Consider the following 48,928-nt stretch of genomic DNA (forward strand, 5'->3'; position numbering starts at 1 on the left):
TGTGGAACCTCAAATTGCCTCATTTGGCCGCCAGTCGTCACCTTAGATCTAAATACAAAGTGGTCAGGAAATGACTGTATACGAGCCATTTCACGAACCGTCAAAGTTCTCAACTCATCATGATGATAATGACAAGCATCGTCTGGAATAGATAAAGCTGCTGGCGCCGGCTGATTCGCTATTAAGGCCTTTTGAGTTTGTTTCTTAGTTTGATGCTCATTAAAGTAAGTTATCAAACTATCAATTGATTCAAATTTCTCATAAGTATTTGGCTCAATGAGATAATCATAATTCAACAAATGTTTAGCTGTTGACTCAGAAACTTTATCTATTTTTCCTTTAAGTAAATCAAGGGCTTCTTTTTTAGTTGAACTATCTAACATTTGAAGGATTTGATAAATCCTAAATCTTCGTTGAACATGAATACCATTGTTTCTTAAATCATGATTCCGAAGAACAGAGTCACCCTTACTATGAGGCATTAAAGTAGAATTAATTAATTCAATATATTTAGACTTTTCTAAACCTTTAGTTCTCAGATCGTCAATAGCATCTTTAACAGTAAATTCACTTTCCTTATATTTGATCAAAGGATTCAAGAATGTATTTTTGAATACTGTTAAATGTTCATCATATTCAACGTCAAAATAAGATAAGGTGCCATATTCGACTTGTAATCCTTTTTTTAAATTATCAACAAAGCTTATTGCTTGTGAATAAAGTTCTTTTTCATACTTATTAAAAGATGAATAAACTTGGTCAAAAATGTCATGTCTAATGCCAACCAAGATAAACCGTGGTCGGTTCTGAGCAACACCAGCATATTTCGCATTAATATGTAAGCATAAAGGTATGTAATTTATCTGTGCGAATGCTTTAGCTACTTCAAACCAAGCATAGAACTTCTTACCTTCTACATCAAAAGCTCGCAAGATTCCTGTTACGTTCTCAAGCAAGGCTATTTTAGGTTGCGTCATTTGAACAAATTTCGCGAACTCCCAAGGCAAGGTATTCCGATTATTACTAAATTGTCTTAACCCCGCCATACTAAAGCTTTGGCATGGCGGCCCACCTGAAACAAGATCAAGTCCGCCTTTTTGGCCATACGCCATACTAAGATCATTAACTTGAAAGGGATGTTTCTCAAGCCATTTATTAAGTTGGACAATATTACCTATGATTAACTTTCCACTTAAATCTGAATGATCATCTAGATCTGATTGCCCTTCATTTAGCTCTGGAAAAGTTCTAGGGTCTTCCCTTAATCTAGATTTTATATCCTCATTTTTAAATTTACTGCTTAACCATTTAACTTGAGTCTTTTTATTATTTAATTTTTCAAGATCTTCATTAAAAAAATTATAGGCGAATGTTTCTGCTGCCATAGGTGATAGTTCATTTGCCATAACTAATTTAAAGCCTACAGACTCTAGTCCTAATGACAATCCACCACAGCCTGCAAATAACTCAATATGGTTCAACTGAAAATCCTTCAACAACACTACTAAATAGAAGCCAAGCTATTTTAATTAGAATTTTATAAAAAGTCCAGGGCCATACGACAACAGTTGTCGTTTTTGTTCTTTTTTAAAGTTGATCTTTCTTTTAAGTTATGAAAACATTAAAGAAAGGCTTCCCAGAGTAAAGCCTACAGCCCGCAAATTCTGTAAAGACCCCTTTTGGTCATCTCATTGAAATATTCAGTCTTTTGGTATGTACTGAATGCTTAGTTGCGGGGTAAGCATTGAAAAGTACATCGATAAAGAGATATTTCAATGAGCGAGAACTCATACCCTGAACTTAAGCGCCCTATTGCTCGTCTAAAAGATGATGCAAAAAAACTAAAGAAAGCTTTAAATATTTCTCAGAATGAAGCTCTGAATATAATTGCTACTAAACATCATTATCCAGATTGGCAAACTTTAGACTTCTACAATACACCTCGTAAAGTAATCAAACCAAAAACTAAACCACAAAAAGTTACTTATCCCATTATTGGTGAAGATCTTATTCATCATAATCGGGAAATTTTAGCGAAACTCGGTCTAGATCATAGTGATCTAATTATTACTGCAACAGGCATCAAAAAATCAATTATGGATGCCGTAGCACCTTTACGAGAATACTTTAAGCTTAACCACTACCATGATTATAGTCTCCAGCAACAAGGAGAAAAAATATTACAACCAGCCAAGTTAATTACAGCTACTTCTATTATTGATACCCAAGTCAGCTTATATCGACCTAACACTAAAAAGGGCGATCCAAGAATTTGGATTTATCAGTTAAAAGAACATGTTCAGCCTAACGATGTTTTAGCATTACTCCTAGTTAAAGGGCTTTTATATGTGTTTAATATCTCCAGAATTGATTTAAACACCCATTTAACTTTACTACATCAATTTGTTTATCAAGTAGATGAAGTTGCATTCGAGTTATTAGATAAATTAAGAGCTATTGCTAAATTAGGTCCCTTAAAAGCTGTAAAATCGGGGGATACTGCAATTGGCATGACAATTGAGCATGCCTTAGGAATTTCAGCAAATTCTTCTAAGAACCCTGACTATAAAGGTATTGAGCTTAAATCTGCTCGTGAAAAGGCAAAGGCACAGAAAACTAGATCTACTATTTTTGCTCAAGTAGCAAATTGGGATATTAGCCCTCTAAAAAGTAGCGGTGCAATTGTAGATAAATATGGATATATGCGTGAAGACGACTTAAAACTTTATTGTTCCATTAGTACAAAAACCATTAATTCTCAAGGTCTAAGTTTTGAATATCAAGAATCTAAAGACTTATTGGTAGAGAAACATCATATTGATGGTGAGGTTGCTGTTTGGAAAGGTTCAATCTTACGTCAACGTTTACTAGAGAAACATAAGGAAACTTTCTGGATAAAAGCCGAATCAATTGAAATTGACGGTACTGAACATTTTATTCTTAAATCGGTGATACATACGAAAAATCCTTTAGTTGGTCAGCTTATGCAACTTTTAGCTGATGGGATCATCACAATGGATCATTTGATTAAGCGTAAAAATGGTACAGGTAATGCTACCGAGAAAGGGCCTCTATTTAAGATAAATCCAAAACATCTTGATCTTTTATTTCCTGAACAAAAGGAATATTCATTAGAATAATTTTAAATAAAGCCCCTACTTTAGGGGCTTTATTCTATACATTAAGAATTCACTATAATTATTCATTTAATCCCTTTGCCACCAAATATTCATCCTTAGAAGTTTTCAAAACTAAATATCCGGCTTATAAATTCAAATTTTAATTTAATAGTTAAATTTGAGCCTATTATTTTTTCTCATATAATAAGTGATGACTTAATACTAAAATCAAAAATCGAAAGGTTTAAATCAAATGGCTCAACACTGGCTCGCTTATCATCAAGCACATTCTGAAGAAAATTCATTCCCTTATGCTGCTCTTGAGCAATCTATTGTCTATATGAAAGAAGAATTTCGTCTTAATGCAGGTGATATTATTTGGATGATTCAGGGTGATAAAATTAGTAATAAAGAAACTTTATATACACTAGTAGATTGCTTTACTGTTCATGTAAAAACCACGCCACCTGCTATGGTTTCAGATGAATTTATGTATGCCTATACAGGTAAAAAATCTTTACTTACCATGCCTATTGAATGGGATAAATCGAAAGAAGACTGGAAATTAATCCATCAGAAATTTCTTACCAAAAGACCTGGATTAAGAAAAGCGACTAGTATGGAAGCAGCAGCTCTAAAAAATATTAGTGGTATTTCTAAGTTTTAAACTCATCACTTTAAAATATTGTATCTGCAAAGTGACCTTTTAACGCATTTCAAACTAAGCTTTGCATAAAGAAAATAGCTTAACTAATAAAAAACCCCGAAACTTTCGTTTCAGGGCTTTTCACGAATTTTGGTGGAGATGGCGGGAGTTGAACCCGCGTCCGCCAGCACTACGCTCGAGAATACTACATGCTTAGATATCGTCTATTGTTTTAACACCAAGTGACCCGACGAACAGGGTACAAGGTGCGATCCTCTAAGTTTGGTATAAAGCCCCGAGGCTTGACTCTATACGGACTTGTGTGCGTGCGCTACGGTCGGGTTCCTAAACCACAAGTATTCTAGGAAGCGGACAAACTGCCCTTAGGCAGCTAGAGCGTAAGTTTCGTCGTTTGCGACTATTAAAATGCAAATTTTATTTACGAGAGAAAATGCGCTCTCGGCATGCATCTATGAGTTTCATCACCGGCGTCGAAGCCAATAACATCCCCATGAATGTCTGAACATCATAGCATAACTAAAATAAAATGCTGTGCAATTTATCAACAGTCTGCTACTGATGAACATATTTACATAATGGAGAGCCTTTTGTTTTTTTCAAGGCCCACATAAAAAAGCTGCCAAAAATGACAGCTTTTTTTAAAGTGTGGTCTATAAGGCTCCATTGCCTAACACAATACCTTCACGGCGTGGGTCTACCCCACCTGCGTATTTAGTTTGATTATTTATATTTACTTTCATAATCGTTGAAATACCACTGGTTTGCGCAGTGTTCGATATACCATGGCCTTTTGCTTTTAAACCTTCAATTAGGTCAACTAAAGAAAGCTGTACATTCGAGCTATCCACATTGGTATTTTTACTATTGGTCGCACCAAAGTTTACAAGCGAAGTGGCCTGCTGTGCATTTAAGTTCCAGTCCAATGCACCCACCAAAGTTTTAACTACATATTGAATGATCGTGCCGCCACCTGGTGAACCTGTTGCCATATAAAACTCATCTGGCGTGGTGCCTTTAAATACTAAAGTTGGCGCCATGGTACTACGTGGGCGTTTGCCCCCTTCTACACGATTAGCAACCAGTGCCCCAGTGCTGTCATAAGGGTTCGCGCTAAAGTCAGTTAACTGGTTCGATAGCAAGAAACCATCTACCATGTGGAATGAACCCATGCTCGATTCAACAGTCGATGTCATTGAAACCACATTGCCATAGGCATCTACAATTGTGAACTGAGTCGTGCCATGTTCAACAGTGATATCGACTCCCGAAGCTGGGTTGAAATTGCCTGCTGGCGCAACGCCCATACTTTGGTTCGGGTTAATCAGTGCTGCACGTTGTTTCAAGTAATTTTTATCAATAAAGCTTGGAATACCCTGTGCTGGTAAAGGCACAAAGTCAGTATCTGCCACATATTTGTCACGGTCAGCGTAAGCCAAACGCTCTGCCTCAGACACTAAGTGCACACCCATCACATCCGGCACACCGCCTTCATTTTCAGGGTTTTTAGGTGGATAGAGCGACATATCAAAGTTTTCTAAAATACCCAGCGTTTGCGCAACTGCGATCCCTCCCGAAGATGGAGGTGGCATAGTACATACATAGAAACTATCACGGTAGGTGGTGCAAATTGGAGTACGCTTTTTCACTTCATAGTTTGATAAATCCTGTAAGGTCATCAAACTTGGCGTAATTGGAGTTCTTGCTGGGTCATCCCCGACTGTTTGCCCTGCTTTTGCCACAATCGCTTGAGCAATTGGCCCAGTGTGCAATGCATTTGCCCCTTGTACAGCAAGTGCTTCTAGGGTTTTTGCATATTCTTTATTGGTCATGATTTCACCGACTTTACGTGGTGAACCATCTATATAGAAATAGGTTTTCATTGCATTTGCATCGAGTGCCAAGCTATTTGCATTACTTGCAATGGCATCTGCTAAACGCCCCGGAATGCGGAAACCGTTGTCAGCTAAATCAATGGCTTCATCAAACAACTGGTTCCACTTGAGTTTGCCGTGTTCTTTTTGCGCTTGTTCAAGCAAACGCATTACACCCGGCACACCAATCGAGCGGCCACTACGGCGCGCACTTGGGACAGGTGCTGGTGAATTTGGGTCATCCATATTCTGGCGAATTAAATAATATGGGTTAGCCGCGGCTGGTGCGGTTTCACGACCATCATAAGCCGTGACCTGTTTGGTTTTGGCATCGTAATACATCATAAAACCACTACCAGCAATGGTACTCGACTGTGGCTCGACCAAACCAAGCACTGCTTGTACCGCAACCGCCGCATCGACTGCACTACCGCCTGCTTTTAACACATCGCAACCTGCTTTTACCGCAAGTGGCGTGTTTGCCACCACCATATATTTATCTGAATATTTAACCGTGTTACCGAGTCTATAACCCGATGCACCTTCTGGCGCAGCTGGGTCACCATTTTGGTTTGAACCAACCACCACGTTTGAACCGTCTTGTGCCAGTTTGCTACAACTGGTCGGGTCATTATCTACAATTAAATTGGGCGGAGTTGTATTTGAGTCATCCTTGGGTTGATCTGAAGAATCATCTCCACATCCTTGTAATAAACCGACTGCTAATAAACTACTGAACAAAAATGAATATTTTATATTCACGTGATAACTCCAATATATACGCTTGCCTATCCATGCAATTGCCATGCAAGCTTCTCTAGTTTTCAGGTAGTAAGTTTTTTTAATCTTTGATAAAAATAAGATTTTATAATAGTAAATATTTGAGGGCGTTTTATCCTGTGCCCTGTATTATGCCTCCTTGCTTGATATCACACGCTTTTATAACTGATCTGCCCGATTCTGGCATGCTTTATTCAACTAAATACAGGCAAAATCTACCATTTACGAACCTAACCTATTTTTTAATAGCGCTAAAAAAAGCACCTTCGAAAAGATGCTTTTTTGTGTTTAGTGGGATGGCATACCGCCTGTATTTCCTTTGGGTTTTGGACATAGCCAAATCACCAACCCCGCAAAGACAAATACCATCGCAAACAGTAAAAATACATGGTTCGCCGACATGGTAATGGCTTCTTTATCAACGAGGTTTGAAATAATTCCGAGCGTCGAGTCAGCCGAAAAACCATTTTGCATCAGGTTATTTTGAACTTCGGTTGTGTTTAGATTTGACACCATTTCGCTACGTGCAACTTTGGCGTGGTCGTCCCACACGGTCACTGCAATTGAAGCACCAATCGCCCCTGCCATGGTTCTTAAAAAGTTCATGAGGCCCGCAGCAGATGCAATTTCTTGCTGGAGTACCGAACCAAGTGCAATGTTGGACAGTGGAATAAAAAAGAAAGGCACAGCAAAACCTTGTAGGATTTGCGGCCAAGCCAGCGCCATAAAGTCAGCATCTGTGGTCCAGAATGCCCGCATTAAGGTCACACCACCGAGCAAGATCAAACCGAAACTCGCAAGCGCGCGTGGGTCATGTTTGGTCGAAAGCTTTGCCACAATTGGTGACATGGTCAAACTACCAAAGCCCATGGTTGCAGTTAAATATCCGGCCCATGTGGCGGTATAGGAAAGGTTCATTTGCAGCCACTGCGGAATCAGTACAATGCTGCCAAAGAAGGCTCCAAAACCAAGTGACAGCGCCAGCACTGAGATTGCAAAGCCCCTATGCCGGAATACTTTGACGTCTACCACGGGGTGTTTGTCGGTGAGTTCCCATATGAGGAACACCACAAAACCAATGGCGGCAGTTAAACCTAAAACGATAATGCTCGTGCTATTAAACCAGTCGCGTTCGTGCCCTAAGTCGAGCATGAGCTGTAGCGCACCAATCCAGAGAATTAACAGACCTAAACCGACTGTATCGATTCTTAAAGAAATTGTTTCTGTTTCAGCTACTCTTAATAAGCGCATTGCTGCTAAAACGCAAATAATTCCAACAGGTAGGTTAATAAAGAAAATCCAGTGCCAAGACAGGTTATCACTAATCAGACCACCCAAAATTGGCCCTAAAATTGGCCCGACGACGGTTGTCATTGCCCATAGGCCCATCGCCTGTGCATGCTTTTCTTGAGGGAAAATACGCATCAGCAAGGTTTGGCTGAGCGGCATGAGGGGGCCACCGCATAGACCTTGTCCAATACGGAAAAACACCAGCATGCCTAATGAGTTTGCTAGACCGCACAAAAAAGAAAAAATGGTAAAACCAATCAGGCCAAAAATAAAAACCCGAACGGTTCCAAAGCGGCCTGCCAGCCAACCCGTTAAAGGGACACAAATCGCTTCTGCAACAGCATACGACGTAACAACCCATGTTCCTTGTGTACTTGAAACAGCAAGGTTACCGGTAATATGCGGTACAGATACGTTGGCAATGGTCGTATCAAGCACGACCATAAAGTTCGACAAGGCAATAACAAACGCTGCCAGTAATAAACGGCCACCGCTTAGTTCGGCAAAAGGTGTTTGCGTTTTCATAAGCGTTTACTTCGCAGATAAGTCGACTTTTGCTTCCATCGACAAGCCAACACGCAGTGGGTGTTCAGCAAGTTCTTTCGGGTCAAGTGCAATACGAACCGGTAAGCGTTGAACCACTTTAATCCAGTTACCTGTTGCGTTTTGAGCCGGAATTAAGGCAAAGGCAGAGCCTGTACCACCAGAGAAGCCCATCACTTTGCCGTGATATTCAACGTCATCACCATATAAATCTGAAGTTAGCGTGACAGCCTGACCCGGACGGACTTTTTTCAACTGACTTTCTTTGAAGTTCGCATCTACATATAAATCGTTAAGCGGCACAATCATCATCATGCTCGTGCCCGGCGCAACACGTTGACCGACTTGAATATTACGGCGCGTAACCACACCATCAACTGGTGCACGAATCACGGTACGCTCTAAATCAAGCTGAGCTTGTTCAACATGCGCTTGTGCAACTTGTACATCCGGAGTCGAGGTTTCGCTTACACCCTGAATTAAGGCTTCGTTTGCAGCTAAGGTACTTTCAGCAGCTTTACGGCTTGAAGACGCTTGCGCTAAACCAGCTTTCGCAAGCTCTAAGCCTGCTTTGGCTGTTTCAACAGCACTTTGTGCTTTAGTGAGTTCTTCTTTAGACACTGCACCAGAGGCAGCAAGTTGTGCACGGCGGTTGAGCTCTAAAGCAGCTTTGTCATAGTCGGCTTGTGCTTGAGCAACTTGTGCTTTGGCACTGTTAATTTCGTCAGCACGAACCACAACTTGAGAGTTTAAAGAACTACTGTTTGCCGCAGTTTGTTTGTATTGGCGTTTTGCTTTGGCAAGTTCTGCCTCAGCTTGAGCCAATGCAATTTTGGCATCACGGTCATCAATACGAACCAGCACGTCACCACGATGTACCGTTTGGGTATCTTTTACAGCAACCTGAGCGACCTGTCCGCTCACCATTGAGGTAATTTGCGCGGTTTCTGCACCGACATAAGCATTATCCGTACTCACCGAGTGATTTAAAAATAATGCCCAGATTGCATATAAAATAGCGGCAATCAATAAAATCAGCGCAAAAAAACCAAGAAATTTCTTGCGCTTGTTTTGGTTGTTGTCATCCGAGGCAGATGTTGTTGGCACTGTTTCTTGTACATTGCTTTGTGCATCAGTCATGGTATGTTCCTAAAGATGAGTTGGCTTTGCCATCAATCTCGCACTACACCTTGTTATAGAGTTTTTATTTTTCTATAAACAAGACATACCGCATTGTCAAAGGAGCTAATTTTAACGCTAAAACCTCATAATATGAGAATAAAAATTTATAACTAATGCGTTCGTTCTAATTAAATTAATGTTTATCTCAAAGTTTTTGTGAAAATTTCTGCTTTTCAACCCCTAAAAAAAGCGCCCTGGCTCAATTTAAAAGCATGATAAACACCCATAATTTTGTACAAATCCAACATTATGGGGCTACAATACAGCAGTCGGTTGACAGTAATGGAATATCCGCCAACCTATCCTAGTGTAATACCGAACATCGAGATTGTTATGACTTATACGTTCAATCGTCCTGCATTTCCAGCTACTCGCATGCGCCGTATCCGTAAAAATGACCAGTTGCGTGCGATGGTCAGCGAAACACAGCTCACTACCAATCACTTGATTTATCCAGTATTTGTATTACCGGGACAAAATCAAACCCAAGATATTCCAAGTATGCCTAACATCCAGCGTTTGTCGGCAGATTTGTTACTGAAAAAAGCTGAAAGACTTCTGGAATTAGGCGTATCAAAACTGGCTCTTTTTCCAGTTACCCCGCAAGAAGACAAAAGCCTCACCGCAGAAGCAGCATGGCATGAAGATGGTTTAGTACAAACCACCTGCCGTTTGCTTAAAAAAGAATTACCAGAAATGGTGTTAATTACTGATGGTGCACTCGACCCATACACCACGCATGGTCAAGACGGCATTATTGATGAAACTGGCTATGTGCTTAATGACGAGACTGTAGAATGCTTGATTAAACAAGCCTTAAGTCACGCCGAAGCAGGTGCTGATGTAGTTGCACCAAGTGACATGATGGATGGCCGTATTGGCGCAATTCGTCAGGCTTTAGAAGCCAATGGTCACATCTACACCAACATCATGGCCTACTCTGCAAAATATGCGTCTAGCTTCTATGGTCCGTTCCGTGATGCTGTTGGCTCTGCATCCAACCTAAAAGGTGGTAATAAATATAACTACCAGATGGACTTTGCCAACCGTGCCGAGGCGTTACATGAAATCGCACTTGATATTCAAGAAGGCGCCGACATGGTGATTGTAAAACCGGGCATGCCATATTTGGATGTGGTACGTGAAGTGAAAGATACCTTTGGTATTCCAACATTCATTTACCAAGTGAGTGGCGAATATGCAATGTTAGCTGGCGCGATTCAAAATGGCTGGTTATCAGACTCAGTGATTTTAGAATCACTTATGTGCTGCCGCCGCGCAGGTGCAGACGGGATCTGGACTTACTTTGCAGAAACTGCTGCCGAAAAACTCAAGGAAATGAACTAAGTTCGCAGAGAAAGGATAACACTGCATGCATATTGCAATCATTGGCGCGGGCATAAGTGGATTAATGTCTGCGCTGGAATTGGTTGAACAAGGCTGTACGGTCAGCATTTTTGATCAACAACAAGCGGGACAAGCAGCCTCTTGGGCTGGCGGAGGTATTCTCTCTCCGATGTACCCGTGGCGCTATGTGCATGCAGTGAACCAACTCGCTCAATTTGGCAAAGCCTCTTATCAAGCATGGAACCAAAAACTCTACCCTGTTACAGGGATTGATTTTGAAATTCATGACACAGGCATGCTGATTTTTGATGAAGAAGATTTTGACGTTGGGCTTTCCTACGCCGAGCAGCATCAAGAACCGATGCAGCGCTGTGAATATTTACAGCGAGATGCGCTAGAGCAAGTCAACCCGCATATTTCCGATCAGTTTCAAGAAGCGATTTATTTCCCTGAACTGTCTAATATCCGCAACCCGCGCGTTTTACAGTCCCTGATTAGCTATTTAAAACAACATCCGAATGTTGAGTTTTTCGAACACGCTGCTGTTAAAAAACTGATTCAACAAGGTGATGTGATACAAGCCCTACAAACCGAAGATGGTCACAAACATACAGCAGACCATTTTGTAATAACTTCGGGCGCTTGGAGCCACTACTGGAACTCACAATTACAACTCGAAATTCCAGTCGAACCTGTTCAAGGTCAAATGTTGTTATTTAAAACCCCTGCTCACTGGCTACCGACCATGTGTATGAATCGAGTCATGTATTTGATTCCACGTATGGACGGTCATATCGTGTGTGGTTCTAGCATGGCGCATCGTGGTTTTGATACTTCTACCGACGAAACTACGCAGCACAATATTTTAGAAGCATGTTTAGAAATGGTGCCTGAACTGGCCGATTTCCCGATCGTACATCGCTGGGCAGGGCTCAGACCAAGTTCACCAAATGGTGTTCCCTACATTGGCAAAATGCCTGAAATGGACAACCTATGGGCAAACTTTGGTCATTTTAGAAATGGTTTATGCATGGGCGCAGGCTCTGCGCAATTGCTCCGTCAGCTTATGCTAGGTCAACCGACATTAGTTGATGCCAAAGCATATTCACCAGAGCGTTTGCAAAATAAAATCTTAGCCTGACGCGAGTATATTTTCTAAAGCCATTTTTAATTTTGGATAAGCAAACTCAAATCCTTCTGCTTGCAGGGCTGCGGGCTTAACAAATTGACCATTTAAGATCAATTGCGACTGCTCCCCTAATAAACAGCGAAAAACTGTGCTTGGTGCCGACAATAGTGGTTTCTTATTGAGCACCGCGCCAGCTTGTTCAACAAAAGCTTTTTGAGCCATGTTTTCTGGCGCTACGACATTATGAATTTGAGCAGATTGAGGATGCTTAAATATAAACTCGATAGCGTTTAATACATCTTCAATATGCACCCAAACCACAGGCTGACGCCCGTGTCCAATCTGACCGACTAAATTGAGTCGAATCGGAAGCAACATTTTAGGCAAGATGCCGCCGCCTTGCCCAAACACTACGCCTAAGCGAATAATTTTAGTATTTTGCTGAGGATCTGCTAAAGCTGCGTGTTCCCACTCTTGGCAAAGCTCAGACATAAAAATAGGCTGTGGCGAGCTTTGTTCAGTGCACACCTCTGCCCACTTTTCTTGGTCATCAATCCCGTAATAACCAATCGCAGAACCAGACACAATCACTTCCGGAAAAATTTGAGATTGATTAAGCCACGCATACAATTTTCGGGTCGTATTTACACGGCTTTCAATGAGTTGTTTTTTACGTGAGTCAGTCCAGCGTTTTTCGCCAATATTTGCACCGGCCAAATTTACCACATAGTCAATTTGACGTGTCGAAATCTCTTCAAACTGTTGCACCCATTGCAAGGCAGGATGGTCAGATTCCTTTCCAGCCTGCCGTGTCACAGCAATCACGTTATAATTTTTTTGTAGTAGGAACCTAATTAAATGCGTGCCAATAAAACCGCTGGCACCCGTAATTAATACATTCTTATTCATATTTCCTCCTAGGCTGAGGATTCAAGTTTTATTTAATTATATAAGACTCATTTATATTTAAACGTATGAGTTTTCATAGTGATCTATTGCACGTTAAACATTTTGTCAGCCATGCGCTGTGCCTGTTTGCCGTAAAACCAGTAGGTAATTAAATAAAGCGGAATAGCTAACATTAAAAGCATGATCACCATAATGCTTAAAAACTGAGGCTGTTTGAGGTAAAGCATAAAGTTTTGCAAAATCTCAGGGTCTTTTCTGGCAAATAAGAATAGGCCAAATAAAACACCACACAAGTTATAGCCCCAAAAAATTAGACTAAAACCTAAAGTAAATTTCTTTTTTTCTTGTACAGTCGGAGCACGGCGTTCTTTCTTTAAAAATTTAAATAAGACAAAAATCATTGCGCCTAAATATGGAACGGCTGTTAAAATACCGCCTACACTCGCTGGTAATACTGCTGCAACCACACCTACAATTAAGGTAAGCACGATGCATAAAGCAAAAAACCAGAGATAGTAAGAACGTAATTTGGTCATATTTTTGCCTAATTTATGGGTTCAAAAAATAATTATAAATTTTTTTCGATTTTTTTTCATTTTTCTGTCAACCAATCCTGATCTCTTGACGTTATATAGGGTAATAAGGTCGCAGCAACCGAATACTTCCTTTGCACGGCATCCGCAAAATTGTTTCGGTGACCTTTCATTACGACTCTTTCCTTCCTTCGGATTAGGTTTTGTTAGCAGCCGAAACCCTTGATGAAGCTTTTGACCGACGATTCTCTCATCACTCGAATCGTCGGTTTTTATTTTTTAGCACTTTCATTTATTTTACGCTCAACATACACAATAGTTCTTTCGTGGCTATAAAGGCTATGCGTATACTTTTTGCACCATAAAAATGATTTAAATAATATGAACAATATTGCCTATTTTGAAATACAGTCTTCAAACCCTGCCCGCGATGCGCAGTTTTATCAAGCTGTGTTCGGTTGGCAATTTAAACTCGATGAAAGCTTACCGATTGAATATTATCGCATAGAGACACCCTCAATTATGGGGGGACTATTAAAACGCCCTGCCCAAACGCCGCCAATGAAATATGGCACCAATGCCTTTACCTGTTCGGTTCAAGTCGAAAACTTCGATGAAGTTACTGCCAAAATTTTAGCGCAAGGTGGTATTGTGGCGATGGATAAATTCGCCATTCCCGGCCGCGCGTGGCATGGTTATTTTGTCGATTTAGACCATAACGTTTTTGGTATTTTCCAAATCGATGAAAATGCAGCTTAAAGATCTTATTTAACGGCTCTATTCATTTTTTAATGTATAGCCACTGCATTTTTATCGGTGGCTATTTCATATCGTTTATTCAGCAAAACTAAAGCTGGCTTCACATGTAATCGGGAAATTCACCGAATTGGCAATCATGCATTCATGATGCGCTTCTTCATGCAATTTTGCTGCAAGTTCTTGATCGGCACCTTTTTCTAAAACAATTTCTGGTCTTAAATTAATTTGGGTAAAGTGACCACGTTTAACTGGATCTGTATCTTCCATAAAACCAAGTGCATGATCGACATAACTCACAACGTAAATATGGTTAACCGCACACAGGTGTAAATACCAAAGCTTATGGCAAGCTGAAGCAGATGCGACCAATAAATCTTCTGGGTTCCATCTTGTCACATCGCCTAAATAGGCAGGGTCTGATGAACCTTGAATAGTCGTCTTTTGAGGATGCTGAATACTAAAGTCTCGTTTATATGAACGATAAGATGAAGTGCCTGTGCCTGTATTACCTTCCCACTGTATTTTTACTTCGTATTTATGAATAGTCATTTTATTCTCAAAGTTCATGGTTTAAGTCGATAGTAACAAAGCAGTGTTTAAAGTGAAAAAAATAATTTAAGTTCTACTGCAGGCTTAAATATCGAGCACTTTAAAATGTCTTGATAAAATCTCTCGCCAATTTATGCTAACGTATCTGTGTTTATTTTGGCTTGATGTCTGTTTCTATGTCCGTACATTTTCTACATACTTCTGACTGGCATTTGGGGCAGTTTTTTTATAATCACTCACGACACTATGAACACCAACAATTTTTAAGCTGGTTGCTCACTCAGATCCAAGAAAAACAACCACATGCCCTGCTCATTGCCGGCGATATTTTTGATGTTATTAACCCAGGTTCTCAGGCACAAAAACAACTCTATCAATTTTTAGCAGATGCACATCGCATCGCACCGCACATGCAAACGCTCATGATTGCGGGTAACCATGACTCAGGCTACCGTATTGAACAAGTCGAACCTCTTTTAGAAAAATATAATGCAAAAACCGTGGGCGTAGTTTGCTGGAATGAAGATAAAACCCTAGATCTCGATCGACTACTTTTACCTATTTATAATCAAAATCAGGATATTGTGGCGTGGTGTCTTGCCCTACCTTTTTTACGCTCAGCCGAAATTACAGGCTTTAATGAACATACCACCAATAGCAAAAATGCGATTGCCTATTTGCACCAGCAACTCATTGCCGAAGCCAAACGTCGTAAAACGCCAGACCAAGCATTGATTTTGATGTCGCATGCGCATATGCAAGGTGGAGAAACATCTGATTCTGAACGCCCAATCATTATTGGTAACGAAGAGGCACTTTCAACGACTTTATTTGAAGATGCTGTCGACTATGTCGCTTTAGGGCACTTACATAAACCACAAAAAGTAGGCCAACCGCATATCCGTTATAGTGGCTCGCCCATTCCGCTTTCTTTTAGTGAAATTAACTATAAGCACCAAGTGGTTGAGGTCAAAATTGACCCGACTCAAGAGGCAGACAGCCGTTTGCAATTTGAAGCTGTAGAGATTCCACGTTGCATACAGTTACACCGCATTCGTGGTGAATTAAATGAAGTGCTACAACAACTTAAAGCCTTGCCTCATGGCGTGATTGAAAATATTGACCACCGTGAATATGTCGATATTGAATATTATAGCTTAACGCCGCCACAACCTAATCTACGTCAGCAGTTTGAAGCAGCCTTACCACCTGACCGCTATCGTTTAGTACGTATTTCACGTCAATATGTGAATAAAGACTCGACCGACTCAAATACTACTCAGCAAATCACGCTTGAACCGCCAACACCAGAAAAACTCTTTCAAAATATCTGGGAAAAACAAGGTTACAACGCCGATGATGCGGTCTTAAAAGATTTTCTAAGCCTAGTGCAAGAAGCACAAAAACATCTTGAAAATGATGCAACCCCTTAAGGATATGTCATGAAAATTTTATCCATTCGAATAAAAAATCTGGCATCTCTTTCTGATGAACACTTTATTGATTTTGAAAGCGCGCCTCTGGCTCATGCTGGTCTCATTGCAATTGTAGGGAAAACAGGCGCAGGTAAGTCGACCATTTTAGATGCCATGTGTCTGGCTTTGTTTAATCGGGTTCCTCGCCTTAAAGACAGCGATGGTAAATTAAAAGATGTCGATGGCTCCGAGTTATTGACCAATTCACCACTCACTGTCTTACGCCGTGGTACAGGACATGGTTTTGCTGAGCTTTGCTTTGTCGCACAAGACCAAAAACGCTATTTGGCACGCTGGGAAATTAAACGTGCACGTGAAAACCCAAATGGTAAATTACAAAGTGTGCAGCGCCATTTAAAATGCCTGACCGATGGTGTCGTACTTGCCGACAAAGCCAAAGCAGTTGATGAAAAAGTTAAGCAAATTACCCAGCTTTCTTTTGAACAGTTTACTCGTGCGGTATTGCTTGCTCAGTCAGAAGTGACCGCGTTTTTAAAAGCACGAGACAGCGAACGCGGTGAGTTACTTGAATATCTAACCAACTCCAGCATTTTCGCCAAAATCGGTGAATTGGCCTTTCGTAAAACTGCCGATATTGCAAAGCAGCGTAAACAACTTGAAGAGTTCTTAGGCCATATTGAAATTTTGTCTGATGAAGAAATTGCGGCATTTACTGCACAATATCAGCAAGCTGAACAAAATCATCAAAAGTTAGAACAACATAAAAATGTCTTAGACAAACAGCAACAATGGTTTGAACGCAAAGCGAAACTTGAACAAGAAGTCCAAACTAAACAGCAACAGTTTCAAACCCAACAAAATCACCATCAACAATTGGCTGGTGAACGTGAGCAATTAAAACGACTCGAAGTTTTCTCTGAAATACGCCCACAAGTTTTTCAGCAAGCCCAAAATTTACAAACGCTACAACAACTTGAGCCACAAATTCAGCAAGCTCAAAGCAAGTTTAATGAGTTGGTGCAAATTTTTGAAACGGGACAAAAACAATATCAACTTGCAGAACAAGAGCTCAAACAAACCCTCGATTTTGAGCAGCAGCATCAACAATCTTTAAATCAAGTTCGGCAGTCCATTCAAGAACGTGCCTTTATTGCCGATGAATATAAAAAGTGCAAAGAAAAGAAAAATGTATTTGAACAAAAACTCGGTCCATTGCAACAACAGCAAAACATTGTGCAACAGCATATTGCACAGCTTCAACAAGACCAAGTTCATCTACAACAGCAGCTTACCCATACTCAGCAATACGCTGTATTAGACAAAGGCCTCTCAGCACATCTACATCAGCTCGGGCAGTTTATTCAAAACTATGAAGCAATTGAACAACAGCTTGGTAATCCTACCCTTGCCCGCCAAAAGGTAGCGGAAGCTAAAAGTGAACTTGAACAACTGACAGCTTCACTCGGCACAGTTGAACAAATTGAGTTAAAGCTTGAAGAGCAACGTAAAGACAAAGAACAAAAGCTTGCTCAAATCACTCAGCTAGATCTGACTCAACAGAAAGTTAAAATTTATCATGAGTTATATGGTGAGCTTCAGCAATTCACTAAAAAACAAACTCAAGTCTCAGCGCAAGAACAGGAGCTTAAAACTCTTTGCCAGTCGACTGAGCAAGATTACCAAACAGCAAAAACTGAGCGTGAAAAGTTACAGCACATCCTGCAACAGCAACGTTTACTACACACCGAAAATATTGAGCAGTTACGTGCCAACCTTAAAGACGGCGATGCGTGTTTAGTGTGCGGAAGTACACATCATCCCTATCGTGTTGACAACAGTACAGTCTCTAAAGCTTTATTTGATTTGCAGCAACAACAAGAGCAGCAAGCTGTTGCACTAGAGCAAACTAAGTTTAATGCATGGCAAACCCAGCAACATGCACTTACCCAGTGCCGAGCCGAGCTTAAGCAAGTTCAGAAATATCTAGCTCAACTTCAAACAAAACAATCAAGCTTGCAGCAAGAGCTTGAGCAAACGTTTAAGCTCAATCAATTACATATTGAGCTTAATCAAGCTCCTGAGCAGATCTTGCAAATGCTGAACGAACTCAGACAAACCACACAAACTGCCATAAGTTCATTTGACTCAGAAAACTTACGTTTAGTCCAAGCGATCAAACAACACAATCAACTCGTTCAGTCTATTCAGCGTAATGAAAGCTTGATTAATACTGCACAGCAATGGCAACAACAGGTTCAACATATTGTTGAGTGCTTGTCTGAAACAGAACAGCATGCATGGCAGCAGTCGAGTAGCCAAACGGCTAAGCAGACTTGGGCTATTCTTGATGCACGCGCCAAGCAACTTGAGCAACAAGAACAGCTTGCACAGCGTTTTGAACAGCAGCAACAAGACCTTAAAATGTTGATTGCTAACCTTGAACAAATAGCGAAGCAAATTGATGAGATTGACCAAAATCTCCAAGAAATTACGCTCAAAGGCCAACAAAATAATGAAAAAGCGGTGTCGCTCATTCAGCAAATGACGGGCCGTGCCGATATTAAACCGCACGAATGGCTAATTGAGCATGACGCTAAACGTCAGCAACAACAGACGGCGTATCATGAGGCTAAACAACGTTTTGAACAAACCAGACAGCACTTTGAGCAGCAAAAACAGGCGCTCGATCAGCTTAAGCATCAACATCAACACACTGCGGGGCATCAGCAGCAGATTGATGAACAAATTCAAAACTGGTTAAAAGCCCATACTGATTTTGAGCCACATGATCTTACGGCGCTCATACAGATCAATTCAACCCAAGAGCAAGACATTCGTAACCGACTTAATCATGCCGAGCGTTTATTAAGTGAAGCCTCGTCTGCACTTAAAACCATGCAAGAGCAATTGAGTGAGCACTTACAAACTCAGCCAGATATTGAACATGAAAAGCTTGTTAACCTTATTCAAGACAATATTGCAGAGCTTAAAGCACAACTTGAAGTACGTGATCGGCTTAAACTTAAGCTCGAAGTACATCAACAAAACCTTGCGAAGCAGCAACAATATGCCGAGCAAATTCAGAATATTCAGCAAGAAGAACATCGCTGGAGCAAAATTTCAGGTTTGATTGGCGATGCTAAAGGTAAAGAGTTCCGCGACTACGCCCAGCAATATCATTTAGATATTTTAGTAGAACATGCCAACCAGCAACTGGCGATGCTGTCTCAGCGTTATACGCTAAAACGTCTTGATCAGTCCTTAAGCCTTGCCATTATTGACCACGATATGGATGGAGAAACTCGCTCTGTTGCCTCTTTGTCTGGCGGTGAGTCATTCTTAACTGCCCTTGCTTTGTCTTTAGCGATTGCCAATATGGCTTCGGGTTCAATGAAAATTGAATCGCTATTTATTGATGAAGGCTTTGGTACTTTGGATGCTTCTTCTTTGCATATGGTCATGAATGCTTTAGATCAACTGCAAAATCAGGGACGTCAGGTCATTCTCATCTCACACATTCAAGAAATGCATGAGCGTATTCCTGTACAAATTCAGGTAAAACCACTCGGTGCAGGTGCAAGTACTATTGAAGTGGTAGGTTAAAACTAAAAAGCCCCGACATCCTGTCGGGGCTTTTTTAGATTCTGCGTTGGTATAACTCCTGTCGTACCTGTATGCATCCATTCATCACTGTTTATTGTTATTCTTAGAAACATCCTGTTTCCTGATGATTTCATAGTACGAAAAAAGCGTTGTCTGCCATAGCCGCAAAAGGCCGCAATTTCTGTAAGATAAAGCTTACATCACCCTTTTTGCGAATAGTCTCTAGCACCAAACAATGCTGTTCCTACACGAACCATCGTTGAACCCGCAGCAATTGCAGCTTCTAAATCACTCGACATCCCCATACTTAAAGTATCCCAATCTTCTGGGTGGGCATGCTTTTCTTTCACCGCATCAAACAAGGCTTTGGCATCTGCAAAAGCGGCAGTATTGTCAGGAGCTGGAATGACCATTAAACCGCGTAATTTGATCTTTGGTAATTGACTTATTTGGGCAACCAGCTCGGCAACTTCATCTGGTCCACAACCATCTTTACTGTCTTGCCCATCAATATTCACTTGCAAACAAATATTCAGAGCAGATTGATCATCGCCACGTTGGTTAGATAGCCGCTCAGCAATAATTAAACGATCTACACCATGTACCCAATCAAATTTCTCGGCCAAATGTTTAGTCTTGTTGCGTTGAACATGACCAATAAAATGCCATTCAATTTGCAAATCCTGTAGAGCTTCGATTTTATCTAAAGCTTCTTGCAAATAGTTTTCGCCAAATGCTCTTTGCCCTGCTGCATACATTTCACGCAAACTTTCACTTGGATGTGTTTTCGATACAGCTAAAAGTTGCACGGTTTCAGGCGCACGTTGAGCATTCTCACAAGCAGTTTGGATTTGCTGTAATACGTGCTGCCGCGCATCTTGCAGGTAATTCATTGACAAGGTTCTCATTTTCAAAAAACTTTTTTGCTTTTCACCTAAAGCGAGGTGTTGGTAAGCCTCGGTGAAAGCCGTATATTATTCTACAAAATAATGACATATTTTGATTTACTTGGGGAAATTATGGATATTACAGAGCTACTCGCCTTCTCTGTGAAAAATGGCGCGTCCGATTTACACTTGTCTGCTGGCATGCCACCAATGATTCGCGTTGATGGTGAGGTTCGTCGCATTAACTTACCAGCTCTAGATCATAAAGATGTTCACCGTCTGGTCTATGACATCATGAATGATAAACAGCGTCGTGACTACGAAGAAAAACTTGAAACCGACTTTTCTTTTGAAGTGCCTAATGTTGCACGCTTCCGTGTTAACGCATTTAATCAAAACCGTGGTGCCGGGGCAGTGTTTCGTACCATTCCTTCCAAAGTACTTACCATGGAAGATTTAGGCCTCGGTCAAATCTTTAAAGATATTTGTGATTATCCACGCGGCATTGTACTGGTCACAGGCCCAACAGGTTCAGGTAAATCCACCACACTTGCAGCGATGATGGACTACATTAACGAAAACCGTTATGACCACATTTTAACAGTTGAAGACCCTATCGAGTTTGTACACCAGTCTAAGAAATGTCTCATCAACCAACGTGAAGTGCATCGTGATACACACGGTTTTAATGAAGCGCTACGTTCAGCACTGCGTGAAGACCCAGATATTATTTTGGTCGGTGAGATGCGTGACCTTGAAACGATTCGTTTAGCGCTTACTGCTGCCGAAACAGGTCATTTGGTGTTTGGTACGCTTCATACCACTTCTGCTGCGAAAACCATTGACCGTGTGATTGATGTATTCCCAGCCGAAGAAAAAGACATGGTTCGTGCCATGCTCTCTGAATCTTTACAAGCTGTTATTTCACAAACCCTGCTTAAAAAAAATGGCGGCGGTCGTGTAGCAGCCCATGAAATCATGATTGGTATTCCTGCCATTCGTAACTTAATTCGTGAAAATAAAGTCGCGCAAATGTACTCAGCCATTCAGACTGGTGCGAATCATGGTATGACCACCCTCGACCAAAGCTTAAAAGGTTTAGTCGCTCGCGGTGTAATCAGCCCACAAACGGCTCGTACTGCTGCTAAACAGCCTGAATCATTCCTATAAAAATAACTAGAGAATAAATATGGATTTTAATGACCTGCTCAACCTGATGGTTGAAAAAAAATCATCCGACCTCTTTATTACAGATGGCGTTGCACCATCGATGAAGATTAACGGGCAAATTGTTCCCATTTCAAAAAATAGTCTTTCAGGTGAAATTATTGGTCAACTATTACATTCCATCATGAGTGAAAAACAGCGCAAAGAATTTGCAGACACTCGTGAATGTAACTTTGCCATTATGAACCGTGATAAAACTGCCCGCTTTCGTGTGAGTGCTTTTCAGCAACGTGACATGCCAGGTATGGTACTCCGTCGAATTGAAACTAAAATTCCTTCAATTGATGACTTGCAGTTACCGCCTGTACTTAAAGATTTATCGATGACCAAACGCGGTATCATTATTTTTGTAGGTGCAACAGGTACAGGTAAATCAACCTCGCTGGCTTCAATGATTAGCTATCGTAACCATAACTCTAAAGGTCACATCATTACCATTGAAGACCCCATCGAGTTTATTCATGAACATGCTGGCTGCATCATTACCCAACGTGAAGTTGGAATCGATACTGATTCATTTGAAATTGCCTTAAAGAATACTTTGCGACAAGCACCCGATGTCATCTTGATTGGTGAGATTCGTACGCGTGAAGTGATGGACTATGCGATTGGCTTCGCCGAAACGGGTCACTTGGTCTTAGCCACAATGCACGCCAACAACGCCAACCAAGCACTTGATCGTATTATTCACTTCTTTGAAAGTGATCGCCACAGCCAGCTCTACATGGATTTATCTCTTAACTTAAAGGCCATGATTGCACAGCAACTTATTCCAACGCCTGATGGTAACTCGCGCCGTGCCGCAATTGAGATTCTAATTAACTCACCATTAATTTCAGACTATATTCGTAAAGGCGAAATTCATGAAATTAAAGATTTAATGAAACGCTCACGTGAACTTGGTATGCAAACCTTTGACCAAGCGCTCTTTGATCTTTATAAGTCAGGCCAAATTACCTATAAAGATGCATTAAAACATGCTGACTCACCAAACGATTTACGTTTAACAATTAAGCTTGCCGAAGAAGGTCCTGATCAAATTGCAGGCACAAATCAGCATTTAACCTTCGACAAACAGTAATTTCTTCATAAAAAAAGGAAGGTTAAACGTAACCTTCCTTTTTTATTTGTTTTCTTTGTGTGAAAACGATTATTTCTTGCGCAGTACTTCCTGACATTCAGGTTCGTTACAGTAACCGTAGAGGTTTAATGAGTGACCCGTTAAAGTAAACCCATGTTGCTCTGCTACAGCATGCTGTTCCTTCTCGATAATATCATTAGTAAATTCAATAACTTTGTTGCAATTATGGCAAACCAAATGATCGTGATGATCTTCTTGCATAATTTCGAAAACAGAATGATTATTTTCGAAATGATGGCGCTGAATGATACCTGCAGCTTCAAATTGTGTTAACACACGGTAAACTGTCGCAAGACCGACATCTTCCCCTTGTTCTAACAAAGTCTTGTAAATATCTTCAGCGCTAAGATGATGTTGTTTTGAATTTTCTAATAATTCCAAAATCTTAATTCGTGGAAGGGTAACTTTAAGTCCAGCTTTGCGCAAATCTTGATTGGAAATAGGCATGAAAAAAGGTCTCTCAACAAATCTCAAGTTGGAATAGGCAATAGAATTTAGATGAAGTATGATCTATCCTTTGATCAAATGCATCATAATTTATTGGGATAGTGTAGCAAAATGCAAAAACTCGTGCTGACGTTATTAGTCACTTCACTCCTTGCCGGTTGTTCAATCTTTGGTGTATATAAGGTTGATATTCCTCAAGGGACTCCATTGACCAAAGCTCAGGCCTCTCAAGTACAAGTTGGCATGAATTTCCAGCAAGTGCGTTTTTTGCTTGGTAGTCCAACTGTGACTGATCCCCTCAATCCTCTACGTTGGGACTACATTTACAACTATATCCCGGGAACTTATGCGAAAAAAGCAAAAATCCCCGCAGCACATGGTCAGCATTTAAAAATTTACTTTGATGGAACTGGCACAGTAACTAAAATTGAAGGTTTAGAAACTATTCCAGAATCGCAACCAGGTTTACCTGCTTCTAAAGAAGCGATTTTAACTGCACCACCACTATAATCGTTTTTTCTAATAAAAATAAACCCCTCAAGTGAAATACTTTGAGGGGTTTTGTTTATGGGGCTTATTGCTTAAAGCGATTACTTTTAATATATCGCCCCACAGGGTTTTTCTCGGCGCGTTTACGGCGTATATCTTTAGGATTAATGGTTAAAGGTCGATAAACCTCAACTCGATCACCCGCTTGCAAAATCGCATGTGCCTCAACTTTTGCACCAAAGATGCCAAGTTGTAATGGCTCAGGCAAACTCACTTGCGCTTGCAACCCACTCGCCTCAACTGCTTGTAATGCAGTCATACCAGCTTCAAATGGAATAGCAACTAAAAACTGTTGCTCTGGGGCTGCAAAAGCAACCCACACTTGCTGAGCTTTTTCCATCAGATCATTTGTCCAATTACCGCAACCATGGCAATGATAATTGAAAGCGGTAATACAATACGTACCGCAATACGCCATAAGTTATAAAATAACTCATTGCTAAAATTCATCGATTTACGCAAATGGCTAATTTTCATAATCCAGCCAGCAAAAATGGCATAGATCAGGCAAATGAGTAATCCCCAAAGCATCAAAATCAGTGTAAAGATACTATGAAGCTCAGGTACAGCCCAAACCGCAATCGCTATAACAATAATCACCCACTGTAAAACAGGCATAAGCTGACGCTGAGCAAGCTGTTCTCTAGCCAATTGTACAAATAACGCTGTGGTCATGACTGCGGTAAAGATCCAAGTAAAAACAGGGAGCTGCGCTTGTAAAGAAAAGAAACCAAAGGCAATCACAGCGATGAGTTGAGCTAACCAGATTGGAAGAACCGTTTTGGTTGCGCCTTCTTGTGTCTGCACAGCACCTACACTATTTTGCCAGTAAAGCCCTAAACCTAACCCACTCGCAACAAGCGCAAGAACAGTCGCATTACCCCACTCTTTAAACTCAACATTTGTCCAGTGCCAAGGCTGTAAAGTCGTTCCCATTGTGTTAGCTAAAACAAGAGAAGCAATTACCCCAATCGTCATGAGCAAAACTAAAATCTGACGTGGAATAAAAGATAAAATTAAACCCACAACAGCAAGACCTGCGAAAACAAGCTGCCCAGAAACGCTATTATTAAGTTGTGTAGCTAGTAAATTGCCAGCGGTACTTAATACATTACCCGCTAAAAATGGAATAAAAATAACTGCAAGCCAGCCAACCAAACGCCATTTTGGAGAACTATCTGCTTCACGAGTTAAACTTGATAACGCATTTAAGGCTGTAGTCTTCGACCGTTTTGCTAAAGCAATTTCCAAATAACAAACTGGTAGTGCCAATAGCAACATTGTGCCTAACCACAATAACCAGAAATCGAGTTGACGATCAATCTGGATGCCCATCGTGGGTGCCAATGTCGCCATAATGATGAAAGATAAGCAAAACGCCATCAGGGGCGATAACCATCGTGACATAGGTATGTCCTGCATTATGCATTCCTTGAAAAAGACTATAGATATTTTGCCCGTGTCATGCTTGAAAATCAAAGTTTGCTCAATAAAAAAAGCAAACTACCGAATCGATAGTTTGCCGCGCTAACTGAAATTATGAGTTATTTTTATTTCAGGTTATGAGAAAAACCGAGCAAACCAGTTTTTCCCTTTCTTTTTTTCTTTTTCTCTAATAATTCCCATCATATTTTCTTTTACTGCCCCCACATAATCAGCATCATCATGTTGAATATGGTTAATTAACCATTTAGCCAAAATTTCTTGTAATTCCGCTTCAATCGTATGACCCATTTCAAAACGTTCACGATATAACTCTATTTTTTTAATAAATAAGTCATGTACTCGTTTATGAGGTACACGATATTTATAATCAGCTTCCTCTTGCAAACTTTCTTCGAAAGTAAAATGTGATTGTGTATAATCAATAATATTGTCTAAAACATCTTTAATACGACGTCTATCCTCTTCATCTTTTACATCATCAATTTCATTAATATAATCAAGTATTCGTTTATGTTGCTCATCAATAACATCAATACCCGTATTATATTCTGAAGCCCATTTCATTTTCATACATCTCCCCAATGATGCTTAATGATTGTTGCATAAACTGCATGATATATTTAAAGAATATAAATAAAAACAAACCTATTTTGTCGGCTTTAGCATATAAAAATTATATTTAACACAAGTTATTGTTTTTATATATTTTAATTAAAATTAACCAACTAAAATAATAAAGTATTTTTTAAACAAACTATTTTATTATTAACTGATTAAAATATATAAACTTCCTTATTCATATATTTTAAATGTATTTTATATTAATACTGATCTGCACGCGTAATACGTTTAAGCTCAGGATTTTCCTGTTCACGCTTTAATCTTTCTACAAAAGTAATTGTCTTTTTAATTGGTTTACCATGTTGAAATAAAATCATTTCACCAGGTTGATACGCTGTCCAATTTTCATTATGTGTTAAAGGTTCAGTCGTTATAACTGCCACACGATCTTCAGGTGTTGTTACCTGACTAAAGTCTACTTCAACATCTAAATCAATTAAGTGAGCATGATTAAATGGATATTCACGAACTAACCAATGTAATTTAGTAATGGCATAACTAAATAATGCTTTTCCATTAGATAGACAATAATTAAATGTGCCGTATTCCGCAATTTGCGGAGAAATCTTTTCTAATACTTCAAAGATTTGTTCAAGACTTGGCTCTTCATAACCAAATACTTCAACGAGTTGATCGAGCAAGTAGCAAAATGCACGTTCACTATCCGTATTACCTACTGGTGTGAAACGTCCACTTAATGGCGGATTAAAGTCATGTAAATCACCATTATGAGCAAAAATCCAGTGTCGCCCCCACAACTCACGAATAAAGGGATGTGAATTTTCTAAAGTAATTTTGCCTTGAGTAGCTTTGCGAATGTGTGCAATCACATTGCGTGATTTAATAGGATAATTACGAATAAGATCGGCAATTGGAGATTCGACTGCCGACTGGTTATCAACGAATAAACGGCACGCCTTATCTTCGAAAAATGCAATACCAAATCCATCGCTATGATCTGAGGTAATTCCTGCACGTTGTGAAAAACCACGGAAAGAAAAAGTAATATCCGTTGGTGTTGCACAATTCATTCCTAATAGCTGGCACATATCGCTTTTAAACTACTTTTAATTACCCCATCTGCTCTATTGTGCATGAGAGTAAAATGGCTTGCAAATCTCAATATGTGCTGGCTATTACAAAATAGGAAATATGATTAACGCTGCACCATTTTATTCATTACAAATGAGGTCGCGACTTTATTCACTTCAAGAAATACAAAATAATCTAAACAATTAAATTCTTCATCAAAAAATGCCTGTTTCGATAGTTTAGACTGCATGCTCAAATACATTTGAAATAGTTTTGGCATACGTTCATCTTGTGGAAAACTAAACTCTGGATATTCAGGTTCATAGATTTTTTTAGAACGAATATCAATTGTTTTGCTTTCAGATAATTGTTGAATCTGGCGATGTGTGTAATACGCTCTAGCTAAATTATCTTGCAAATGAATACTGACACAGCCCATTAAATATTTAGCGCGCATTGACCAGAGCACTTTCGGTGCAAGGTTTAACCATAACATTGACAATGCCTTACCATTACGAAAGCGAGGATGTACACAAGTACGGCCTATTTCTAACACATTTGGAAGATGGGATAACTGAGGAACAATATCAAACTCATGGGCACTGTAGCTTTGTGCTATTTCGTGGCCTTGAAATAGCTTTAAACGAGTATACGCTACAATTTCTCCAGTCCATTTTTCACGCAAGACCGCATGTTCACAACCAAAATCGTAAATATCTTGGTCTAAATTATCTTCAAACTTGATTCCGAATTGTTGGCTAAATTGTTGTGCACGAAACCGTTGTACATCTTGTAATTCTTTTAAATTATCAACCCATTCAAAACGAAATTGCGTCTGATTTATTGCTTTATGACGATTTAAAGGTAAAGTCCAGGTTTGGCGATATTGATTAAATTTTTCCAGCATAATGAACGCTCCTAGTGACACCCCCTACACTAGTCAAAGCTCATGACAAAAAAATGACCAAATTAAAATGGTATAAAAAAAGACCACCTAGAGTGATCTTTTTATTAAGAATAATGGATTTTTAAGATGTTTTAGTGCGGTTAGAAATCAGTGTTCCCACGCCATGATCAGTGAAGATTTCAAGTAAAGATGCATGTGGCACACGACCATCAACAATATGCGCACTCACAACACCGCCTTTAACAGCATCAAGCGCACAGCCTACTTTAGGAATCATACCGCCATAGATCACACCTGTTTCAATGAGGCGATCAACTTCTTGCGTCGTAAGGCCGGTTAACAGATTTTTATTTTCATCAAGCACACCACTAATATTAGTAAGCAAAATTAATTTTTCAGCGCCTAGTGCTTCTGCAACCTTACCTGCAACTAAATCAGCATTAATATTATAAGTATTGCCTTCTTCATCTACACCTAGGGGTGCAATAACTGGAATAAAGTCACTTTGAGTGAACATTTCCAATACATCTGTTTTCACACCAGTGACTTCACCTACCATACCCAAATCGATATGTTTGATAGAACCGTCTTCTTCTTGCTTTTCCATAAGCAATTTACGGGCACGAAGCAAATTACCATCTTTACCCGTTAAACCAATCGCACGGCCACCATGTTTATTAATCAGGTTAACAATCGATTTATTTACACTACCACCTAATACCATTTCAACCACTTCCATGGTTGCAGCATCAGTTACACGCATACCGTCAATACGGTCAGACTCACGGCCTAATTGCTTTAAAAATGAATCTACTTGTGGCCCACCACCGTGAACAACAATCGGATTTAACCCTACAGTTTTAAGTAAAACGATGTCTCGGGCAAATGAACTTTCGAGCTCCGGATCAGTCATCGCGTTGCCACCATATTTCACCACCAGCGTTTTACCAGTAAAACGTTGAATATACGGCAAAGCTTCAATCAAGATTTTTGCTTTGTCGACACCGATATGCTGATGTTGTGGCATTACGCCTCTCCTTAGTTAGGCCTCTGAAAGTTCTTGTGCAATTTGCGGATAATGTTCTTGCAACATATCTACAAATTTTTGCTGGATTTCCTTTAATCGTAAAGGATTATCCGCATCAAATCTTACTGTAAAGTATTCACCAGTATTTGATGCTCGAATAATGCCAAAACCATCATCAAAATCAAGACGTACGCCATCGATTTTACTAATACGTGCCCCTAAACGATGACTTAAAATCTCAATATCTTGTAATACATACTTTGGATCGGACTGATACGTACCAATATAAGTATCTTCTGTACAACATCTTTCTGGATATGAGGCAAATAATTCAGAAATTGTTGTAGCACTTGATTGGGTAAAATATTCCATTACACGTAATGCAGCATACAAACCATCGTCGTAGCCAAAACCACGGCCATCATTAAACACATAATGACCTGCATATTCTCCACCAAAAATGGCACGTCCACCCGACTGAGACAAATAAGCGCGCAGGAAACTACTTCCCGTACGGATCATTTTTGCTTTTCCACCGAGTTTTTCGACAGTCTCTTGAACCATACGTGAACATTTCACATCAAAAACAATTTCTTGCTCTGGATGCTGTTCAAGGCACATTTGCGCGAAAAGCGACAATAAGCGGTCTGCTGTCAATATTTGGGCTTTTTCATCGACTAAAACAACACGGTCTCCATCACCATCCAAAGCAATACCAATATCAGCCTGTTGCTCAACTACAGCTTTTCGCAAGCTCGTTAAATGAGCTGCATGTGACGGATCTGGTGCATGATCTGGAAATTCTCCATTTGGATCGGTACGTAAAGCAATGACTTCACAACCCATTTTTTCCAAGATTAGCTTTGAACAATGCCCAGCTGAACCATGTAAACCATCTAAAACAACTTTTAAAGGGCGTTTTAAATGAATATCTTTAAAAATAGCTTGTTGGTATTTTTGGCAAAATTCAGCTTTAAATTGAGGTAAGGTTAGCTCAAGTACAGAAATTGAATGGTTGGGTACATAAGTTTGGGCTTCTTCACCCACCTGCTGAATCATTTCTGGAGACGGCGGTTCGCCTTTTAAAATCCACTTAATACCATTATCCGATTTTGGATTATGACTTGCCGTCACCATAATACCGTTGCCACCAAAATCTCTAGCAATGTAGTACATCATAGGTGATGAGCAGCAGCCGATATTGGTAACGTTTAAGCCTTGTTCTATTAAAATTTCTTCAATTAAGTGCGCATAAGCCGGGCTAGTGAGACGGGCATCATAGCCAATTACTAATTGAGTTTGTTTTGCTTGTTTGTATTGCTGTGCCAATCCGTAGGCAATTGAACGGACAACGTCCGTGGTTAAATAAGAAAGTTTGCCTCTAATATCGTAAGCACGAAAAATACTTTTAGGAAATGAGTGTCTTACATTCATAGCGTATCTTCTATTTAAAGATCAATTCGATCTATCGCAAAAACATAGATTATTCAAAATTTTTGAAAGGTTTGTTTGCTAAAAAAGTTAAAAGAATATTAGTAAAGCGTGTTGTAATATAATCTATTGTAACATTCAAGATGCAAAAAGAAACGCCTGACCAGCAGGCGTTTGATTTTCGTTAATATTCTCAAAAAACTTATTGTTTACCTGTGTGACCAAAGCCACCAGCACCACGTAAAGTTTCTTCAAATTCTTCTACTTGTTCAAATTCAGCTTGTACGACTGGCACTAAAACATACTGTGCCAAGCGCTCACCAGGTTCTAAACGGAATGTTGTTTGGCCTCGGTTCCAAACTGAAACCATCAATTCACCTTGATAATCCGAATCAATCAAACCAACCAAGTTACCAAGCACGATACCGTGTTTATGACCTAGACCTGAACGCGGTAAAATTAAACCAGCAAAATTGACATCATGAATATAAATTGCCATACCTGTTTTAACTAAAACAGTTTGTCCTGGTTCAATATCAATTGCTTCATCTAAACAGGCACGTAAATCTAAACCCGCTGAACCTGCTGTAGCATATGAAGGTAAAGGCCATTCTTTACCTAAACGCGGATCGAGCAATTTCACTTGAACTTTCATGGGATTTCCTAAAAATTAAAAAAATTAACGCTTTAATAAAGCTTTTAAATTTGCCAGATATTGTTGAGCCTGTTCTTTAGGATCAACATTAGCCGCAATTTTCTTTTTACGCCCTAACCACTCGAGCTCATCTTGCGGAAGTTCATCAAGGAAACGACTAGGCGTCATCTGTTTCATCTGCCCGCCATTTTTACGCTGCTCAGCTAAGGTTAATGTTAAACCTTGGCGTGCACGGGTAATTCCCACGTACATGAGACGGCGCTCTTCCTCAATGGTTTCTGCTGCAATCGAGTTTTTATGCGGCAAAAGCTCTTCTTCAAGACCCATAATATAAACATATGGGAATTCCAGACCTTTTGCTGCATGCAAAGTTAGTAGGTTAACTTTGTCTGTATCTTCTTCTTCCTGCTGTTGTTCTAACAGATCAAGTAAAACCAGTTTGCGAATAACGCTTTCAATGTTCTTTTCATCAACATCTTCTGCACGGTTAATGAGGTTTTGAATACTGGTAAATAAGTTCTCGATGTTATCGAGTTTACTTTTCTCTTGTGCAGGGGTAGCGGACTGTTCACGAACGTAATCCATATAACCCGCTTCGTTCATCATTTGACGAACTTTAGGCACAGGTTCGTCATCTTCCAAGAGTTCACGAGTAAATGTCGCAATAAAATCGGCAAACTCATGAAGTTGTGTTTCCGCCTTTTTAGGCAGCACCATGCTTAAACGCTGGTCAGCAGAAGCACCGAGTAAAGACAAATTATTTTCTTGTGAGAATAAACCTAACTTCTCAAGAGTAACTGGTCCAATTGCACGTTTAGGCGTATTAATAATACGTAAGAAAGCACTATCATCTTCTGGATTAATAATAAGACGTAAATAACTCATCACATCTTTAATTTCTGCACGCGCGAAGAACGATGTACCGCCAGAAAGTTTATATGGAATTTGCATTTGGCGAAGTTGGGTTTCTAGTACACGAGCCTGAAAGTTCCCGCGATACAACACAGCATAATCTTTCCAGTTCTTACCGTTCATCAGTTTATGAGTCAGTAGGTCTTTAACCACGCGCTCTGCTTCATCGTCATCATTACGACATGTAATGATTCGGATGACTTCACCATGTCCTTTATCACTCCACAATTTCTTATCAAAAATATGTGGGTTATTTTGAATCACACAGTTCGCTGCTTTTAAAATACGACTGGTCGATCGATAATTTTGTTCTAATTTAATGATATGTAGATTAGGGAAATCCTGTTTAAGCAAAGCCATATTTTCAGGCTTAGCACCACGCCATGCGTAGATCGATTGGTCATCGTCACCCACCGCGGTGAACTGCCCCATTACCCCAACTAACAGTTTGACCAGAATATACTGAGCCGTGTTGGTATCTTGATATTCATCGACCAATAAATAGCGTACACGGTTTTGCCATTTATCACGTACTTCAGCGTTTTCTTGCAATAAGCGTGTTGGCATAACAATCAAGTCATCAAAATCAACGGCATTGTATGCGCGTAAATTACGTTCATAAAGTTGATAGAGATGTGCAAACTGTACGTCTTCTGGTGTTTCACAAGTTGAGTGTGCTTGTTCTGGCAAAATCAGATCATTTTTCCAATCTGAAATTTTCTTCATTGCCTTGGCAATTAATTCTTTACTCTCTGCACCCGATAAATTATCGCGATGCATCAAATCCATCAAAATACGTTTACAGTCATCTGCATCCAAAATCGAAAAATTAGCTTTTAAAGGTAAGTTTTTAAGTTCTAAACGCAAAAGGTTTAAACCGAAAGTATGGAAGGTTGAGACGGATAAACCTTTTGCTTCTTCACGCGACAAAAGCTTGGTCACACGCTCTTTCATTTCACGTGCAGCTTTGTTTGTGAAGGTCATCGCAGTTATACGATGCGCTGGAATACGGCAATGTTGCACCAAATAAGCAATTTTACGGGTAATTACCGATGTTTTACCTGAACCAGCGCCAGCAAGCACCAATAAAGGGCCTTGAGTATATTTCATGGCTTCTTCTTGCTTGTTGTTCAATTGACTGGCAGATGACATCGTATATTACCTCTTAATTTTTCGAGCATGATTATAGTCATCTCTGTTTTAGAAACCCAATAGTAAATCTACGGATATGTATAAATGATGTCTAATAATGCAAATTGTGCGCCGCAGAATGTCGTGATTATTTCTTGTACTGCACCCATAAAAAAACCACCCGAAGGTGGTTTTTAACACAATAATTTAAATCTTATTGTTTAGCATAAATGCTGATTTCTACACGGCGGTTTTGTTCACGGCCAGATGCAGTTGAGTTGTCTGCGATCGGGTTAGAAGAACCATAACCTTGTGCATCGATACGGCTAGATGGAACGCCGCGGCCAGCTAAATAGTTTTTAACTGATTGTGCACGTGATTGAGATAATGGAATGTTGATAGAGTCATTACCAGTATTATCTGTATAACCCGTTACCAAAATCGCGCTCTTGTTATCTTCAGCCAATGTTTGAGCTACTTTGTCTAAAGTTGCATAGAAGTTTGGCTTGATGTTTGATTTGTTTGTATCAAAAGTGATGCTACCAGGCATGATCAATTGAACAGAACCATCTGGGTTACGGCCAACGTCTACACCAGTACCCGCCATTTGTTGACGTAGTTTTTTCTCTTTTTGATCAAGATATACACCACCAGCCGCACCAAGAACTGCACCAATTGCTGCAGCACGGTTATTTTGACGGCTAGAGTTTGCATTTGATTTAGAAATACCATAACCAGCTGCTGCACCAATTAAAGTACCTAATGCAGCTTTATCGTATTCAATGCCACCAAGATTATTACCAGTTGTTTGACAACCAGAAAGTACTACTGCTGCCCCTACCACTGTTGAAATAACTAATGCACGCATTGCATGCCTCCTCACTTTGTGTGTTTTGTTGTCTGAATGAATAATGAAACAAAAAGGGAGTATAAAACATTGATATTTTGTTAATAATAAACAGTTTAGTTATTTTTTTGTAATATTTTGATGCACTTTCAGATGCCAGCTCATCACAATTTCTTCATTGTTGTCTAAGATGTCGTTGTATTTCATATTACGATAGTTATAGTTAAACAACTTTTCTATGGATTTTAGACATTCGGGGTCATTTATATGTCAACTGCACCCAATAAGCAATCTGCGCTAAAAAAAATTACACGTGGACTCACTGTAGGTACAGTCATTACAGGAAGTACTTTTTTTCATGGCCCACCTGTTCTTGCACTAGGTCTAACCAAGCTATTAAAAAAGTCATCAAAAGTAGATGAAACTAATATTCAAATTACAAATAGCTGGTTAGGGGTAAATAACTGGCTCATTGATCATGTTTTACCAAATCTAAAATGGGACATTACCATTGATGAGGGACTTGACCTGAATATGCAAGGTCGTTATCTAATGACCTGCAATCATCAAAGTTGGGTAGACACGACTGTAAACCAATATTTTGGTTTAACCCGTATGCCTCTCACCCGTTTCTTTACCAAATGGGAACTCATCTTTATTCCTTTTGTTGGGCAAGCATTTAAAATTTTAGGCTTCCCGATGATGAAGCGTCACACCAAAGAACAAATTGCCAAAAATCCTGAACTTAAAGATCGTGACATGATGGAAGCACGTAAAGCTTGCGAACAGCTTTTAAGTCAGCCATTTACATTATTAAATTATTTGGAAGGTACGCGCTTTACCCAAGAAAAACACGACCAACAAAAATCGCCATATAAACATTTGCTTAAACCCAAAGCAGGTGGCTTAGCACTTGCCTTAAATATTTTGGGTGACAAAATTGATGCCTTGGTTGATATGACTATTGTCTATCCTGATGGCGTACCGGGATATAGCGATTTCTGGCTCGGGGACGTTTCAAAAATTGCGGTCAACTTACGTAAAATTGAAATTCCGGAATGGGTGCTTGGTGGCAACTACGAAGATGACGCAGCTTATCGTGAACGTTTCCAGCAATGGGTTCATGAAATTTGGACCGAAAAAGATCAACTTATTGAGCAAATGAAATCTCAATATACCACTGCAAATATTTAAGAAAGCATTCGTTATTATGCAAAACAGTTCTGGGAAAAAAACCAAATACCATCATGTAGACCCAAGCAGCCTGTCCTTTAAGCTGTTTTTGGTCTATGACATCTTTATGGTGTTTATTATCATTTTTAACCTGTTCTGTCTTGCTAGTAATTTCTTTTTAATGAGCAGCATTGGGGCATGGTTCTTTGAACATATTCACTTGCCCCAAGTACTCAGCTTTTATCGTACTTCACTCCATCCGTGGGTGATCACATCAGAAGCGTGGTTTATTGGTTTTTTAATTGTTGAGTTGCTTGTCCGCTGGGCCATTGCGATCATCAATAAACACCATAAGCGTTGGTTCTTTTTCCCGTTTATTCACTGGTATGAAATTTTAGCCATTATTCCTCAGCTCCGTTTTTTACGTTTATTCCGTGCTGGGATTATTGCCTATCGCTTACATGAGTTAGGTTATCCGGTTGTTCCGGAAAGCTGGCGAAAAACTGGTTTATTTTACTATCGCGTTGTAATGGAAGAGTTGTCCGACCGTGTTGTAATTACCGTGATTGATGGTATTAGATATGAACTTGAAACCAGTTCTAGCCATAAACAGATTATTCACGACTTAGTTAATCATCATCGTGAGCAATTTACTGCTACCCTAACAGCATTATTACAAGAATCTTTAGCAACTGCTTTAAAAGAACAAAAGCCTGCCATTACAAAAGGCGTTGGGAAAATTGTAGATCAGGCCATAGTAGATACGCCCGAGCTAACTCAATTATTACGCTTAATTCCTTTAGTGGGCGGTCGCATTGAACAGCAAATCCAAAGCATTGGTCAAAGATTGGGTGAGAATATTAGCGCAGGTCTAATTGAGCCTTTAATTGAGGGATCACCAAATAATCCGAACCCTACTTATCAATTAATTTCTCAAAGAGTAAGTGAGATAAATATTAATAATCGTCAGCTTGAGCAATTGGTTGAATCTGTCGTGTTCGAGACACTGGAGTCTGTACGAAAACAAGTCAAGGTCAAACAGTGGCAACAAACGCTTGCGGAGTATGATCGAATCAAAGAATAAGCATTTATTTAATTTTTTATGAATCACGCTAGAGAATTGGCACAAATTGTTCTAGCATTTGCCCTATTTACAATAAACTTAACGATATTACAGCTCGTTTAACGCCTTGAAGGAAGACTTATGGCTGATATACGGATTACCGGCAGAATGGTTAACTTTAGCAGGATAACCTTCGATACCAATGATCATGATGTGATCCGCCAGCAATTATCAAATATTTTAAATGAAGGTTCCTATCAGGGAACTTTAGTGATTATTGACAGTACAGTTGAGCAAGAATTAATTGCATTAATTCAACTTCTGGTGAGCTTAGGTTTACAACCAATGGCGGTAATCGACGGTATTTTAGGAGATGAAGCTCGCGCTATTCAATTCCCTGTTTTACCGGCAGATCAACCCTTACAGCGCATTAAAGCGACAGCTGAACAAGTTGCTATTGTGGAAAAACCTGCTACCGCCCCTGCCTCGTCTTCAGCAGAAACAAAAAAACCACTAAACAAGATAGCGGTCGCTCATATTACCTCTTATCATGATGAAATTTTGCGTACAGGCCAATCCCTTGTACAAGATAACGGCGATATTATTTTAAAGGCTGGCATGAATAGTGGTTCCGAGGTGATTGCATCAGGAAATATACATATTTATGGCACAGTTCGTGGTAGAGTCATTGCTGGTGCGGGCGGGCACGCAGCTGCACGCATTTTTTGCCAATCTTTAGAGGCTGAGCTCGTTTCCATTGCCGGAACGTATTGCGTCGCAGATGATATCCCTAAACATGTGGTAAAAAAGCCAGTACATATTTATTTAAATGAAAAGCAAGAGCTTGAATTTGAAGCTCTAGAACTTTAATTTATTAAGCAAATCACCAAAAAACAGCCCTTTTAAGGGTGTATGACCATAATAGGAGTGGATTCGGTGGCCAAAATTGTTGTCGTAACATCAGGCAAAGGTGGTGTAGGTAAAACTACAACGAGCGCATCTTTTGCAACAGGTTTAGCCCTTCGTGGTCATAAAACTGTTGTGATTGATTTTGATGTAGGCTTACGTAACCTTGATTTGATTATGGGTTGTGAGCGTCGTGTTGTATATGATTTCGTTAATGTTATTAATAATGAAGCACGTCTGCAACAAGCCCTTATTCGCGATAAAGATATCGAAAACCTTTATATTTTACCGGCTTCACAAACACGTGATAAAGATGCGTTGAGCGACGATGGTGTTGCTCGTGTTATTGATGAGCTATCTCAAGAATTTGATTACATTATTTGTGATTCCCCTGCGGGGATCGAACGTGGTGCGATTTTAGCCATGTATCATGCAGATGAAGCAATCATTGTAACAAACCCTGAAATCTCTTCAGTACGTGACTCTGACCGTATTATTGGTATGTTAGATAGCAAAACCAAGAAAGTTGAACACAACGAAGGGCGTATACGTAAACATTTATGTATTACACGTTTTAACCCGGAACGTGCTGACCGTCAGGAAATGCTGACAATTGATGATATTTCTAAAGATATTTTACGCGTACCGACATTAGGTGTTATTCCAGAATGTCCAAGTGTATTACAAGCATCAAACGAGGGGAAGCCAGTTATTCTGTATTCAGAAACTAAAGCTGGTCAGGGGTATGATGATTTGGTTGCACGCTTCCTTGGCGAAGACCGTCCTTATCGACACATCACAGCTCAACCTAAAGGCTGGTTAGCACGACTATTTGGAGCGTAGATATGGCAGGATTCTGGAGTAAATTATTTAGCAGTGAAGAAAAACCATCAAGTGCTCAAACTGCCAAAGATCGTTTGAAAGTTATTGTTGCTTCTGAACAAGGTTTAGGCCGTCGTTTAAGCCAAGACAAGATTGATCAGATGAAAAAAGAAATCATGCAAGTGGTTAGTCGTTATGTTAGCGGTGTAGGTGAACAGCATATCCAAATGCAGGTTCGCTCTGAAGCTAATATTGAAATGTTAGAAATGAATATCAATTTACCTGAAGAACGATAATTCTATTTCTGACTATTCAATAAATCAGAATCAAGGCAAAATAACGCAAGTTATTTTGCCTTTTTTAAAATGAGGAGATTGTCATGGCATTATCACAGCCAGCAACTTTCAATGAAGAATGGTCCGATGAGCGTGTTTATGCCTACCTCAACCAACTTCCTCCAAGTGGTGTGAATGCAGATTTTCATGTGCTCTACCATGCTTTCAAACATATGCGTCCAACAGACTATGAGCGTCTATTAACGCAATTTATTGCAGACGGACGTGATATTAATGCCAAAGACCCTGAAGGCCAACGCATCCATGACGTAATTGCTAAGTTTCCGCGTCAATCGGCACCATTTTTAGAAGTTCTGGCAAAGTTTGCTTAGTTTTTCTACTGAATAAAACTGCATAATTTATTTTAGTAAAATTTAAGAAATAGATTATGTGGTTTATTCAATTACCTAAATTATTTACATTTATTACAAATAATCTTAAAGTCATCAACACCATTTAATTCTAAATATAAATTTATGAACCCAGAATCTGTTAATTTAAAACAAACTCAACCCATCCAATCAAATCATATAGAAAATTTAAAAATTATTAGTGTTAATAAGTTTATCTTTCTATCCATAATTTCCTTTGGCTTATACCCAATTTGGTGGATGTTTAAAGCATGGCGATTTTTTCTAATCAAAGATAATTTAAATATTATGCCCGCTGCTCGTGCAATTTTTTCTATATTCTTTTTATATTCACTATTTAATCACATAAAGATCTATGCAAAAGAACAAGGGTATACTAATAATTTCTCTTCAGGTTGGATGTTTTTAGCATATCTAATTACATCCTTATTAGTTAGCCTACCTGATCCTTACTGGCTCATTTCTCTCTGCAGTATTATATTTTTAATACCAGCATTTAAAGCGCTTAACTATGCACAAAAACAATTAGAAATGACAATTGAACAAGAAAAATACAATACACCTCAAATTATTCTAATTATTATAGGATCTATCATGTGGCTGCTGTTTCTTTTTAGTTTTACTATATTATTTCTATATAAGTGATCTTAAATTTAGATTATTACCATTTTAACAATACTCAAATCTAACAATTAAAAAAGCCTCTAAAAGAGGCTTTTTTCTTATCTAGACTTATCGATTACCGATCAGGAAAATACCAAATACGGTGAAAATACCACCTGAAATACCATCAATCCATTTTGAAAAATTACGATAAGCTGCTCTAAAACTCGGTAACGAGAAAATAAAAGTCACAAAGCAGAACCATAAAATTGTTTCGACTGTAACGATAATAAAGAGTAGCCAGTGAACCTGATCAAGTTGAGGATTGGCTAAAAATAAAGAGAAAACACTACCGAAATAAATAACAGCTTTCGGATTTGAGAGATTGGTTATCAAACCTTTAATAAAAAATAAGTAAGGTGCTTTGGGAAGTTCAACAGCAACATTACCCTCTTGCTGATTTTTTGAAAAAGCTGACCGTAGCATCTGATAACCCAACCAACACAGATATAAACCACCAGCAAGCAGCAAACCTTGCTTTAACCAAGCCATTTTCTCAAATATAAGATTTAATCCCATTAGTGCCAAACAAGCCCAAAACATCACACCTGCTGTTATACCGGCAACAACCAGCATAGCGTCTTTACGAGACCGGCTAATGGCAGTTTGAGATACAAGGAAAAAATCAGGCCCGGGAGTAATAAGTGCGCAAAAGTGAATAAAGGCTAAAGTAATCAGAGCTAATAACATGTCTTTCTCCTGATTTAATTCATTGTTCTTTATTTAGGGAAAATACATTAGCACTTTTTACTAGACGATAAAATCTTTAAGTCATTTATAAAATAGGTTCTCTTTTATTTTGATTATAAAAAAGCCTCCGAAGAGGCTTAAATTATACGTATTAAACTAGAATATCTCGCTTACCATTAGGGCCCATTGAACTCACAATGCCGTTCTCTTCCATTTGATCAATGATACGAGCAGCACGGTTATAACCAAGGCTAAATTTACGCTGTAGCGAAGATGTAGAAGCTTTCCGAGTTTCTAATACGAATGACACACATTGGTCATAGAGAGCATCTCGGTCAGGACCACCCTCACCCTCTTCAAAACCACGTGACGCTGGCTCTTCATCAAATGGAGTCAAAATTTCATCAATATAATCAGGCTCGCCACGCTCACGCCAAGCATCACAAATACGGTTTACTTCATCATCACTAATGAATGCACCATGTACACGTTCTGGCTCAATTTTACCTGGTCCTAAGAACAACATATCACCGTGACCTAACAAGTCTTCTGCACCACCAGCATCCAAAATAGTACGCGAGTCAATTTTACTGTTTACACGTAATGCGACACGCGTTGGAATATTGGCTTTAATCAAACCGGTAATAACATCAACAGAGGGACGTTGAGTTGCAAGCAATAGATGAATACCAGCAGCACGTGATTTTTGCGCCAAACGGGTAATCATTTCTTCTGCTTTTTTACCCACCTGCATAATCATATCGGCGAACTCATCCGCAACAATCACAATAGATGGTAATGGCGTTAAACGAGGTGCGCGTTCTTGTGTCGCCGAGTCACTCGGTTTCCAAGTCGGATCAATTAAGTCTTCACCATTCGCAATCGCTTCTTCAACTTTACGGTTGTAGTCACTTAATTTACGAATTTTTAAGAACGACATAAGCTTATAACGACGTTCCATTTCATTCACACACCAGTTCAAAGCACTTACCGCATCTTTCATGTCAGTAACGACTGGAGTTAATAAATGTGGAATATCATTATAGTTTGCAAGTTCCAACTGTTTCGGATCGATTAAAATTAAACGTAATTGGTCAGGCGTATATTTAAGTAACATCGATAAAATCATCGAGTTTACTGCAACCGATTTACCAGAACCTGTCGTACCAGCAACCAACATATGTGGTGCTTTCGCCAAATCTGTTAGTACTGGATTACCTGAAATATCTTTACCCATTGCCATACTAATTAATGCACTTGGGTCGCGATATGTTGGTGTTTCTAATAACTCAATCAAACGTACCATTTCACGGGCACTGTTTGGCACTTCAATACCAATATATGGTTTACCAGGAATGACTTCCACCACACGAACAGAAGCCATCGACATTGAACGCGCTAAGTCACGTGAGATATTCGTTACCTTAGAGGCTTTTACGCCCGGTGCTAAATCTAACTCAAAGCGAGTAACAACTGGTCCTGGTTGAGCCTCTACCACCTGAGCTTTAACGTTAAATTCTTGCAATTTAATTTCAAGTAACTCAGACAAACGTGAAAGTTGCTCTTCAGTAAAATTGACTTTCTTATTTGGGTCAACCTTATCGAGTAAATCAAGTCCAGGTAACGTTGGCAAATCCAAACGCTTTTTGGCAACTTGCATTGCACGAGACATTGGTCGGCCTGATGCATCTGTTAATGGTGCATCAAAATCGAAATCGTCTTCATCAAAATCAGAATTTTCCTGCGGTTTTCCAGCAGTCTCTTGCCAAGCCTCAATAAACTCTTCTTTTGAAAGTTTGTCAGCCTGAATAGTCGTTTGAATAGGAGCTTTTACAAATGCTGAAGACTGGGCATAACTACTTGCTCTTACAGGCTCTGCTGGAGCAATGTCTTCATCTATTAATAAATCATCAAAATCTTCAAAAACTTGTTCGTTTGCTAAATTTTTAGGTGACTGATTTAAATTGGAAATAGGTGAAGACGTTTCACTCGCATTATTAAATGATTGAGAAGTTGATTCTACTTCTACATGTTGATCTTGAACAAACGGTGTATGCACATCTGTTGCAGTTTTACTGTTTGGAACAGCAGCAAGCAATTCATCAAAAATCTCATCATCATTCCAATCAAGACCATGTAAGTCTTGTTTAGGTGTAGGCTGATTCTGATTCACTTGAGAAATGGTTTGCTGGAATTGCTCACGAGCAGGCACTTGCTCTGTTGAGTCGTCAGCTGCTCTTAAAAGCGCATCAATTTCTTGCTTATGACTTGCATCGTCACGTTGTAAAGCACGCCATACTTCGCCAGTCGCAACTAAACGTTGACTATCTTTTTCAAGTTTATGGGCTTGCTCAAGCGTATGCTCAAAGTTTTGAGTATTAACAACTGGCGCCTCTGCTACAGGTTCAGGGCGGCTCTGCTCTTTCGCTAACACATCTGCAAATAAACGCTCAGCAACAGCATCATGTCGTGTTGTTGCTTGAGGTTGAGCTGTTTCAGATGGAGCTGATATCTCTTTCTCATCTGAAGCATTAGCATTTGTCTCTGCATTTTGTGCAACTTTAACAGCTGCTGCTTTGTTGGCAGGTTGAGTTGTTAAGTCATAATCCGACTCACTCGGAGATACATTCTTATAAAATAAATCTTGTAAATAACTTGGTGTCGCTTTGAGCGTAACCCATGTTTTACTCCATTGCACCCCAAATGCAAGCGTAAACAAGACTACCCCGAAAACCAGTAAAAAGAAGGTCGCACCGTAAATTGTTAACAATTGAGATAGGCTTTGACCTAGCTCGTAACCAATAATTCCTCCAGCTGCATTATCTAAAGTATCTGCCGGCACATTCCAGTGTAAATAAAGCAGGCTAGACACAACTAGAATTAAGAAGAATTGTGCAGCATAACGAAATGGGCGGTTTAAGAAACTACGTGGCCACCAAACCTGAATTGCTTCAATGAAAAGGAAAATTGGAATAAGCAAACTTGCCCATCCTAAAAAACCAAACAGCAAATCTGCAATCCATGCGCCAGCAATACCGCTTGCATTGGATACTTGCTGAGTATCACTGGAAATATGCATCCAGCCCGGATCAAATGGTGTATAGGTTACTGTTGCCAGAAACATATAAATACCAAAAGAAACCAAGAATAATGTCATCAATAAGCGCTGTGCATAAACACTTGACACCGCAGTCATATACTGTCCTGTAACCCATTTAATTATTGGTTTAGAGATGTGAAGAACTACATTTTAGATCTTCAACGAATGAACTTTATATTATGCACTTGTTCTTACAAAAAAGGTGCATGATTCTTTACAGTTGTTGTTAACATAAGGCACTTCTATATTGTTATATAACTTAATTCGATTGTCCTGATCAATATTATCCACATTGATTTCACGCTATTGGTCAGTAAATTCACGTATAATTTTCAAAATTCTCGAAATAAATAAGGATACCCTCAATGAGTGTTCGTCATTCTCGGTTAATTATTCTCGGTTCTGGCCCTGCGGGCTATAGTGCAGCTGTATATGCAGCACGTGCAAACCTTAAACCTACTTTAATTGCAGGTTTACAACTAGGTGGGCAACTTACAACAACAACCGAAGTTGACAACTGGCCGGGCGATCCTGAAGGTTTAACAGGTCCTGCATTAATGGATCGTATGCAAGCACATGCTGAACGCTTTGGTACAGAACTCGTCTATGACCATATTAACGAAGTGGACCTAAATGTACGTCCTTTTGTTTTAAAAGGTGACATGGAAGAGTACACATGTGACGCTTTAATTATTGCAACTGGTGCTACAGCTCAATATCTTGGCCTAGAGTCTGAACAAAAATTTATGGGCCAAGGTGTAAGCGCATGTGCAACATGTGATGGTTTCTTCTACAAAAACCAAAAAGTAATGGTTGTTGGTGGTGGTAATACTGCTGTTGAAGAAGCACTTTATCTATCAAATATTGCTTCACATGTAACACTAGTACATCGCCGTGATACTTTACGTTCTGAAAAGATTTTGCAAGATCACTTATTTGCCAAAGAAAAAGAAGGCAAAATCAGCATTATCTGGAATCACGAAGTTGAAGAAGTATTGGGTGACAATACTGGCGTAACAAGTGTTCGCCTTAAATCAACTCAAGATGACTCTAAGCAAGACGTAGAAGTTCATGGTCTATTCGTTGCAATTGGCCACAAACCAAATACTGGAATGTTTGATGGTCAATTAAACTTACGTGATGGCTATATCCAAGTACAAAGTGGTACTTCGGGTAATGCAACAGCAACTTCTGTAGCTGGTGTTTTTGCTGCAGGTGATGTCGCGGATAGTATTTACCGTCAAGCGATTACTTCTGCTGGGTCAGGCTGTATGGCTGCTCTAGATGCAGAAAAATATCTAGATAATCTTTAAATCATAGATTTCTAGAATTTAAAAAACAGCCGTTCCTATAACGGCTGTTTTTTTAGAATAATGACTAGCTGACATATATTTAATTTTTATAGCATAACCTTAAAGCTGATCTTATTTTGTTTTATGAATACACTTCCACTTTCCCAATTCATTTTTCCTGACCCTATTGAAGCCGATCCAGATGGGCATGGTTTAATTTGTATTGGAGCTGATCTCTCCCCTTCTACGCTATATGAAGCTTATACGCATGGTCTTTTTCCATGGTTTAATGAAGATGAACCCATTTGTTGGTGGAGCCCAGAACCTCGTTGCGTGATCTACCCTCAAAACTATAAACCAAGTAAATCACTCATTCGGAACATGAAAAAGTACGATTACACCATTACGGTAAATCATGCCTTTGAACAAGTAATTCGCTCTTGCTCTCTACCAAGAAGTTATGCAGATGAAACATGGATTAGCGAAGATATTATTCAAGGTTACTGCGAGATGTTTAACGCGGGCTACGGTTACAGTATTGAAGTCTGGCAAGAAAAGGAACTTGTAGGAGGTTTATACGGTGTTACGATTGGTAAAGGATGTTTCGGTGAGTCAATGTTTAGCAATGAAACCGATGTTTCAAAAATGGCTTTTTATGCGTTAATGCTCATAGGACAAGAAAATCAGCTACCATGGATAGACTGCCAACTCGTCAATAGTCACCTAATTAGTCTGGGAGCCAGTACACTTTCTCGTCAAGACTACTTAAAATCGTTACAAGATGTAATTATTCACCCCTCTATCAATTGGAAAAAGTATCAAGAACGTGTATTTTCAAGTAAAACAATAGCATTAGATGCAAAATTAATGGAATGATAACAGGAGGGACCAATCATGAAATCATATCACCCGAAGTCCCTTTTAAATGATCTGCAGTATTATATTACTCCGCCTCATGATTGCAGCTACTTAGAAAATAAATCTGCACGCATGGTGTTTTTAGACCCCATCCATCGAATTGATGTGGTCACTCTTTCAGAACTTTCTCGTTTAGGCTTTCGCCGTAGTGGCGACTTTGTTTATCGCCCTGAATGTCACTTATGTCGACAATGTTTGTCTTGTCGTGTTCCTGTGGCCGATTTCCAAATGAACAGCATGCAAAAAAAAGCATGGAAACGGAATCAAGATCTCACCATGACTGTTCTGCCTACGCGACAGGCAGCACAAATTCATTATGATTTATACGAACGCTACATTAATGAACGCCATGCAGATGGCGATATGTTTCCACCTAGCTTAGATCAGTTTGAAAAGTTTTTAGTACATAGCTGTACAGATAGTTTTTTTCTTGAGCTTTGGAAAGACAATCGTCTCATTAGCGTTTCTACTTGCGATTTAATGGATGATGGATTATCGGCTGTCTATACGTTTTTTGATCCAGACGAGCATCGCAGATCACTTGGTGTGTATTCTATTCTTAACCAAATTGAATATGTTAAATCGCTCGGTTTAGAGTACCTTTATTTAGGCTATTGGGTACCGCATTCAGCCAAAATGAACTATAAGTCGCAATATACACCTTTAGAACTTCTACTTGATGGACAATGGCGTCGTTTAAACCGATCATTGTCACCAGAAGAAATTCAACAGCTAGGTACTTCTCTTATGACAACGTTACCTTCTGAATGGAACAATTTAATCATTAAATAAAGATGCGAAATCATCTGTACAGGTTTTTACCATAATGACTGCGTGTTCCCGCCCGCCTTCTTGAGTAGGATAATAATTGCGGCGCAGGTCAATTTGGTGAAAGCCTGTTTTTTCATATAACCCGATAGCAGCTTTGTTACTTTCCCGAACTTCTAAAAAGATTTGCACTGGGCAATTTTCTAATTTTTCAATCGATTCATTTAATAATTTATATCCTAAACCCTGCCCTTGCATTTTAGGATCAATTGCCATGAGTAATAAATTCGCTTCATCTAAAACAGGCTGTAAAATACAAAAACCCACCACTCTGTTTTGTGACTCAATTACTGTGCATTGATAAGAATTCAAAGATTCAATAAATTGCTGCTTTGACCACGGATGTGTCTGAACTGATTTTTCAATTTGAACAACAATATCAACATCAGTATTTTGCATAATACGAATCATGAGTCTCAACGCAATGAAGATTCTAAAGTAGTGCGTATTATAAAAACTTCCCAAGAAAAAACGAGCAAAAAAAAGGACAATTGATTTGTCCTTTTTTTAAAGTAATTTTAAAGACCTAATTTTTCACGCCACGTTGCCAACAATGCTGTGGTATCCGAATCATTTGGATGAAATTTTGGTCTTAAAAAATCAAGTAGTTCGGGAATTTGACGAGTCATAAAACCTTTACGACCATACATGAACTTAAGCATGTACTTCGTATCTTTCCAAGTTAATTTATCATCAGTTTTAAGTAACTTCGCAGTAAAATAAGATTGAGTTGCGAAGATTAATGCCATTGCAATAATCAAGGCTGTTGAACGCATAAAATAAGCTTTCGGACCTTGCCCATACATGCTTGTATACACATCAAATGCCACAGCTTTATGTTCATTTTCTTCAACTGCATGCCACATCCACAAATGATACATAGTGTCATCTTGGAACATAGCCTGAATTTCAGGGTTTTGCAAAAGTTCAGCGGCAATCGTCGATGTAAAATGCTCTAGCGCACATGTTCCTGTCAAATCAATCATTTCTTTGGTATAGCCAAAAGGTTTCATTAATTTGGTTACAACAGCTGTACCCATCTTAATGACTTTTCCAGTTTGCTTTTCCATATGACGCACATCATAACCATAAGCCTGTGCAGAAGCATTAAATGCTAAATGCTCTTTCGAATGCATCGCTTCTTGACCAATAAAAGCACTAATTTCTTTTTGAAGATCTGGATCTGCAAGCTTTGGATCATTTCGAACAGCACGCGTACTATTTACAAAGAACTGCTCACCCTCAGGAAAAAGGGCTGATAATGCTGTCATGAAATGTGTTAATGCTGCATCATAATTCGCCCAATAGCGTGGGACCTGAGCAAATTCAAAGTCCATACGACGCACCGGGAAACTAGCACCAGCACGATTGGAAATATTTACCTTAGCATTCATCTCAGACTCCTTTTAAGTGAATAGCTAATTCACATATAACTTTATTTATTTTCTTAATATTTATAATCATACGTCTTTCGATGTACCAATTAAGTGCAGATGAGGACAGAGAAATATCAGATGAGGTCATTCATAGACGTATAAAGGTGCAAAATCTAAGATGTCTCTCGTTGAACTCGGCATAGAAAATAAAAAAGGACCAATATTGGCCCTTTATAAATCATGAATTGAAACTATAAACCTAATTTTGCCTTCCAGTTTTTCAATAGGCTCACGGTATCTAGATCATTTGGATGAAAACCAGGTTTAAAGTAAACCAACATTTCCTTAGCCATACCACTAATAATGCCTTTAGATGGGCTATATCCATATTTATAAATTACTGATAGTTCAGCTAAATTTAACTTGTTGTCTTGCTTTAATAAACGAAGCACAAAAGATGACTGGATCAAAAAGATTAAAGTCATAGCAAACACTAAAGAACTGGTTCGTAAAGCATAAGCTTTTACACCTTTACCAAATACACCTTCGTATACATCAAAAGCTACGGCTTTATGTTCATTTTCTTCAATAGCATGCCAATACCACATGGTAGACATCGTCTCATCTGTCATAAGCTCTTGAATGTGCTTATTGACTAATAATTGAGAAGCAATAGTAGCGGTAAAATGTTCAAGAGCCGTCGTAGCAGTCAGGTCAACCATTTCTTTCGTCATACCGAAAGGTTTAACAATTTTTACGAAAGCTTTAATTGCTGTTTGAATCGCCGTATCGGTAAACTTCTCTAATGTTTCTATATCGTGACCAAACTTTTGAGCAGAAGCATTAAAGTTCACATGCTCTTGAGTATGCATTGCTTCTTGTCCGATAAAAGCACTAATTTCTTTTTGTAGTGCTTCATCATCTTTAATCGCTGGGTGATAACGTACTGCTCGTACACTATCTATAAAGAATTTCTCACCAGCTGGAAACAATGCTGACAATGCAGTCATAAAATGTGTGAGTCCAGCAGAACCATTCATCCAATATTCTGGTACATCATTAAAGTCAAAATTCATACGACGTACTGGAAAGCTTGCACCGGCACGATTCGTAATATTCACTTTAGCATTCATACCCAAAGCTCCTTGATAAGTAACCTTAGTTACTCAAACTTTATTGTTCGTTTTCTTGATTCTTATCATACAAAGTTAATAAAAAGGATTAAGGGTAAATAAGGACATTGAAATATCAGTTAAGGCCAGCTTTTATAGTGATTGTAAGACAATTAAGTATAAAAAAAGCGCTCTAAAAAGAGCGCTTTTTTTCACTGAAAGTGATTATGCAGTTACTTTCGCAACAACACCAGCACCTACAGTACGACCACCTTCACGGATCGCAAAACGTAGACCTGGGT

At 39.3% G+C, this 48,928-nt stretch carries 44 protein-coding genes, 1 other RNA gene and 1 pseudogene (1 of these 46 running past the window's edge); 20 read left to right on the top strand and 26 right to left on the bottom strand.

Going from position 1 to position 48,928, the window contains the following annotated elements:
• Positions 1–1,481 carry the 5' portion of a DNA cytosine methyltransferase gene (locus tag KTI78_RS03525; RefSeq protein ID WP_262445218.1) on the bottom strand. It extends 97 nt beyond the left edge of the window, so only the first 1,481 of its 1,578 coding nucleotides appear in the window; its start codon is at positions 1,479–1,481; its stop codon lies off the left edge, out of view.
• 294 nt (positions 1,482–1,775) lie between these two features.
• Here KTI78_RS03525 and KTI78_RS03530 point away from each other — a divergent pair, with 294 nt between their 5' ends.
• Both KTI78_RS03530 and KTI78_RS03535 read left to right on the top strand, forming a co-directional pair.
• Positions 1,776–3,140 (top strand): MvaI/BcnI family restriction endonuclease, encoded by a 1,365-nt coding sequence (locus KTI78_RS03530; protein WP_262445219.1) that lies wholly within the window; start codon positions 1,776–1,778, stop codon positions 3,138–3,140.
• A 232-nt stretch (positions 3,141–3,372) separates the two neighbouring features.
• Positions 3,373–3,786 (top strand): hypothetical protein, encoded by a 414-nt coding sequence (locus KTI78_RS03535; protein WP_199990283.1) that lies wholly within the window; start codon positions 3,373–3,375, stop codon positions 3,784–3,786.
• Positions 3,787–3,916: 130 nt separating this feature from the next.
• Here KTI78_RS03535 and ssrA read toward each other — a convergent pair.
• From ssrA to KTI78_RS03555, 4 genes are all read right to left on the bottom strand, one after another.
• Positions 3,917–4,276, bottom strand: a transfer-messenger RNA (tmRNA) gene (gene ssrA / locus KTI78_RS03540).
• 160 nt (positions 4,277–4,436) lie between these two features.
• Positions 4,437–6,419 (bottom strand): gamma-glutamyltransferase, encoded by a 1,983-nt coding sequence (gene ggt / locus KTI78_RS03545; protein WP_262445220.1) that lies wholly within the window; start codon positions 6,417–6,419, stop codon positions 4,437–4,439.
• A 306-nt stretch (positions 6,420–6,725) separates the two neighbouring features.
• Positions 6,726–8,252 carry a DHA2 family efflux MFS transporter permease subunit gene (locus tag KTI78_RS03550; RefSeq protein ID WP_016141978.1) on the bottom strand — a complete coding sequence of 509 codons (1,527 nt, stop codon included), beginning with the start codon at positions 8,250–8,252 and terminating at the stop codon, positions 6,726–6,728.
• A 6-nt stretch (positions 8,253–8,258) separates the two neighbouring features.
• On the bottom strand, positions 8,259–9,410 hold the full coding sequence (locus tag KTI78_RS03555) for an EmrA/EmrK family multidrug efflux transporter periplasmic adaptor subunit (protein ID WP_016141979.1): 1,152 nt from the start codon (positions 9,408–9,410) through the stop codon (positions 8,259–8,261).
• A gap of 375 nt (positions 9,411–9,785) precedes the next feature.
• Between KTI78_RS03555 and hemB the strand changes: the two genes are divergently transcribed.
• Together hemB and KTI78_RS03565 are read left to right on the top strand one after the other, a co-directional pair.
• A complete protein-coding gene (hemB, locus tag KTI78_RS03560; RefSeq protein WP_206239802.1) occupies positions 9,786–10,799 on the top strand; it encodes a porphobilinogen synthase in 1,014 nt (337 codons plus the stop codon).
• A 25-nt stretch (positions 10,800–10,824) separates the two neighbouring features.
• Positions 10,825–11,940 carry an NAD(P)/FAD-dependent oxidoreductase gene (locus tag KTI78_RS03565; RefSeq protein ID WP_262445221.1) on the top strand — a complete coding sequence of 372 codons (1,116 nt, stop codon included), beginning with the start codon at positions 10,825–10,827 and terminating at the stop codon, positions 11,938–11,940.
• Here KTI78_RS03565 and KTI78_RS03570 read toward each other — a convergent pair.
• Together KTI78_RS03570 and KTI78_RS03575 are read right to left on the bottom strand one after the other, a co-directional pair.
• Positions 11,932–12,837 (bottom strand): TIGR01777 family oxidoreductase, encoded by a 906-nt coding sequence (locus tag KTI78_RS03570; RefSeq protein WP_262445223.1) that lies wholly within the window; start codon positions 12,835–12,837, stop codon positions 11,932–11,934. The two genes, KTI78_RS03565 and KTI78_RS03570, sit on opposite strands and share 9 nt — an antisense overlap.
• Positions 12,838–12,920: 83 nt before the next feature.
• Positions 12,921–13,373, bottom strand: a complete 453-nt coding sequence (locus KTI78_RS03575) for an ABZJ_00895 family protein (RefSeq protein WP_174765932.1) — start codon at positions 13,371–13,373, stop codon at positions 12,921–12,923.
• A 378-nt stretch (positions 13,374–13,751) separates the two neighbouring features.
• Here KTI78_RS03575 and KTI78_RS03580 point away from each other — a divergent pair, with 378 nt between their 5' ends.
• On the top strand, positions 13,752–14,129 hold the full coding sequence (locus tag KTI78_RS03580; protein WP_262445226.1) for a VOC family protein: 378 nt from the start codon (positions 13,752–13,754) through the stop codon (positions 14,127–14,129).
• A 75-nt stretch (positions 14,130–14,204) separates the two neighbouring features.
• Here the strand turns inward: KTI78_RS03580 and KTI78_RS03585 are convergent, their stop codons facing one another.
• The gene (locus tag KTI78_RS03585; protein ID WP_262445228.1) at positions 14,205–14,678 is read right to left on the bottom strand and encodes an OsmC family protein; all 474 of its coding nucleotides are present in this window, start codon (positions 14,676–14,678) and stop codon (positions 14,205–14,207) included.
• A gap of 164 nt (positions 14,679–14,842) precedes the next feature.
• Here KTI78_RS03585 and KTI78_RS03590 point away from each other — a divergent pair, with 164 nt between their 5' ends.
• Positions 14,843–16,111 (top strand): exonuclease SbcCD subunit D, encoded by a 1,269-nt coding sequence (locus KTI78_RS03590; protein ID WP_262445230.1) that lies wholly within the window; start codon positions 14,843–14,845, stop codon positions 16,109–16,111.
• Positions 16,112–16,120: 9 nt separating this feature from the next.
• Entirely contained in the window at positions 16,121–19,717 is a 3,597-nt protein-coding gene (locus KTI78_RS03595) for an AAA family ATPase (protein WP_262445232.1), read from the top strand.
• Between the two features lie 200 nt (positions 19,718–19,917).
• Here KTI78_RS03595 and KTI78_RS03600 read toward each other — a convergent pair whose 3' ends face one another.
• Positions 19,918–20,610 (bottom strand): YggS family pyridoxal phosphate-dependent enzyme, encoded by a 693-nt coding sequence (locus tag KTI78_RS03600; RefSeq protein ID WP_262445233.1) that lies wholly within the window; start codon positions 20,608–20,610, stop codon positions 19,918–19,920.
• 126 nt (positions 20,611–20,736) lie between these two features.
• On the opposite strand from KTI78_RS03600, the gene KTI78_RS03605 reads away from it, so the two are divergent.
• Entirely contained in the window at positions 20,737–21,774 is a 1,038-nt protein-coding gene (locus KTI78_RS03605) for a type IV pilus twitching motility protein PilT (RefSeq protein ID WP_025470368.1), read from the top strand.
• 19 nt (positions 21,775–21,793) lie between these two features.
• Positions 21,794–22,912, top strand: coding sequence for a PilT/PilU family type 4a pilus ATPase (locus tag KTI78_RS03610; RefSeq protein ID WP_016141989.1), 1,119 nt, complete (start codon positions 21,794–21,796; stop codon positions 22,910–22,912).
• A 69-nt stretch (positions 22,913–22,981) separates the two neighbouring features.
• Here KTI78_RS03610 and fur read toward each other — a convergent pair whose 3' ends face one another.
• On the bottom strand, positions 22,982–23,419 hold the full coding sequence (fur, locus tag KTI78_RS03615; protein ID WP_016141990.1) for a ferric iron uptake transcriptional regulator: 438 nt from the start codon (positions 23,417–23,419) through the stop codon (positions 22,982–22,984).
• A gap of 111 nt (positions 23,420–23,530) precedes the next feature.
• On the opposite strand from fur, the gene KTI78_RS03620 reads away from it, so the two are divergent.
• Positions 23,531–23,929, top strand: coding sequence for an outer membrane protein assembly factor BamE (locus tag KTI78_RS03620; RefSeq protein ID WP_002121740.1), 399 nt, complete (start codon positions 23,531–23,533; stop codon positions 23,927–23,929).
• A gap of 64 nt (positions 23,930–23,993) precedes the next feature.
• On the opposite strand, the gene KTI78_RS03625 is transcribed toward KTI78_RS03620, so the two are convergent.
• The 10 genes from KTI78_RS03625 to KTI78_RS03670 form a co-directional block, all read right to left on the bottom strand.
• Entirely contained in the window at positions 23,994–24,308 is a 315-nt protein-coding gene (locus KTI78_RS03625; RefSeq protein ID WP_174755593.1) for an RnfH family protein, read from the bottom strand.
• Positions 24,308–25,375 carry a hypothetical protein gene (locus KTI78_RS03630; protein ID WP_262445237.1) on the bottom strand — a complete coding sequence of 356 codons (1,068 nt, stop codon included), beginning with the start codon at positions 25,373–25,375 and terminating at the stop codon, positions 24,308–24,310. The genes KTI78_RS03625 and KTI78_RS03630 overlap by 1 nt, the downstream gene beginning before the upstream one ends.
• Positions 25,376–25,528: 153 nt before the next feature.
• Positions 25,529–25,984 carry a bacteriohemerythrin gene (locus tag KTI78_RS03635; protein ID WP_002121698.1) on the bottom strand — a complete coding sequence of 152 codons (456 nt, stop codon included), beginning with the start codon at positions 25,982–25,984 and terminating at the stop codon, positions 25,529–25,531.
• Positions 25,985–26,235: 251 nt separating this feature from the next.
• On the bottom strand, positions 26,236–27,084 hold the full coding sequence (locus KTI78_RS03640; RefSeq protein ID WP_262445238.1) for a class II glutamine amidotransferase: 849 nt from the start codon (positions 27,082–27,084) through the stop codon (positions 26,236–26,238).
• A gap of 107 nt (positions 27,085–27,191) precedes the next feature.
• On the bottom strand, positions 27,192–27,974 hold the full coding sequence (locus tag KTI78_RS03645; RefSeq protein WP_016144532.1) for a GNAT family N-acetyltransferase: 783 nt from the start codon (positions 27,972–27,974) through the stop codon (positions 27,192–27,194).
• 121 nt (positions 27,975–28,095) lie between these two features.
• The gene (gene argB / locus KTI78_RS03650) at positions 28,096–29,001 is read right to left on the bottom strand and encodes an acetylglutamate kinase (RefSeq protein ID WP_016141995.1); all 906 of its coding nucleotides are present in this window, start codon (positions 28,999–29,001) and stop codon (positions 28,096–28,098) included.
• A 15-nt stretch (positions 29,002–29,016) separates the two neighbouring features.
• Positions 29,017–30,435 (bottom strand): phosphomannomutase/phosphoglucomutase, encoded by a 1,419-nt coding sequence (locus KTI78_RS03655; protein ID WP_224993000.1) that lies wholly within the window; start codon positions 30,433–30,435, stop codon positions 29,017–29,019.
• Positions 30,436–30,634: 199 nt separating this feature from the next.
• A complete protein-coding gene (dut, locus tag KTI78_RS03660; RefSeq protein ID WP_002121799.1) occupies positions 30,635–31,087 on the bottom strand; it encodes a dUTP diphosphatase in 453 nt (150 codons plus the stop codon).
• A 24-nt stretch (positions 31,088–31,111) separates the two neighbouring features.
• Positions 31,112–33,151: a UvrD-helicase domain-containing protein gene (locus KTI78_RS03665; protein WP_005070868.1), complete on the bottom strand. Its 2,040-nt coding sequence runs from the start codon at positions 33,149–33,151 to the stop codon at positions 31,112–31,114.
• A gap of 193 nt (positions 33,152–33,344) precedes the next feature.
• Entirely contained in the window at positions 33,345–33,998 is a 654-nt protein-coding gene (locus tag KTI78_RS03670; RefSeq protein WP_016141997.1) for an OmpA family protein, read from the bottom strand.
• A 246-nt stretch (positions 33,999–34,244) separates the two neighbouring features.
• Here KTI78_RS03670 and KTI78_RS03675 point away from each other — a divergent pair, with 246 nt between their 5' ends.
• The 7 genes from KTI78_RS03675 to KTI78_RS03705 all read left to right on the top strand — a co-directional run bounded on the left by KTI78_RS03675 (position 34,245) and on the right by KTI78_RS03705 (position 39,292).
• The gene (locus KTI78_RS03675) at positions 34,245–35,171 is read left to right on the top strand and encodes an acyltransferase (RefSeq protein ID WP_057074037.1); all 927 of its coding nucleotides are present in this window, start codon (positions 34,245–34,247) and stop codon (positions 35,169–35,171) included.
• Positions 35,172–35,187: 16 nt separating this feature from the next.
• The gene (locus KTI78_RS03680; RefSeq protein WP_016141999.1) at positions 35,188–36,234 is read left to right on the top strand and encodes a hypothetical protein; all 1,047 of its coding nucleotides are present in this window, start codon (positions 35,188–35,190) and stop codon (positions 36,232–36,234) included.
• 120 nt (positions 36,235–36,354) lie between these two features.
• Positions 36,355–37,083, top strand: a complete 729-nt coding sequence (gene minC / locus KTI78_RS03685) for a septum site-determining protein MinC (RefSeq protein WP_005075304.1) — start codon at positions 36,355–36,357, stop codon at positions 37,081–37,083.
• A 66-nt stretch (positions 37,084–37,149) separates the two neighbouring features.
• Complete coding sequence (minD, locus tag KTI78_RS03690) at positions 37,150–37,962, top strand: septum site-determining protein MinD (protein ID WP_016142001.1); 813 nt, start codon at positions 37,150–37,152, stop codon at positions 37,960–37,962.
• A 2-nt stretch (positions 37,963–37,964) separates the two neighbouring features.
• A complete protein-coding gene (gene minE / locus KTI78_RS03695; RefSeq protein WP_000896934.1) occupies positions 37,965–38,237 on the top strand; it encodes a cell division topological specificity factor MinE in 273 nt (90 codons plus the stop codon).
• A gap of 83 nt (positions 38,238–38,320) precedes the next feature.
• Positions 38,321–38,608, top strand: a complete 288-nt coding sequence (locus KTI78_RS03700; protein WP_262445245.1) for a PA4642 family protein — start codon at positions 38,321–38,323, stop codon at positions 38,606–38,608.
• A 144-nt stretch (positions 38,609–38,752) separates the two neighbouring features.
• Positions 38,753–39,292 carry a hypothetical protein gene (locus KTI78_RS03705; RefSeq protein ID WP_262445246.1) on the top strand — a complete coding sequence of 180 codons (540 nt, stop codon included), beginning with the start codon at positions 38,753–38,755 and terminating at the stop codon, positions 39,290–39,292.
• An 87-nt stretch (positions 39,293–39,379) separates the two neighbouring features.
• Here KTI78_RS03705 and rhtC read toward each other — a convergent pair whose 3' ends face one another.
• Both rhtC and KTI78_RS03715 read right to left on the bottom strand, forming a co-directional pair.
• A complete protein-coding gene (gene rhtC, locus KTI78_RS03710; RefSeq protein ID WP_016142002.1) occupies positions 39,380–40,000 on the bottom strand; it encodes a threonine export protein RhtC in 621 nt (206 codons plus the stop codon).
• 151 nt (positions 40,001–40,151) lie between these two features.
• Entirely contained in the window at positions 40,152–43,196 is a 3,045-nt protein-coding gene (locus tag KTI78_RS03715) for a DNA translocase FtsK (protein WP_262445247.1), read from the bottom strand.
• Between the two features lie 269 nt (positions 43,197–43,465).
• On the opposite strand from KTI78_RS03715, the gene trxB reads away from it, so the two are divergent.
• From trxB to KTI78_RS03730, 3 genes are all read left to right on the top strand, one after another.
• Positions 43,466–44,413: a thioredoxin-disulfide reductase gene (gene trxB / locus KTI78_RS03720; RefSeq protein ID WP_057074034.1), complete on the top strand. Its 948-nt coding sequence runs from the start codon at positions 43,466–43,468 to the stop codon at positions 44,411–44,413.
• A 123-nt stretch (positions 44,414–44,536) separates the two neighbouring features.
• Positions 44,537–45,268 (top strand): leucyl/phenylalanyl-tRNA--protein transferase, encoded by a 732-nt coding sequence (aat, locus tag KTI78_RS03725; RefSeq protein WP_262445249.1) that lies wholly within the window; start codon positions 44,537–44,539, stop codon positions 45,266–45,268.
• Between the two features lie 18 nt (positions 45,269–45,286).
• Entirely contained in the window at positions 45,287–46,102 is an 816-nt protein-coding gene (locus KTI78_RS03730) for an arginyltransferase (protein ID WP_004703325.1), read from the top strand.
• On the opposite strand, the gene rimI is transcribed toward KTI78_RS03730, so the two are convergent.
• From rimI to KTI78_RS03750, 4 genes and pseudogenes are all read right to left on the bottom strand, one after another.
• Positions 46,088–46,549: a ribosomal protein S18-alanine N-acetyltransferase gene (gene rimI / locus KTI78_RS03735; protein WP_262445250.1), complete on the bottom strand. Its 462-nt coding sequence runs from the start codon at positions 46,547–46,549 to the stop codon at positions 46,088–46,090. The two genes, KTI78_RS03730 and rimI, sit on opposite strands and share 15 nt — an antisense overlap.
• A gap of 107 nt (positions 46,550–46,656) precedes the next feature.
• On the bottom strand, positions 46,657–47,532 hold the full coding sequence (locus KTI78_RS03740) for a metal-dependent hydrolase (protein WP_002121736.1): 876 nt from the start codon (positions 47,530–47,532) through the stop codon (positions 46,657–46,659).
• Positions 47,533–47,765: 233 nt separating this feature from the next.
• The gene (locus tag KTI78_RS03745; RefSeq protein ID WP_262445251.1) at positions 47,766–48,647 is read right to left on the bottom strand and encodes a metal-dependent hydrolase; all 882 of its coding nucleotides are present in this window, start codon (positions 48,645–48,647) and stop codon (positions 47,766–47,768) included.
• Positions 48,648–48,851: 204 nt separating this feature from the next.
• Positions 48,852–48,928, bottom strand: a pseudogene (locus KTI78_RS03750) (elongation factor Tu); the annotation flags it as partial.

Source organism: Acinetobacter sp. WU_MDCI_Abxe161 (assembly GCF_025514355.1).
Taxonomy (GTDB): domain Bacteria; phylum Pseudomonadota; class Gammaproteobacteria; order Pseudomonadales; family Moraxellaceae; genus Acinetobacter; species Acinetobacter pittii_E.

Excerpts from the sequence above, each read along its gene's own strand:
- rimI (WP_262445250.1), bottom strand. The coding sequence starts at position 46,549 with ATGATTCGTATTATGCAAAATACTGATGTTGATATTGTTGTTCAAATT.
- KTI78_RS03580 (WP_262445226.1), top strand. The coding sequence starts at position 13,752 with ATGAACAATATTGCCTATTTTGAAATACAGTCTTCAAACCCTGCCCGC.
- KTI78_RS03670 (WP_016141997.1), bottom strand. The coding sequence starts at position 33,998 with ATGCGTGCATTAGTTATTTCAACAGTGGTAGGGGCAGCAGTAGTACTT.
- KTI78_RS03555 (WP_016141979.1), bottom strand. The coding sequence starts at position 9,410 with ATGACTGATGCACAAAGCAATGTACAAGAAACAGTGCCAACAACATCT.
- KTI78_RS03565 (WP_262445221.1), top strand. The coding sequence starts at position 10,825 with ATGCATATTGCAATCATTGGCGCGGGCATAAGTGGATTAATGTCTGCG.
- fur (WP_016141990.1), bottom strand. The coding sequence starts at position 23,419 with ATGCCTATTTCCAATCAAGATTTGCGCAAAGCTGGACTTAAAGTTACC.
- KTI78_RS03530 (WP_262445219.1), top strand. The coding sequence starts at position 1,776 with ATGAGCGAGAACTCATACCCTGAACTTAAGCGCCCTATTGCTCGTCTA.
- trxB (WP_057074034.1), top strand. The coding sequence starts at position 43,466 with ATGAGTGTTCGTCATTCTCGGTTAATTATTCTCGGTTCTGGCCCTGCG.
- KTI78_RS03665 (WP_005070868.1), bottom strand. The coding sequence starts at position 33,151 with ATGTCATCTGCCAGTCAATTGAACAACAAGCAAGAAGAAGCCATGAAA.
- KTI78_RS03730 (WP_004703325.1), top strand. The coding sequence starts at position 45,287 with ATGAAATCATATCACCCGAAGTCCCTTTTAAATGATCTGCAGTATTAT.
- dut (WP_002121799.1), bottom strand. The coding sequence starts at position 31,087 with ATGAAAGTTCAAGTGAAATTGCTCGATCCGCGTTTAGGTAAAGAATGG.
- argB (WP_016141995.1), bottom strand. The coding sequence starts at position 29,001 with ATGCCACAACATCAGCATATCGGTGTCGACAAAGCAAAAATCTTGATT.
- KTI78_RS03740 (WP_002121736.1), bottom strand. The coding sequence starts at position 47,532 with ATGAATGCTAAGGTAAATATTTCCAATCGTGCTGGTGCTAGTTTCCCG.
- KTI78_RS03620 (WP_002121740.1), top strand. The coding sequence starts at position 23,531 with ATGCAAAAACTCGTGCTGACGTTATTAGTCACTTCACTCCTTGCCGGT.
- KTI78_RS03705 (WP_262445246.1), top strand. The coding sequence starts at position 38,753 with ATGAACCCAGAATCTGTTAATTTAAAACAAACTCAACCCATCCAATCA.
- KTI78_RS03605 (WP_025470368.1), top strand. The coding sequence starts at position 20,737 with ATGGATATTACAGAGCTACTCGCCTTCTCTGTGAAAAATGGCGCGTCC.
- hemB (WP_206239802.1), top strand. The coding sequence starts at position 9,786 with ATGACTTATACGTTCAATCGTCCTGCATTTCCAGCTACTCGCATGCGC.
- KTI78_RS03550 (WP_016141978.1), bottom strand. The coding sequence starts at position 8,252 with ATGAAAACGCAAACACCTTTTGCCGAACTAAGCGGTGGCCGTTTATTA.
- KTI78_RS03570 (WP_262445223.1), bottom strand. The coding sequence starts at position 12,837 with ATGAATAAGAATGTATTAATTACGGGTGCCAGCGGTTTTATTGGCACG.
- KTI78_RS03640 (WP_262445238.1), bottom strand. The coding sequence starts at position 27,084 with ATGTGCCAGCTATTAGGAATGAATTGTGCAACACCAACGGATATTACT.
- KTI78_RS03600 (WP_262445233.1), bottom strand. The coding sequence starts at position 20,610 with ATGAATTACCTGCAAGATGCGCGGCAGCACGTATTACAGCAAATCCAA.
- KTI78_RS03675 (WP_057074037.1), top strand. The coding sequence starts at position 34,245 with ATGTCAACTGCACCCAATAAGCAATCTGCGCTAAAAAAAATTACACGT.
- KTI78_RS03680 (WP_016141999.1), top strand. The coding sequence starts at position 35,188 with ATGCAAAACAGTTCTGGGAAAAAAACCAAATACCATCATGTAGACCCA.
- KTI78_RS03635 (WP_002121698.1), bottom strand. The coding sequence starts at position 25,984 with ATGAAAATGAAATGGGCTTCAGAATATAATACGGGTATTGATGTTATT.
- aat (WP_262445249.1), top strand. The coding sequence starts at position 44,537 with ATGAATACACTTCCACTTTCCCAATTCATTTTTCCTGACCCTATTGAA.
- KTI78_RS03575 (WP_174765932.1), bottom strand. The coding sequence starts at position 13,373 with ATGACCAAATTACGTTCTTACTATCTCTGGTTTTTTGCTTTATGCATC.
- KTI78_RS03590 (WP_262445230.1), top strand. The coding sequence starts at position 14,843 with ATGTCTGTTTCTATGTCCGTACATTTTCTACATACTTCTGACTGGCAT.
- KTI78_RS03585 (WP_262445228.1), bottom strand. The coding sequence starts at position 14,678 with ATGACTATTCATAAATACGAAGTAAAAATACAGTGGGAAGGTAATACA.
- KTI78_RS03610 (WP_016141989.1), top strand. The coding sequence starts at position 21,794 with ATGGATTTTAATGACCTGCTCAACCTGATGGTTGAAAAAAAATCATCC.
- KTI78_RS03535 (WP_199990283.1), top strand. The coding sequence starts at position 3,373 with ATGGCTCAACACTGGCTCGCTTATCATCAAGCACATTCTGAAGAAAAT.
- minE (WP_000896934.1), top strand. The coding sequence starts at position 37,965 with ATGGCAGGATTCTGGAGTAAATTATTTAGCAGTGAAGAAAAACCATCA.
- KTI78_RS03645 (WP_016144532.1), bottom strand. The coding sequence starts at position 27,974 with ATGCTGGAAAAATTTAATCAATATCGCCAAACCTGGACTTTACCTTTA.
- KTI78_RS03715 (WP_262445247.1), bottom strand. The coding sequence starts at position 43,196 with ATGACTGCGGTGTCAAGTGTTTATGCACAGCGCTTATTGATGACATTA.
- KTI78_RS03595 (WP_262445232.1), top strand. The coding sequence starts at position 16,121 with ATGAAAATTTTATCCATTCGAATAAAAAATCTGGCATCTCTTTCTGAT.
- KTI78_RS03625 (WP_174755593.1), bottom strand. The coding sequence starts at position 24,308 with ATGGAAAAAGCTCAGCAAGTGTGGGTTGCTTTTGCAGCCCCAGAGCAA.
- KTI78_RS03700 (WP_262445245.1), top strand. The coding sequence starts at position 38,321 with ATGGCATTATCACAGCCAGCAACTTTCAATGAAGAATGGTCCGATGAG.
- KTI78_RS03745 (WP_262445251.1), bottom strand. The coding sequence starts at position 48,647 with ATGAATGCTAAAGTGAATATTACGAATCGTGCCGGTGCAAGCTTTCCA.
- rhtC (WP_016142002.1), bottom strand. The coding sequence starts at position 40,000 with ATGTTATTAGCTCTGATTACTTTAGCCTTTATTCACTTTTGCGCACTT.
- KTI78_RS03655 (WP_224993000.1), bottom strand. The coding sequence starts at position 30,435 with ATGAATGTAAGACACTCATTTCCTAAAAGTATTTTTCGTGCTTACGAT.
- minC (WP_005075304.1), top strand. The coding sequence starts at position 36,355 with ATGGCTGATATACGGATTACCGGCAGAATGGTTAACTTTAGCAGGATA.
- KTI78_RS03630 (WP_262445237.1), bottom strand. The coding sequence starts at position 25,375 with ATGTCACGATGGTTATCGCCCCTGATGGCGTTTTGCTTATCTTTCATC.